This is a genomic window from Alicyclobacillus sp. SP_1 (genome assembly GCF_024706985.1).
Taxonomy (GTDB): Bacteria; Bacillota; Bacilli; order Alicyclobacillales; family Alicyclobacillaceae; genus Alicyclobacillus_I.
The window spans coordinates 1-57,671 of sequence record NZ_JAMCCX010000039.1 but is presented as its reverse complement, the minus strand read 5'-3'; the positions used below and the strand labels follow the sequence as shown (position 1 = coordinate 57,671).

Below are 57,671 nucleotides of genomic sequence, written 5' to 3'. Positions count from 1 at the left end.
ACCAACAGAGGCGGTTTTTCACCGGCTGGTGCCGTGAAGTCTGGGTTGTGTGGAGGGTAGTAGATAGCATGTGCTGTTTTTCCACCTGTGGTCGGAAATTCAATCGACTCTGGTTGCGACAGATAATCCTGAGACACGGTCAATTCGGCGGATGTGCGCAAGATGTTAGGATGCTTGCCGTCTGCATCACTTTCGATTAAAACCGAAAATGAACTCGGAGAGGCTGCCAGATAGACGAGTTTCTGGCCATTGCTGTGAATGGAGCCGAATACGGTGTATGGGCTGTCCAGGCGATGAATTTCGCCGCTTGCCGTGTCCAACTCCGCGAGATACCACGTGCCGTTTTGCGTATAGCTGCAAACGATGGTGTCCTTGTTGACAAAGTCGTAGTGCGACATCCCAAAGACCCAGCTCGGCGAGCTGAACTCCGCTTCCATCGGGCAGACAGCAGACGTGCTGTCGCCATCCCAGCGATAGAGATTCCACCAGTTGGAACGGTCCGATATGTAGTACAGATGACCGTCTGGAGACCAAACGGGCTCCACAACCGATTCACCTTTCCCACCGGCCACCTTCCGTTCATTGGTCAGAGCGCCATCCTCCGTCAGGTCGGCTATCCATAGTTCCGTTTCGTCCCAAGGCATGTTGGGGTGGTTCCAAGTGGTCCAGCAGAGGTGCTGACCGTCGTCGCTCAGCCGTGGATTCGAATAGAAGTCGTTGCCGGAGACGATGATTTTTTCGTCGGATCCGTCGAGGTTCATCCGCACCAGTGTTGTTTCTGCGAAGATAGCGGACTTGGTGTGGTCTTCGCGGACGCCTATCCAGTGTTTGCGCCGACCGTCGACAATGCCGTCGGCATATCGGTGATTTCCGTCGTCCGTCAACTTTCGGATATCGCCATCGGCAGTTCGCACATAGAGCAGGTTGTCTGCAAAGTTGGAGAAGTAGAGATTTCCTTCATGCGCGGTGAACGCACCACCGCCATACTCGTGAACGCGAGTCCGCACGTTGAATGGCGCGGGCGTGCATTCGTGGATGCGGCCGTCCCTCGATTGACAAAAGACGGTGTTGCGCCCAGCTTCGCTCGGATGTGCTTCGGCAAAGAAGAGGTTGTCTCCATCCAGTTGGACTGAGACGAGAGGCGTGGTGCCTTGCACCACCACATCGGAGGTAATCGGTGATTTCCAATTTCCGTAAGGTGCTGTCGTCGTTTCAGACATCGCATGGCCTCCTCGCATCGAGTTGCTTTACTATTATCTGCGTTTTCCCTCTTGACTCGCAAATGAAGAGACACGCCGGCGGGTTCACTCACATCCCGTCGGACACGTCTCTGTCCAATTCTCATCTCGAGGCCTACTCTCGGGCAACGTGTCAGTTGACCGTCCAGCACTGAAACTGAGGATAGCCGACGGAAGCATTAGCGTACTGCACGCTTCCATGCACGTTGGCGGCGTGAACAGCGAGAGTGGCAAGATTGTCTCCCCACAAAAAGGGCAAGTGTTTCGCCGTAAAGTTTTCGTACGCGTAAAAGTGCTTTAATGTCTCGTGTTCCGTTGGATAGGGAACGTGAGTGGCCGCGATGAGGGCATTTTCTGTTGCGTTGTTGTAACCGTCCCCTGCTGGAGCGGTCGTCGCAAACAGCTGACCACCCGTCGGATAAAAACCAGGACCGTTATAGTACCAGCCGGTACCAGTGGCAATCTGCCACGTGCCCGGATTTTTTAAGTCGTGCACTTCACTCACGAAAGTGCTGAATGGGAGCGGGCGCAGTGTGATGTCAATGCCTTCCTTACCCCAATTCTGTTTCATAAGAATCGCTTGGTCGGTGGACGCCGTGCTACCACTCACATAGGTCATGACAAATTGAAGTTTTTCGCTCCCTTTGGTCATGACGCCGTTCACCTCTTTCCAACCGTGCTGCTCCAGTAGTGCCTTGCCCTTTTCCGGGTTGTATGGATAAGGGTTGGTTTGTAAAGCGGGATCGAGAAATTGCGTGGCAGGCGTCGTTGGAATGGGTCCATCGGACGGAGCAGCGTAGCCGTGGTAAATGTCTTTTGCGACTCCAGCATTGTCGAGACCCATTTGCATCGCTTGGCGAATGTAGAGATGGCGGAAAATTTTCGCCGTGGTCGAGCCGGGCAGCATGTTCACTTTCGTGAAATACATGGCCAGTGCGTATTCTGGCGTGATGACGTCACCCATGGATTTTAAGGCTGGTTCTGACCCGTATTGAGAGAGGTCTAAATAGCCGACATTGACCGACCCCGTTTTTAACGCGGCAAATTCGGCAGAACTAGAGCCTTCGTACTCGAAGACGAATTTTTTCAAGGTACTTTTGTGCCCGTCATAGTGTGGATTGGGGACTAATGTCCAAGCCTGGTTAGGGATGGCACTGACCAACTCGAATGGACCGTCGACGATTTTATTAAAGGACGGCTTCGTCGCATTGTCGCCGAGATATTGAATTTCTTTATCGATGTTTTTGTGAATGTCCATTTCACTGGCAGGTAGTGGCACAATTTGCACCAGACCATTATAGATAAACCATTCTTGGTTGGCAGGCTTCTTGAGGGTCACCGTCAATTCGTACTTGCTGTTCTTGACAAAACTCTGGATGCCGTTCGGAATGTCGCCAGTGCCTACGCCGACATAGGGCCATGGCGCTGGTGCATTCGCGGCGGAAGCCGCCTTGATGACCTTCCAGGTAAATAAAACATCGTCGGCCGTTACTGGCTGGCCATTCGACCAATGCCACTTTGGATTGAGGTAGATGTGGTAGACAGTCCCTTGCTTGTTGTACGTGATTTTGCGAGCTAAAGACGACTTCCAGTCAATTTTGTATTCGCTGTTGATCCAAATCAGAGGCTTGTACATCTGCTCAGAAATTTCTGTATTGACGGTGGTGTCGTTGGTGCCGTTGATAATCGGCAGGTACCACGTGATATTCGTCTGTGGCGCCAGTGCGTAGGTGAGCGTTCCATGACTGGATGCTGTGCTGCTCGTCTTTGCTGTCGGACTGGTTGGCTTACTGCTCGAGTTTGCAGCGGAAGTTCCGCATCCACTGACGGTGAAGGCAACTCCAAGCGCGATTGCACCAGTCATTCCCATTTTAAATTTTCTGAGGTTTTTGACATTTTTCGTTGTTTTCACCAGAGAACGCTCCTTTCGCGCCGAGGTAGGGCCATTCATTGTATTTATGAATGCCTAATGACGGTCGATGACGGCCCGTCGATGACGGGCACTGCTCATACAGAGTACCGATTTCAATCGGTATGAAAGCTATTCTAACATGTCGGTCAATGCGGTACGGCAGCTTTGGCAGACTTCGACCTCTTTAAAAGTCTGCAGATTTTCAAGTTCGCCGCAGAAGACACATCCGGATGAATGCTTGCGAAGCATAATTTGAGCGCCGTTGGTGAAGACCTGCATGGGTGTGCCGACCGGAATATCGAGCACCGTTCGAAGTTCTTTGGGCAGTACGACTCTCCCGAGTGGATCGAGCGGGCGTGTCATCCCCGTGTTTTTCATGGTTTTCTCCTCCATGCTTTTCAATGTTAAATCTATTACATGGTATCACAAGTCCGCTCAAAACGAGGGACGATTGCTAGTTGGTTGCGGACATTTGGTTGACCCGTGGTGCTCTATGTGTCAAGACTTTCGTGTTGCGTGTAGTGCCAGTTGTTCTCAGGACGCAATCTGTGCGATATAATAGAGTCACGATGTTCTTAGTACCTGGTACTAATTCGCCTCCGGGGAATGGAGATGCACAGTGTCCAAAGAGCGCATACTGCAATTTGACGTCGTGGTTGTGGGCGGCGGCTCAGCGGGTGTTGCGGCGGCAGTGGGGGCTGCATCGATGGGAGCAAAGACACTCATTATCGAGCAGAATGCCTATTTTGGCGGTGCGGCGACGCACAGTTCCGTCATGACATACTGCGGATTTTACGCACAAAAAGAGCCGATGGAGCAGGTCGTTGGCGGCGTGGGTGACATGGTCTTGCGGGGACTGCAAGACCAAGGTAGCTTTCAGGGCCCTATTCGCAATCCAGCCTCGGGCAATATCATCGCCTTGATTGATGCAGAGGGCACCAAATACGTACTGGACCAGATTCTCGTCAACGCTGGCGTCACGCCCCGGTTGCACTGTCAGGTCGTCGGAGCCGTCACTAAAGACGGCCATCTTGAAGCCGTTGAGTGCTATCACCATGGAGGGCGGTGGATGGTCGAGGCAGCCGCTTTCGTCGACGCCAGCGGAGATGCGGACTTGACGGCCGCAGCGGGCGGTCAAGTGCGGTACGGAGATGGCGAGGGAAACGTCCAGGCAGGTACACTTGTCATGCGGATTGGCGGGGTACCGCGCGAGATGGTGGTGCGTCGGGATATTCTCACGAGGGTGGTTCGGAGCGCCAAGGAAGAAGGCCATTTGCGTCTCTCGAAGGAGAGAGGCATGACCATCCGCTTGCCGCTGTCGGGAGACATATTGGCTCTGCTCGTCGATGAAGCAGTCAACGGCTTAGACTCGGCGAGCTTGACGGATGCCGAGATGTCGGCGCGCCGACAAGCATGGACTTATTTAGAATTGATGAAGAAATATCTGCCTGGTTTTGAAGACGCATATCTCGTTCAAACGGGACCGTCCATAGGCATTCGCGAGACGCGCCACGTGCTCGGTGAAGTTGTTCTGAACGGAGAAGATGTTCTGTTTGGTGTGCGGCGTGCCGACGCGGTAGCTCGCGGTGGTTGGCCCGTAGAAGTGCAGCAACCAGGGGAGCGCGCTGTCTACTCACAAATTAAGGATAAGTCGTTTTATGATATTCCGCTAGGAGCGCTGAAAGTCAAAGAAGTACACAATCTTTGGTGTGCCGGTCGAATTTTGTCCTGCGATGCCACCGCATTCGCATCGGCACGCGTCATGGGCACAGCATTTGCCACAGGGCACGCGGCGGGCGTGGCGGCAGCGCACCATGCATCGTTTGGAAGCGTATCCGTCGCCTCCGTTCAGCGGGAGCTGTTGCGGCAAGGGGCCATCCTTTGAGGCGCATTTGGAGGGCATTCTCAGGTACGCAAAGTTCGCGGTTCGTCAGGTCAAGCAACCTCTTGTCAGTCGGAAAGAGATTTGCTAAACTCCATGCTAATGAGAATATTGAAAAGAGGCGCTAGGGGTGCTGAGAGGCTGAGAGGCGAGAGTCGCCAACCCTTGAGACTCGATCTGGGTAATGCCAGCGAGAGGAAGTGCCACGAACGGAGAGTCACACCTCTTTTCACGCAGCGGCGCGAAGAGGTGTTTTTTGTCGCCGCAGCGCCCATCTCAGAGAATCCAGAAGGAGGTTTTCAAGAATGAGTTGGAAGTTGCGGGACATTGTATTGTTAGTCATTCTTTCCATTGTGAGCGGCGTCATCTTTCGTATTTTTGACACGCTTTACAACGTCTTGCAAGTTGGAAACATCGTCTGGCCACCTGGTCAGAATCTGCTCAACGGCATTTGGTTCATTGCCGTCGTTCTAGCACCCTACATCATTCGTCGGCCGGGGGCTGCTTTTTTGGCAGAAGTGCTAGCCGCCGTGGTGGAGTGGGCACTGGGGGGACCATACGGCCTAAGTGGCATTCTGTCGGGGCTTCTCCAAGGACTCGGTGGGGAGTTGGCATTCGCGCTTTTCGCTTACAAACGCTACAACTTTGGGGTGCTGTCTTTGGCGGGAGCGCTAGCTGGCATCGGTTATTCGGTACAGTATTACTTCCAGTATGGCGGTGACAAACTGTCGGAGACCTATTTTCTGCTGGCGGTGCTCATCACGTGTGCCTCCGGGGTGATTCTCGGTGCGTGGCTGCCGAAGTGGATGGATGACGCATTGGCTCGCACGGGGCTCTTGCGCAATTATGAGATTGGACGCCAGGCGAAGCTGCGGGCGGCGCAAAGCAGATGAGTACGCGCCAGCCTGTCTCCGAATCGCCTCTGCAGCGAGATCGGCAAAACCGAGTCCGCCTAGGCCTGGAGAATGAGACGGTCCCGTTTGGGGAACAGGCTTGGAGCGAGGAAGTACTCCTTGACGCGCGCGGGTTGACGGTTCGCTATGAGGTCGGCGAGCTGCCCATTCTGTCAGACATTTCGTTTCGCATGCACCGCCACGAGTCGGTGTTGTTGCTTGGTCCGAGTGGATGCGGCAAGAGCACGCTTGCCATGGTTCTTGCGGGGCTCGTGCCGAACTCAGTCGAAGCGGTTCTCGAAGGGGAAGTTTGGCACCATGCCGAGCTTTCAAAACCGGGCGCTATCGGTTATGTCTTTCAAGACCCGGAGGCACAATTTTGTATGCTCCAAGTCGCCGATGAGATAGCCTTCGGACTGGAAAACCATCGCGTTTTGCCCGCACAGATGACGGAGCGTATGCACGCCAGTCTGGATGCTGTTCACTTGTCAGTGCCATTGGATGCGCGGCACGAGGCGTTTTCTGGGGGCATGAAACAGAAACTCGCCGTTGCCTGTGCGCTGGCAATGGAGCCGGAGCTGTTGGTGTTGGATGAACCGACAGCCAATCTCGATCCGCTCTCGACGGCACAAGTCTTTCACACGCTCGCCAGTTTGCGCGCGGACGGCCGGTCTCTGCTCATCATTGAACACAAATTTGAGGCCATTTTGCCCTATGTCGACACGGTCGTCCTATTTACGGCTGATGGGCGCATTCATCGGCAAGGTCCGGTCGCACAAGTCATCGCGAGTGAATGGGAATGGATGCAGGCGACGGGAATTTCCACAAGACGCCCACTGCCCACACCTGCTTGGTCGCAGACGGCAGGCGAGTCGTCGGAAGCGAAGCGCCTGTTGCGCGTGGCGTCGGACACTGTGGCAACGCGAAGTGCAGCACAGCAAGGCGCTTTGGGAGAAGTAGTGCAAGCGACAGGGGCGTGTGTGGCGCTCGGTGGAAAGCCCATCCTCCATTCCATCGACTTCACACTGCGGCAAGGCGAGTTTGTCGCGTTGGTCGGCCCAAACGGATCGGGCAAGTCGACGCTCTTGCAGACGCTGGCTGGCTTGGTCTTGCCAAGCGGTGGCAGCGTGCGGCTTTTTGGGAAGGCGAGTAAAGCCTGGAAGTCGCCCGAATTGTATCGCAAGATTGCGGTCAGTTTTCAAAACCCGGAGTCGCAGTTTGTCTACGAGCGTGTCGGGGAAGAGTTGAGCAATCGCCTCTTGCCGGACGGCGTGCCGGATGATATCGTCCGACTGCTCTCGAAATTCGGTCTCGACGGATTGGCGGAGCAGTCGCCGTTTGCTCTGTCGCAGGGGCAGAAACGCCGATTGTCCGTCGCTGCCATGCTTCGCGAAGAACATGACTTGTACTTGCTGGATGAACCTACGTATGGGCAGGATGCGCGAACTCTGGAGGCCCTTTTGAAGACGCTCGATGAGTTGCACCGCTCAGGACGAACGATTGTCGTCTCGACGCACGACATGGAGCTTGCCGCCCGCTTTGCCACCCGTGTGGTGGCCCTGCGTGACGGCGAGATTGTGTTCGACGGTCCTCCAACGGAACTGTTTCAAAATCCGGAATGGATGGGTGCTCTGCACTTGCTGTCGGATGTCGAACTTCCGAAGGTCGATCCGTCTCCAACCTGGACACCTCCGCCAACGGCAAAGGTGCGGCGACGGCCGCCAGTCGCTCATTTGCACCCCGTGTGGTTTTTTCTTGCCGTCCTCTCCAGTGCCGCCGTGATGATGTTTGCGCAAAATGTGTGGCAAGGTTTGGCGATGCTTGCCTGGCCGCTGATACTTCTGATGGCGGTGGGGTGGCAAACGCCTCGAAAAATTGCCGTGCGCTTGTCGCCGTTCGTCTTGTTGTACGTTTTGTCGATTATCTCATTTACGCTGAACGCCGCTGTTCCGCCGGGGCCAGACACGTTCCACTTTTTATGGTGGAATCCCAGTCTGGCAGGTTTTATCGATGGGATTGTGCTGGCCTGTCGGATGACGGGAGCGGTCGCGCTTGGATTTCTCTTCTTAGTCAGTTTGGACATCACCGACCTGACCGTCGGGTTGACCAAAGATTTTCGCCTGCCTCCGAAATTTGCCTATGGGCTCCTGGCGGGGTTTCGCGTCATGCCGCTGTTTCAAACGGAGTGGCAAAAAATTCGTCAAGCCCGCAAAGTCCGCGGCAAAGACCCGCGCACTCCGCTGGTACGGGCCGCGACGTTTGCTTTGCCTATTCTCGCACAGGCCGTGCGGATGAGTGAGCGGGTAGCCATTGCGATGGAAGCCCGGGGCTTGGTCCAGGAGGCCTCTCTGAGTGCGAAACATCGGACTTTTTTCCGGGCCGTGCGGGTGCGGACTCGCGACTGGGTCGTCGCGGTTCTGCTACCGCTGTCCGTCGCACTGCTATTGGTGCTCACGGCCCGTCTGTGAAAATCGCTTGTGGAGAAATGCTCTGCATCTCTCGGCCCATGTGGACCGATTAGACCACAGCCAGACGGCGAGTGGCCCGGCGAAGGGCAGAAAGATGGCATAGAGCGGCATCAGTGGATAGCGGAAACGGTCCCAGGCGGGAAAGAAAAAGAAGACCATCGTGTAATAGATGAGGAAGGCAATCACGGCCGAGAGTCGCCGGAGCATGTCGCGCCGGCGGACAATCAGCCATGTCAGGCCAGCTGCTGCGATGAGCATGATGACCCAGTAGACGACCGAATCGAACCAACGCATTGTATCGACCAACCAGAGCGGACTGTGACTGTTGATGTACGTATAGCGAACGGCGTTGACATCGTTTTTGTAGAGGTCGAACATCTTGATGAACCCGTCTACAATCGTTTTCCAGGGGTGTGTCAGATAGTAGTGAAAGGCGTACTCTTCACCCATTTTGTTCTCGAGAATTTCGTTCGATCCCGCTGCCAACAGCGGGTTAATTTTTGGGTTATAGGACCAAAAGTATCCTCCGTTAATCATGGTCCCTTGATAGAGGTTGACGCCGCCGTTCGTGGACACGAGTACGAAGTGGTGCAAGGCAATGGCATTGCGTACCGTGACGGGCATGACCCCGAGCAACATAGCGGCAGCAAAGAGTGCCGCTCTGCGCAGAGAAGGCAGCCATCCTGCGCGTAGAATCCAGGCCTCCAGGAGCCACAGATACACTGGGAACAAGAGCGGGATGGGCTGAATGTCTGCTGCGAGTCCCATTAAGAACCCAGATAGGGCAAGGGTGCTAACACGTCGCCTACCGGCCATTTGACGCGACCACGTGAGTAGTATGAGCGACAAAAGGAGGAGCAGCGTAAACGACTCTTCTGACCCGTTAATGGCATTCCACTGGACTTGGCTGGGGAGCAGTGTGTACCCGAGGGCCGCAAAAAACCCCCATATAGGTTTACCCGTCAAGCGTCGAACGAATCCATATAGGAACAGCACGATGAGGATGCTGAACACGGTGTTTAACAACAATCCGGCTACCACGGAAGGCCCGGTGATACGATACAGTATGGACAAAATGAACGGCCATCCTATTGGCCAATAGGCAGTGGCATGACCATGCCAATGGTAGCCTTGGCCGAGGGCCATTTCTCGTGCATGTTGATAATACCAAAGGAAATCGGCCCGCTGTGGTGGGTGCATGGTGAGAAGGAGCGTTCCGCGCAACACGACGTTGAGAATGAGCAACACGGCGACTAAGCGCTTCGGTGAGGTATTCCAAAAACGGTTCGATGCTGGTGTGTTTTCTGCAGACAAGACGAAAATACCCTTCTTTCCTGTATGTCAATGGACGGCTGTGCCGGTCCTCGCGACGTTGTCAGGTCCCTTTTGCACCTTTTTGTGCTCAAGGAGTGTGGACGTTGAATTTCACTTGAGAATGTTATCATAGAGAGAGCGGTAAAGTCCTCTTAAAGGAGTGGGAAGATGGCCTATACAGAGACAGATTTGCTAGCGGTGCAGACCATTCGGACACTATCCATCGATGCCATCGAGGCAGCCAATTCTGGACATCCAGGATTGCCGATGGGGGCTGCGCCCATGGCGTACGTGCTGTGGTCGCGGTTTTTGCAGCACAACCCTGACAATCCGGACTGGTTTAACCGGGACCGGTTTATTTTGTCTGCGGGACATGGCTCCATGCTCCTCTACAGTCTACTGCACTTATCTGGATACGATGTCTCCATCGACGACCTGAAAAAATTTCGACAGTACGGGTCGAAGACGCCGGGCCATCCAGAATATGGGCACACTCCAGGGGTCGATACGACGACAGGGCCGCTCGGACAAGGTATTGCCACTGCGGTTGGTATGGCTATGGCGGAGCGATTCTTGGCGGCGAAGTTCAATCGAGACGGCCATGAAGTCGTCGACCACTATACGTATGCACTCGTTGGCGATGGAGATCTTATGGAGGGAATTTCTGCAGAAGCCTCTTCTCTGGCGGGGCATCTGAAGCTTAACCGTTTAATTGTCTTGTACGATTCGAACGGTATCTCACTCGACGGTCCTACCTCCTGGTCATTCACCGAGGATGTTGCTGCTCGATATCGGGCGTATGGTTGGAATGTACTGCATGTTGCGGACGGGAACAATTTAGAGGAGATTGAAGCGGCCATTCGCGCGGCGCATCATGCAGAGGCGCCCACGCTGATTGAGGTCAAGACCATCATCGGGTACGGTGCGCCGACGAAACAGGGCACTGCAAAAGTCCACGGAAGTCCACTTGGCACCGAAGAAGCTCTGAAAGCAAAAGCCTTCTATGCATGGGAACATGAGGATCTCTTTTACGTGCCGGGTGAAGTTCGCCAACTGTTCGCACAGTTGAAGTCGGCAGGGCAGCAAAAAGAAATTTCCTGGAATGCTATGCTTGCGGACTATCGACAGAGTCACGGAGAACTATGGGACCAGTTGGAGACAGCTCGTATGGGCAAAGTCCACCTAGATTTTGAGCAGGTCGTTCCCGAATTCTCCGGTGGCGTGGCGACGCGGGACGCGTTTGGAACGATTATCAACGCCGTTGCTCCGCACATTCCAACGCTCGTTGGAGGTTCAGCGGACCTATCGGGATCGAACAAGACTTTGCTCGACGGAGTGCCTCATTTCGGACCGGACAATTATGGGGGAGCGAATGTTTTCTACGGGGTTCGTGAGCATGCCATGGGGGCCATCTTGAATGGACTGACTTTGCATCAGGGGATATTCGCTTATGCGGGGACGTTCCTCGTTTTTTGTGACTATCTACGGCCTTCCATTCGGCTCGCGGCATTGATGAAGCAACCGGTGCTGTACGTGTTTACTCATGATAGCATCGCGGTTGGAGAAGATGGACCCACGCACGAGCCGATTGAACAGCTTGCGTCGCTACGGGCCATCCCGCACTTGCGCGTGTTTCGTCCCGCCGATGCGACAGAGACCGCCTATGCGGTGGAATTCGCATTGACGCACCGCGAAGCGCCCGTCGCGCTGGCCCTCACACGACAAAAGTTACCTACGCTCGAAGAGGTGAAAGGGAGAAAGTCAGACTTCGGCAAAGGCGCCTATGTTCTTTTCCAGCAAGGGAAGGGTCTCGAGTTGATATTGCTTGCGAGTGGCTCAGAAGTTCATCTAGCCCTCGAAGCTGCGAAGCAGTTGGCTGTGGACGGTGTGGAAGTTCGCATGGTCAACGTACCGAGCATGGAAGTGTTTGATGCGATGGACCCATCTTACCGTGAAAGCGTGCTTCCGTCCCATGCTCAACACAGGCTCGCATTGGAAATGGCTCACCCCATGCCCTGGTACAAATACGTTGGTCTGCATGGGGACGTTATCGCCATTGACCGCTTTGGTGCATCTGGCCCCGGTGACGTGGTGATGCGTGAGTATGGCTTTACGCTGAATCACGTTGTGGAACGAGCACGAACGCTCATTTCAGCGAATCGCTAGTCGAGGACCTCGCGGAGATGGGAGCGTAGTCCGGCCAGAACAAAGTTTACGAGATGGTCCTCGAACGCCACCTTGTCGCGTTCGGGGATGTTCATTGCAGCATAATACGCCATATCGCCAATCAGAGAGATGAGCATGACAACCGTCCACTCCACCTCTCTTTTCGGTATGGCGTTGCCATGTCTTCGCTCCAGAGCTTCTACCAGTTGATGGCCCAATTTCCCATACATAGCCTGTTGTTTGCGCTGCATAAATGCTTTCCCGCCACCTGAATAGAAGACTGCGGCCATGGTCTTGTCATCGTCAAACATGCGCACGACCGCATGCACCACATCGACGGTCGCTTGTTCAAACGGGACAGAGACATCGCTTAAAATGGGATGAATGCGAAGCCAAGTTTGCTCGACTAAATCGTCGAACAAAGCAGTCAGAAGACTTTCTAGAGAATCAAAGTGTAAGTAAAAAGTACCGCGCGCAATGTTACTGGAGGTGATGACGTCGGCAATCGTGACGTCGTCGTAACCACGCTCTTGAAACAGTTGTCGGGCGGTCTCCAAAATGTGTATGTGACGCTGTTCTTTACTCATGGGTTGGCGCATGTGCCAAGTCCTTTCTCTGCATGGACAAAGGCGTTTCCGGAATGCCCTCTGCAGGGGAGATGGTGGCAAAGTGCTGCCGTACGACTTGAATAAACTGCTGTGTCCAAGGTTTGTCTTCGACGTCTTCCGGGTAGGCGAGAAAGGTTGGCCTGGTCCAGTCTGAGGAGTTCATGGAGATGGCAGCACAGCCCTTGAAGCGCGCATCCGCCAAAGTGCGGCGCGGCAAAAAAGAGACGCCGAGACCGTGACCAATCATCGCCTTGATTCCATCAATACTGTCGAGCTCCATTCGAATCGGCGGGAAGACCCCGGCTTTACCCAGCAGTTGAAAAATGCGTTCCCGGAATGGAGCTCCTTCCCGACTGAACGCGATAAAGGGTTCCTGATTGAGCGCACATAGGCCGGGAAAGTGGTGGATGAACGGATGATTGGCCGGCACCACCAAGTCGATGGCGTCTGCCGGGAATTCAATTGAACGCACGTGAGGGTGGTAGATGGGTTCTCCCAGAAAGCAAAAGTCTACCCTGCGCATGGTCAGTGCCTCGACCATCTCGTCGTACAGCCCCATCTGGACTTGCAGCCGGACATTGATCTTTTGCACCATTCGCGAGAGACAACTTGGCACATCGGTCGACACGAATGCCCGACCGGACATGACTCTCAGGGTGGGTGTCTGGAACCGTTCCTTGGAACTCATCTCACGGACGATTCGCTGCACCTGCTCTGCCAGTGGCAACAAGTGCAGTCCGGCCTCAGTCAATTCTACGCCGGCCGGTAGCCGGTCAAATACAGCGTATCCCAAGTCTCGTTCGAGCCGTTGGAGTCTAGTGGTGACAGTCGATTGCGACATGAACAACGTCTCCGCCGTTTTCGAAATGGATTTACAGCGAGCAATGGTGAGAAATAGTTCCATATCTCTTGTATCCACAGAGTCACCCGACTCTCCATTTTTTCGAATTTTAGCATGGGTAGAGACAGAGAACAACCGCTCGCCTGGTGGCACGCCATCAGCGTCCCATGACGCGTGTCGACCGCGATTGGGTCGGGGTTGTCGCTGAGGTCGTCGCCATGTAAAAATTACAATCCGTTCTTCACGATTTCTCCACCCTATTTGCCACACGTTGCTGTACACTGTTTTCGCAAGCTCGGCGTTTGCCTATCGAACACAGTGGTTGGAGGATGTTCATGAAGAGAAAGTCGAAAGTACCAGGACAAAGAAAGCACCTGCCTCAGAAGCGTTTGTGGGTGGTGTCGGCCATGAGTACCTTGGCCTTGACCGGGTTGTTGCTGCGTCTTGGATATGTAGAAGTTTCGAACGGTGCGATGTTTCGCTCGCAGGCGACGAACGTGCAAGTTGCTTCGTATCCGGTATTGCCGCCGCGAGGATTTATATATAGCAGCAACGATAGCGTTTTAGCAGAGGATCGACCCGTTTTTGATGCCTATTTGACACGTCTTCCGAATACTGAGGTCGAGCTTCCACACATGGCGGCGAGACTCGCCCCTTGGTTGCACATGAGCCGTGCTGCTGTACTTGCGGCGATGCAAACGAGTCCGGAGGCACCTGAGGTCGTCCTCGCAAAAAATCTTTCCGAAGCGGCCATTTCCTACATCTATGAGCATCAAAGCGAGTTGCCTGGAGTACGTGTGCAGGAAGACCCGGTGCGTTATTATCCGTACGGAGACTTGGCAGCGCATATTCTTGGCTATGTAGGACCCATCACGAGTGCCAATCAAAACTATTACGTCAATCATTTAGGCTACTTGGAGTCGCAGATTGTCGGAGAAACGGGTGTAGAGGCACAGTATGAACATTACTTGCGGGGAACGGTCGGTTATCAACAAGATTTGATTTCTGCGAACGGTGCGCCTGACCGCTCGATTGGGATGGACCCGCCCGCTCAGTCCGGAGACAATTTACAGTTGACCATCAATTCGGCCTATCAGGCGTACGCACAGCAGATTGTCGCCAACTTTGTCAACACATCTGAAATGAAGTCGGAAATTACGGAAGCGTCGGCAGTCGTCCTTGATGTGAAAACTGGTGCCGTATTGGCGCTGGTGAGTTATCCTTACTACAATCCCAATTGGTTTATTAATGGGAATTTTCTGCAGCATGCTTCCTACCTCGAAAAGTCAGACGCACTCATCGACAACGCCATTCAGAGTCCAGAATACCCGGGCTCTGCGGTGAAACCGGCGAATGCTATTGCCGCCATGGAGTCGGGGACCATTACGCCGCAGACGATTGTGGATGACCACGGTTACCTTCAAATTGGCAACCGCATCTTCCACAACTGGTATCTTCCTGGCTTTGGACCGATTAACGTGGAACAAGCCATCGAGCACTCAGACGACACGTTTTTTTACCAGGTTGGGCTGTGGCTGGGTGGGTGGACGAACAACCATTACCCGAATGGAGAGACGTATAGTCAGTGGGTGAAGACTCGCTTTGTGAAAGCCATGGATACTATCTTTGGCTGGGAGTACAAATTTGGCATGGGGGCTATGACGGGTATCGACTTGCCGGGAGAGGTTCCGGGCAGTTTTTATGAAGAGAATACGCAAAACAACTATCAAGAAGTGGTTTATCCTCTGCATCAAGCTGAACAGAGCATGGCGAAAAAAGGCTATTTCGACAACTGGGGTGCTCTTCCTGATTTGGCGTTTGCCGATATTGGCCAGTCGCAGCAGTTCACGCCGATCGAAATGGCGCAATATGTCATGACCATGGCTGACCGAGGCGTCAAGTTGGAACCACACGTTTTGCAGGCGGTCTATCCGGCGGATGCTGCGCCGAACACAAAAGGGGCCAAACCGATTTATGTGTTTCAGCCGAAAGTGGAGGCGCGGTTGAACATCAATCCAGTGTATCTGAACGCGTCTCTTCAAGGAATGTATCTCATGGCCAATGCTCCAGGGGGGCTTCTCTATCAAGGTGGTTTTGCAAATTCTCCTTATCATGCGGCAGGCAAGACGGGAACAGCGCAAATTGAAATGAACGGGCGGCGCATTGACAATTCGGTCACGATTGCTTTTGCCCCTTTTCATCATCCGCAAATTGCCATTGCGGTCATGGTCCCGGGCGGTGGTGCAAGTACCACGACGGCCTCTCACATTGCCCATCGGCTCTTCAATGCCTACTTTGAAATGCATCATGAATTCTTTCCCAAAAGTCAATGGCTTCCCGATACGGTGCCAGCCAACTGGGCCAATTCCTTTGCTGCAGAGCAGCCGAACAAAGGTACGATGCCTTAAGGTACATCCATCTCACGGGCACAACCCGTACGACTCGGGTTGTGCCCGTGCTTGAGAGATGTGTTGTAAAGGACAAGGAACTGCGGAATTCTAGTCGAAAATTCGCTTGAATTGAAAGAATATTTGTATTATGATGTCGAGGAAGCGAAAGGAGGGGAAACGATGAACGGACTTTCGACTTACTGCGCGATTTGTGGGAACGACTTCGATTCGGAGGTCCGCGATGAGACTGCGTGCCTGTGCCCAGAGTGTGTCGATCGTTGGGAGCGAGACACTGAAGTGACCTGGTAAGATTGGCCCCCATGTCCGAAAGGTTCTGTAAATCCGTCATATTGTAACAAATTCTGGTGGTCCACATGGTGTATGGTGTGACCCGGAAGAGAGGCATTTCGTCTATGCACCCGTTTGGTCGCTCGCCACTGGCGCGAAGTCCTTTGCCCGTGGAGGGAGAGGTCATTCGCGCCAACTGGCACCCACTCTTGTCGCCCCTACTTTATCTGCGTAGCGCAAGTTCTCCCGAGATTTCCTGAACGCGTTGAAAAGACTCGATAATCGCCCCACCAAGGCATTCCTCGCCGCTGTAAAACACGACCGATTGACCTGGCGTGATGGCGCGTTGTGGTTCGTCAAAGTACACGTCGACCGTATTTTCTGCATCGTTTCGGAGCACGACGCGCACGCCAAAGTCTGACTGGCGGTAGCGACTTTTGGCCGTGCATCGAAATTTTACTTCGTGAGGAGGACGCCCCATAATCCACGTGGCCCCGCGTGCGGTCAGTTGGGTCGAGTAGAGTGCTTTATGGTGAAATCCTTGGACGACGACGAGTTCGTTTGTTTCCAACACTTTATCTGCAACAAACCAAGGCTCAAGTAGCCCGCTTTTTTGTCCGCCAATGCCGAGCCCATGGCGCTGGCCGAGCGTATAGTACATGAGTCCGTCGTGTTGACCCAGGTAGGTACCGTCGATGCTGCGGATGGCACCTGGCTCTGCTCGCAAGTATTCCGACAAAAATTGTTTGAAGTTCTTTTCTCCAATAAAACAAATACCCGTGCTGTCCTTTTTTTGTGCCGTTTGCAGTTGATGCTCTGCAGCGATGGCCCGTACTTCTGACTTCGTCAAATGGCCAATCGGAAACAAGGCATGGCGGAGTGGACGTTGGTCAAGCATGTGTAAAAAATACGTTTGGTCTTTGTTGGTGTCTAGGGAACGGAGCAAGCGTATTCCCGCTTCGGTCGATTGAACCTGTGCGTAATGCCCAGTAGCTAGGTAGTCGGCACCCAGTTCCAAGGCTCGGTCTAAAAGTTCTTTGAATTTGATTTCTCGGTTGCAAAGAACGTCTGGATTGGGTGTACGACCTGCACGATATTCCTCCAGAAAGTGTTTGAACACCCTATCCATATAAGCTCGCTCAAAATTGACCGCATAATATGGAATGCCAATTTGTTCGCAGACCCGGGCTACGTCTTCGTAGTCTTCTGTTGCTGTGCAATGCCCAAACTCGTCAGTATCATCCCAGTTTTTCATAAAAATCCCCACAACGTCGTAGCCAGCCTGCTTCAGTAACAGTGCCGTCACAGACGAGTCGACGCCACCTGACATACCTACGACCACGCGCGTGGATTGGTTTGCAGCCATTTCTTCTGCTCCTTCGTGCCTCACCTTAAGTTTCTTCACGTCTTCTCCAGTGTGCCGCCTGACCATTTCGCAGTCAAGGTGAATGCGGTATGATTTGGACGAGTCTTGCCGCGAATGGAGGAAGTTCTTTTGTTTACTTTAGACAGGGACAGTATTTTAGGTCATCCACGTTTGCAATTTTTGCACGATGTTGTACCTATTTCCGAACATCTTGACAACATTGAAAAGTTTATCAATCTATGCTTTGTGGACGATGGCTGGACTGTCGTTCAGCATCGGCGCGTCATTGCCTTGCGCAGCACCGATGAGCAGAGACTCTCCTCCGCGTTTAAAGCCAGCCTCTATCTTGGCAAGTACAAGGACATGGCCAATACGGACCGATTTTTGCGCAGCATGGTGTCTGCCGGGCACTCCTATGAACCCATTCGAGGAGAGACGGTCTTGTTTCTGTTCATCGGGATCGGCAAACCGGTCTACGACCACATGGTCACCTATACCGTTGGGCGCCCGACGCGTATCGCTGGTGGCCAGCGAGCGAATGTTCCGTGGGGCTTTGAGCTCCCAGTCGAGGCGCGCAATCCGGCGGAATACGAAGAAGAGCTGGAACGCATCCGGCGCGTCATTCGGCTGGCTAAAGAAGACCGCGCGGAACAGATGCAAGCCGCTCGTGCCAAGCTACCCGTGGGCTACATCATGCCGCCTTTCCTGCTGGAGTTTTCGGAGGAGGCGCTGATTAAGACGGTCTTTCGGCAACGCTTGTTTGAGCGCGGTGCCCAAGGTGCGACGGTGGATGTGGTGACCGATATGCTTGAGTGTTGTCTAAGGGTCGATCCCGCTAAGTGGCAAGTCCTCATCGACTACCACGGTCCTCATGTGCAACAGTGGGAGAAGTCGATGCGGACGCTGCAAAAAGAGCGATATCGTCTCGAGGACCTCGCGTCCCTCATGGGCTTGTCCGTCGAGGAGGCCCTTGAAAAGGACCTTTATCAACTGATTTTGGACTCGGTCGGGAAATTGCCTCCTTCGATGTGGGAGCGGTGAGTTTTGGGCGCCGATGGGCTGAGCCAGTTTGCGCTGAAGACCAGCCGTTTCAAACTCGGACTGTTTTGAACGCGAACGGCCCATGATTATGAACATTGGGGCGTAAGATTCAGTTCCGGTAAGGGCGGCAACTTCTTTCCCGGATTTAGAATGCCAAGTGGGTCGAGCGCATTTTTGATGGCCCACATGGCCCCGAGAGCGGCTCCGTGCTCTGCTTCTTGATAGCGCATCTTCCCGAGCCCCACGCCGTGTTCTCCCGTGCAGGTTCCCTCAAGCGCCAACGCGTGAGTGACGATGCGATGATGAAATTCTTGCACCTCTTGCATTTCCCGTGGGTCCGCTGGTTGTACCATCATCGAGACGTGGAAATTCCCGTCTCCCACATGTCCCAGCAATCCGCCGCGGATGTGATACTCGTCTATCAATCGTTCGGCGTGAAGGACCGCTTCCGGCAGCCGCGAGATAGGCACACAGACGTCTGTCGACATGTGTTTCAGGCCGGGATGTGCGTGAATCATTGCGTAAGCCGCATTGTGTCGGGCATTCCACAGTGCGCGTCGCGCCCCGTCTTCACTGACATGATGAAAGTGGGTGCAACCCTCGGCCTCGGCGATAGCGGACGCTTGTTCGACGTCTGCTGCGAGTGACTCCGGCGTTCCCGAGAACTCCAAAAACAGCGTCGGCACTTCTTCGTAGTCCGTGTTGAGTTGTTGATTGACAACAGCGAGGTAGCGGGGGGTCATTAACTCGACGCGAACGACGGGCAGGCCAATGCCAATCAAGGCGGTTGACGTGCGAACACAAGCTTCGACGCTTGGGAATTCCGCAATCGCCGCGATTGTTTTGGTGGGAATACCATAACATGTTAACCACAAGCTTGTGAAAATACCCAGGGTACCTTCACTGCCGACAAAGAGTGGCGTCAATGCGTAGCCCGAAGAAGATTTAGACGCTAAGGAAGCGGTCTGAAGCAGCGAACCATCGGCGAGAACGACGGAGAGGCTGCGTACATTGTGGCGCATGGTCCCATAGCGCACGGTCGTAGTTCCGCTGGCGCCCGATGCCGCCATGCCGCCAAGAGTTGCGTTGGCACCGGGATCGACCGGAAAGAAAAGGCCATGTGGGCCCAAGGCATCATTCAATTGCTGCCGGGTCACGCCTGCCTGGACGTGAACGAGAAAATCGTCCGGACGAATTTCGAGGATGCGGTTCATGCGCGAAAAGTCGATGGTGATGCCGCCGCGCACGGGGATGGTGTGACCCTCGAGCGAAGTTCCTGCACCGTAGGGAATGAGTGGAATGCGGTGTTGTCTGGCGAAGTGGACGGTCGAAACGACATCGTGTTCGCTCTGTGCAAAGACGACGGCGTCTGGTCGATGCGGGGTGTGGTACGATTCGTCGCGGCTGTGCAGGTCGACGATGCTTTCTCCAAAAGAGACGCGCTCGCGGCCAAGCAGAGCGGTCAAGGATTGCTGGAGTTCCGCGTCCAAAGTTTGTGCCTCCTCCAGATTAGAATGGTAGGGACGTTGGCCTATTGTCAGTAAGTGGCGGAGCAGCTTTGCGAAAATTTGCGTATGGTAGCGTGGGGATACAGTCCGGGCAGAGCCTTGTGACTCTGCCCGTCCTCAATCTTTTTCATGTCCCGTCCCATCCAGGGACGGGCCGTGAGAAGTTTGACCAGAGCCTGTTTTCTCCATTGTAACCGCGAAGAAGCTGCGGTCAATGCGTGATAAAGTCGCTTGCTGTCCACTCTTGGTTTTTTGGAACTACGGGGAATGCTTTGTTGCCGCAACTGCACCAGACGCTCGCGTACGGGTGGATGGAAATGTGCATCTTTCCGCACGTGCAGAGATAACGGGTCGCCGGTAGATAGCGCTCGAGTGTGTTTTCATCGAGGGAGCGATGGAATGGCAACAGCGTTGGCGGGTGCCATTGCTTTGGCAGAAGTTCCAGTTTGGCAGGTGAGGTTGGGTAGTCGATGACTAGGAGCTTGCCTTCGATGGATACAACTCGGTGCAGCCCTCCATACTCGCGTAGGGCCTGTTTGGGGGTGGTCGCTTCGACGTAGGTGATGATTTCGCACGCAGGTCTTTGGTCCGTCGTGTCCTGGTGTTCTTGTCCCACCATTCGATACCAGTGCAGAACTGTGGTTGTCAATGAAATTTCCCCTCTCCATACACCGTGGCTGCCGCGCAGTTTCTTTGTCTGTGTGCGTCGGCCATCGTTGCTTTCTCTCTTTAGACGGACCAAAGGGGCTTTGTGTGACAAGAGTGCCCTCCCGTTCATTATATTCTATTCCGCCAGTTTTCGATTCTTCTCTTTCTTCGTTTACAATGGGGAGGTACCGCTCTTGAGGTGTTTTTTCTGCGGGCGTATTGAGAGACATGTTGAGCATTTTGTGTTCCATACATAGCGTGGCGAGGAGGAGTCCGGATGAGCCAGCAGGAAATTCATGGGGACGTGTCACGGGTTGCCGTCGTGACCGGAGCAAGTTCAGGGATTGGCGAAGCGATTGCCAGAGCGTTGGCAGGTGCCGGGTTTCGGCTCGCACTCGGCGCTCGGCGCATCGACCGTCTGGCACAAGTGGCAGAGTCCATCGCCGAGACGAGTGGTCAGAGGCCATTTTTGCACGCGCTTGACGTCACCTCACCAGACAGTGCGACAGCGTTTGTGGACGCAGTGCGGAGTGCATTTCCGCAAATTCACGTGCTGGTCAACAACGCCGGCCTCGCTCGCGGCATGACCCATGTGGCCGATGTCAGCGATGAGTCGGATTGGCAGGTCATGCTCGAGACGAACGTCATGGGGCTGTTGCGGATGACGAGACTCTTGCTGCCGAATATTCGCCGCAGTGGAGATGGTCACATCATCAACATCGGATCGACCGCAGGACATGAGGCTTATGCAGGGGGCAGCGTCTACTGTGGCAGTAAGTTTGCTGTTCGGGCCATCACGGACGCGTTGCGCCAAGAGTTGCTCGGAGAGCAAGTGCGTGTCACCACGGTCGATCCCGGTATGGTCGAGACGGAATTCTCCGTTGTTCGCTTTCACGGCGACGTTCGCCGGGCGAGCGAGGTATACGCAGGCGTTCAACCGCTAACGGCGGAAGATGTGGCGGACTGTGTGCGCTTTGCAGCCACCAGGCCAAAGCACGTCAACATCGACATGGTCGTGTTGCGGCCCGTTGCACAGGCTAGCGGCGGCCGTGTGGCGCGCCGCCCGGTAGCCGCCAAGGAGGTGTGAGATGCGAATTCGCGCCGAGGAGTTAAAGCAGGAGCTAGACAACCCAAACCTCGTTTTGCTGGATGTTCGCTATCGCCTGTCGCAACCGGACTGGGGACGCTTGGAGTACGCAGCAGGGCACATTCCGGGGGCGCAGTTTGTGGATTTGGAAAAGGACCTGTCGACCTCGGTTGGCACACACGGGGGGAGGCATCCGATGCCTTCAGTGCCTCATTTGGAGGAACTGTTCACGCGGCTTGGCGTGCATTCGAACAGCGTGGTCGTGGCGTACGACGGCGGCGAAGGTATGGCGGCGCGCGTCTGGTTTATCCTTCGTTATCTGGGGCACCGCGACGTGCGCCTGCTCGATGGGGGGCTACCTGCGTGGCGTCAGGCGGGGTATGCACTGACCAGCGAGGGGCAAGACACGGTGACAGGTAGGGTGCAAAGTAAGCACCTGCAGACGCCGCAAGGGTCGTCTGCAACCGGCACCTCGCCAGCACCGTTTGTAGCTCGCGTGCAACCGCAGATGGTGGTCCATTATGAAGACGTCGCCGCCATCGTTGCCAATGAGCAGCCGGGTCTTTTACTGGATGCTCGAGCCGCCGAGCGCTACCGGGGAGAAGTCGAGCCACTCGATAAAAAGGCAGGACATATCCCTGGTGCCCATAGTTTTCCTTACACAGAAGCGCTCGATACCGATGGAAAGTGGTTGCCGCAGGAACAGCTACAGGCCTTGTTTGCGGCGCCTCTGCTGGCGAAGGAGCCCGTGATTGCGTATTGTGGGTCGGGAGTTACGGCCTGTTCGTTGCTCTATGCGCTCGCACTGGCGGGCAAACCGGATGCGCGCTTGTATGCGGGTAGTTGGAGTGACTACATCACATGGGACGAAGCTCCCATCGCCACAGGGATTGCAGATGTATCGGAAAAGGGGAGAGGGCGTTGACACTCGCGAAGACGCTGCAGGCGTTTCGGGATTTGCTAAAAAAGACGGACCACTTTATGGAGGCGCGCCGTCTCATGGAATGGGATTTGCGCACAGGTGCGCCGCGGCAGGGACATGCTCTTCGGGCCGAGGCGATGGGCACCGTGGCAGATGAGATTTTCCGCTTGCAGACGTCACCAGAACTTGCTGCCATGTTGGCAGAACTCGGCTCGGCCCGGGCTTCTGGTGAACTTTCGGCCGCGGATGCTGCGCTCGTGCGGGTCGTCCAAGACGACTATGACCGCGATGTGAAAATTCCGTCTGCCAAATTTCACGAGTATGTCGTGCTCGCGGCCCAAGCTCAGTCTGTCTGGGTAGATGCCAAAAAGGCATCTAACTTTTCTTTGCTTCGACCGTATTTGGAGCGGTTGGTCGCCCTTAAAAAGGAATTTATTTACTACTGGGGCTGGCATGGCCATCGATACAATGCGCTGATGCACGCCTATGAGCCGGGTTTGACCGTGGCTGAACTAGACCCAGTCTTCGCGTCGCTTCGCGACGAGACGGTGCAGTTGCTGCAGCGGATCGTCGAAAAAGGATTTGGCACCTACCCGGAGACTTTGAAAAGACCAGTGCCAGTACCGCTACAGCACGAATTTGGGCTGGCCATGCTGCGGAAAATCGGCTATGACTTCCAATCGGGTCGCGTCGACGAAACGGCGCATCCGTTTGAAACCACCATCAATCGCTTTGATGTGCGGGTGACCACGAAGTACGTGGAGGACGATGTGTTGAACGCCCTCTACAGCACCCTGCATGAAGGGGGTCATGCTCTCTACGAGCAGAATATCTCGACCGATTTTGTCAACACACCGCTGTCGCAGGGCGCGTCGATGGGCATTCACGAGTCTCAGTCGCGGTTTGTGGAAAACATGCTCGGGCGCTCCCGCGAGTTTTGGGAAGCGGCATTTCCGGAGTTTCACAGCGCGTTTGCTGACCTTCTTGACCATCCGACGCTTGAGGACGTGTACCGAGCGGCCAATCATGTTAAACCGTCACTCATTCGCATTGATGCAGACGAGTTGACCTACAACCTCCACATCATGATTCGCTACGAGTTGGAGAAAGGGCTGTTTGACGGTCAGCATGAGGTCGGAGACCTGCCGCGGCTGTGGACGGAAAAGATGCAAGACTATCTTGGCATCACGCCGCCGGACGATGCGCATGGCGTTCTTCAGGATGTCCACTGGTCTGCCGGAGACTTCGGTTACTTTCCCACATACGCGCTTGGCAATTTGTATGCCGCGCAATTTCGACATGCCTTGTTGAGAGACCTGCCTGACTATCACGATTGCGTCCGTGCGGGCGAGATAGCCCCTATCCGCGAGTGGCTGACGGAACACATTCATCGTCACGGTCGTATGTTGATGCCGACCGAATTGGTGGAGCAGGCCTCCGGCGAGCCGCTTGACAGCAAATACTTGGTGGCCTACCTGACGGAAAAAATGACGGAGATCTATGAACTCTAAGATTGGCCGCGGAGTGCGCAACCTACGTCTGTCACGGCCGTTCTTCATCGCTTTTTTGCTAAGTCTGTCGTACCTCCTGGCGTACATGCAGCGGACTGGTCCAGGAGTGGTGTCGGGCACGCTCAAGGAGACGTTCCACGTCAATGCGGCGGTGCTCGGCACGATGACGAGTATTCAATACCTTCTCTACATGTTGTTGCAAATTCCGGTCGGCCTGTCCGGCGACAAGTATCGTCCCGAACGCTTGCTTGCAGCCGGAGTGTTTTTGGATGGTGTGGGCACCCTTCTCTTTGCAACCGCGCACAGCTTTGCTGTTCTGTTGGTCGGCCGGGCAGTGGTGGGTCTTGGCGATGCCTTGATTTGGGTGAACATCGTCTTGATTCTCGCGAGGGTCTTCCTGCCGAGTCAATTCGGGGCGTTACTCGGCGTTGTGTCCACTGCAGGCAACATTGGCGCCCTGCTGACGACCATTCCCTTTGCTGCTTGGACGGCGGCCGAGGGTTGGCGCATTCCTTTCGTGGTACTGGCGGGCCTTTTGATGTTGACCGCCGTCGCGAACTTTGTTGTCATTCGAACCGATGCGCCTTCCAAAGCGCCCGGCGTGCATTTGGAGTATGTTCCTGTTGGTAAGACGATGCGTCTTGTCGTGCGTGACCGCAATGCGTGGGCTACGTTTTTTTGTCACTTTGCGACCGTTGGGACGTATATCGGTTTCGTCGGGCTGTGGGCGGTCCCTTTTTTTCGCGCTACCTATGACGCTAGTCGCGCGACCGCGACTACTTTTACGCTCGCGTCCTTCATCGGAGCTCTAATCGGTGGACCGTTTGTGGGTATGCTCACCGACCGTCTCGGTTCACGGCGCGGCACCTACATCGTCGTCCAAGTCCTCGTCTGTCTGTCCTGGATGATGGTGCCGCTGTTTGACGGCCATCCGCCTCGATGGGTGTCGTATGCGTTGATGTTCTTGCTCGGTTTTGGCTCTGGCGGGTCGCTACTCACGTTTGCAGTGATTCGCGACCAGACGCCACCTGCCCGGTCCGGCGTGACGTCGGGTTTCGCGAATACGGGAGGCTTTTTGTCAGCCGTGCTCTTGCCCATTCTCTTTGGGGCATTGTTCGATCTCGGTAAATCTCACGGAACTGCTTCCCACGCCTATGTCTTGGCCTTTCTGGTGCCAGTGGCGTTCAGTTTGTGCGGAGTCATCGGCAGTTCGTTCATTAAGGAGCGCCAACGCGTTCCGGAAGGAGGTTGGTCTGTTTGAATCGGGAGGAGTGGTTTGTACCGAGTGCAGATGCAGCTGCCCGCCGGCTTCGCGTTCGTGAACTGGCGGAACAGTTTTCTCTGCGAGCGCGGCAGCACGACGAGGACGGCTCGTTTCCGCACGAAAACATCGCCGATTTGCGACATCTCGGCTACCCTGGTTGGACTGCGCCGATAGAGTTCGGTGGGCTCGGTCTCTCTTTACAGGAAATGGTGGTCCATCAGGAGACTTTGGCGCGTGGTGACGGATCGACCGCGCTTTCCATTGGCTGGCATGTTGGATTGCTGCTCAATTTGCGTTCAAGCCAGGCGTTTCCACCGGCGCTTTTTGAGGAGGTGGCGCGCTCTGCGGTTGAGCATGGGTATCTCATCAACTCCTTGGCGACAGAACCGGCGACGGGCAGTCCAAGTCGCGGCGGCCGCCCCCAGACGACTGCGCGCGCGGTCGATGGAGGCTTTGAAATCAGCGGGCGCAAAACGTTCAGCACGCTCTCGCCGGAACTCGACTGGATTTTGGTGACTGCGGGCATTCGCGATTCGGACGACATCGGTGAATTTTTGCTCACTCGGAAGGACATTCATGTTGTTGAGACCTGGAACATGATGGGGATGCGCTCCACTGGCAGTCACGATGTCGTTCTCGACGGCGCATTTGTCCCGGCGCATCGACTCGTGGCACGGCTGGCTCCGGGGCAACGCTCAAAGCGTGGAGCGGACGGCGGAGGTTGGATGCTGCACATTCCCGCTTGCTACTTGGGGGTCGCCATGCATGCGCGAGATATCGCTGTTCGCTATGCGGCAACGTATCAGCCCAACAGCCTGCCGCATCCGATTGCTAAAGTTCCACACGTGGAGGAAAAAATCGGGCAGATGGAGTTGAAACTGCTGACGGCGCGCACGCTGATGTACGATCTCGCTCGTCGCTTTGACGAAGCGTCCGCAGAAGACCGGCGTGCGCTCCGACCGGAGTTGGGTGCCGTTAAAGTGCTAGCGACCAACACGGCTATAGAAGTCGTCGATTTGGCCATGCGTGTGGTGGGCGCCAAGAGCTTGTCTCGCGATGGTACGCTCGAACGCCTCTATCGCGACGTCCGGGCCGGGTTGCACAATCCGCCGATGGATGATGTCGCCCTGAAGACGCTGGCGAATGTTGCCGTGGGCAGCGTCGAAGGTGAGCCGAGCGCTTTCGCGAAGCCAGACTAGGCATGTTTGGATGGGGGCCATCGATGGAGGTACGCCGCAGGTATCATTTCGGTGGCAGGCCGGACTTCAGTGGCGAGCTGCACTTCAGTGAATGTACACGTCCGTTCCCACCGGAATGTGTTGATACAGCCACAACGCATCCGGAATGGAGACGCGGACGCATCCGTGCGACGCTGGAGAGCCGAGTTCGGCGGCGCCCGCTGCAAGGACGTGCTGATGTCTGTCCATGGGAACGCTGTGAAATAAAAACTCACCGTGGTTTTTGAAGGAAATCCAATATTTTGCGCCTTCTTGGTAAGAGTTCGAGTAAAACCAGGTTCCCCGTTCGCGTTGAATGTGGAAGTGACCTTTTGGCGTCTCGTCGTCGCGTCCTGTGGAGGCTCGCATCGACGCAAGAATGGTCTGACCGCGATGGATGTACACCCTTTGCTTGGCGACGGAAACGTCAATCCACAGCGCTTCGTTGTGGCTGGCGGCCGCATCAGCGACCATCGGGCAAAAGAGAGTGGCAAAGCAAGTCGCGAGGTAGGCACCGAGGGTCGCCCCCGTTCGCGTGCGTAGCTTTCCACTCTCTTTTTGGTTTATGATGTTTTGAAGACTTTTGGTCACGGTCCAGCGCTTGTGTCTCGGCAACGTCTTGTTCTCCTGTTCTCCTGTTCTCCTGTTCTCCTGTTCTCCTGTTCTCCTGTTCTCCTGTTCTCCTGTTCTCCTGTTTCGTCTCTCCCCAGTTTGTATCTTTCGAGGAAATTCATACGGAAGTCTCAGAACGGGGTCAAGGAGCAACGACGAAGCCGCCTGGTGTTCTAGAAGATAGAGTCCAAAGGACTCAAAGGTTCATTTATCGAGACAGGCGACACGCCGGAAACGGCGGGTTGGTCAAGCGACCGGTTCGAACACAATGTATCCCGACTTTCCAGACGCGTTCAGGTGAATCGAAGTTGCTTGATAGAGCACATGGCCTAGGTGAATCGTGCCGTTCGTTACATAGTTGACGCCGCTCGGTTCTCGTTCGGCCAATCCGCTGCTCGTGAAGACGCGAACCACGCGGTCGTTTTTGTAGGCGCTGACAAACACCTTGCCAGTCGAATTTTTCGACAGAGCCCATGCCTCTCCCTTCAGCGGAATGTCGGCGAGTTGCACCGGAATCAGCACCTCTTTGCCCTGTTTTGTGAAGTGTTCGGGAAGCGCGATGGATGGTGTGACGCGCAAACGGAAGAAAATGACCGCGGCAATAATGAGGAGAATCCAGATGAGGTTCATTTTACGCACTTTCATCACCCTTTCTCACAGCGTTGTCAGGAGTCGCACGTATTTGGCAACCGCCTCTGTCACCTCGGCATCAGCCGTTGCGTGGGCAGTGACAATGTTACCGTCCACAGCCGCCTTGCCCATCACCAAGCGCATGTTTGTGAACAGTGTGGGAAACGCTATCTTGGTTGGTTCGTCCACGGCGACTCGTAGGCCGCCCAGCATGCCGGCGGCGGCAAGCAAGGCCACGCCTCTACCGGTGGCTGCAATCCAGGCGTTGTGCCCATCAGCCTGTCGTAAGAAGCGCATCGCGTGCGCATTGAATACGGATGCGGTCGCATAATCTCCACCAGGGAGCAGGACCATGTTGTACTCCATGGCGACGGCTTCTTCCAGCTTGCCATCGGAGACGATGCGCTGTCCCCCATCCGTGGCTATCGGAGAGCCCTGCAGCGTCAGCGTGCGTACTCGCCAATCGTTTTTCACCAAAACCCTCGCCAGTTGCCCTGTCTGCCACAGAGAGCAACCTTCCAAGGCCATCAACGCAGCCTTCATCCCCGCACCCCACCTTTGTCTAAGAGCATGGTACACGGTTCGGCACAAATTGTCATTCGGGACTTTGCTGTGTATCCTTGACATAGTGTCATTTTAACTGCTTTAATCAGAGATACAGAGCATTTTACGAGGAGGACTTCCCTCATGCAGCAGCCTGATGAATGTACATCTCTACCAGATTTGGTTCGGCGGACAGTGCTCGCTTCTCCAGATGCACCAGCGCTCACCGATATGCTTTCTGAAAACGAATTCAAAACCTACTCCTATCAGGAGTTTTGGGACGCTGTTCTGCGCGTGGCCGGACAATTGTTGAAGCGAGGCGTGGAGGCTGGAGACCGTGTCGGCATTCTCGCCGATGGCCGTTCTTGGTGGCCCATTGCCGATCTCGCCATTTTGTCCGTCGGTGCGGTGACAGTTCCTATTTATCCAAGCATTCCGAGCAATCAGGTGCAGCACATTGTGCGCCATTCTGGTATGCGTGGGATTTTTGTCGAAAACGCCAAACAATTGGCGAAGTTGGCGGAAGCCCTCAATGCGGAGCGTTATGCCGCGTCGGAATCGGCGACCGACGTTGTGTCTGAGGCTGCTCGGGCAGAGGTTGGGCTGTGTGAATTCATCGTTCAGCTGGATGGAGCCATCGTCACTCCGCCTTCACTGCCAGCAGACTATCAACTCTACTCCGATTGGCTGAACGAGACCGTATCGACGGCCACAGAAGCGTTGATAGAGCAGCGCATGCAGGCCCTACAACGCACGAATATGGCGACCATTGTCTACACATCGGGAACCACAGGCGTTCCTAAAGGGGTTCAGTTAAGCCACGCCAACTTGCTCGCCAACCTGAGCGGGATTCGCGCTGTGGTGCCGTTGCAAGCGACGGATCGGACCTTGTCTTATCTACCTCTCTCACACATTTTCGAGCGTACCTGCGGACAATTTGCGGTCCTGATGGCTGGTGCCCAGATAGTTTACTCGCGAGGATTTCGGTACATGTCGGAAGACTTTCTCCTGATGCCGCCGACCATTCTGACCACGGTTCCACGTCTCCTGGAAAAAGTCGAAGAGGCAGCGCGCAAAGAGGCGCTGCAGTCGAAGTGGAAACATGCTTTGTTTGAGCGGGCCGTTCGCAACGGCGCTGCAGTGCGCGTGGATGGAAAGCCTCAAGGGATGTGGTTTTCTCTGTACGATCGCGCTGTACTCTCGCGCATCCGCGCCGCTCTGGGCGGGCGAATTCGCTTCGTGGTGGTAGGCGGCGCGCCGATGGCGCGGCAGACTGGGCAATTTATGATGGCGGCGGGAGTGGTCACGGTCGAAGGTTACGGCATGACCGAGACTTCGCCGGTGGTCGCCGTCAACTCAGCCGAAGCGCCGCGGCTTGGCACGGTTGGCAAAGTCATTCCCAACGTAGACATTCGCTTTGCCAGCGACGGTGAATTGTTGGTGCGCGGGGAGAGCGTCACCTCCGGCTATTATTTGGATGAGGCGGCGACGGCTGAAGCGTTTGACGGGGAATGGTTGAAGACGGGAGATATTGGCGAATTAGACACGGATGGGTACCTGAAAATTGTCGACCGCAAGAAAAATCTTTTAGTTCTCTCCACCGGTAAGAAAGTCACTCCTGCTCCTTTGGAAAGCGACATCATGCAAAGTCCTTATATCGACTATGCTCTTTTGCTCGGCCAAAACCGCAAGTTTGTGACGGTTTTGATTGCGCCAGCCGAAGAGGCCATAGAAACTTATTTGAAGCAGCTCGGTGTGAATGTGGCGAGAGAGCTCTGGTCGACCAACAAGGCGGTGATGGATCTGCTGGAAGCAGAAGTCCGCACGCGCACGGCATCGTACGCGAACTTTGAACGACCGAAAAAAATTCTACTCGCCGATGCGCCATTCAGCATCGACAACGGGTTGCTCACGCCGACGCTCAAACCACGTGGAAAGCAGATTCTGGCTGCGTACTCAGACGCGATTCAGCACATGTATGAACAGGCAGAGAGCCAAAGCGCCGAAGGCTAAATGGGACTTCTAGCTTCTTCTCATCGTCGCGACCGCGTGCTATTCTAGAGGCTCGCAGAGCCTCTAGAGTCAGGGTGAGCAAGGAGTGGCGATGGAATGAAAGCAGATGCGCGGGAAGCGATGTCTCCGTCTGAGTTGATGCGCGGACTGAATCGAGAACAACGACTAGCCGTCGAGACCGTGGACGGTCCAGTTTTGGTCGTTGCCGGCGCTGGTAGTGGCAAGACGAGCGTGCTCACACGCCGGATTGCCCATCTCATCTTGCATCAAGGCGTGCCCTTGCACCATTTACTGGCCATCACGTTCACCAACAAAGCAGCGAAGGAAATGCAGCAGCGCGTGCAGCAATTGGTTGGAAAAGCAGCCAGTGACCTGTGGATGGGAACGTTCCATTCGGTATGCGTCAAGATTTTGCGCCGGGATGGTGACCGTTTAGGGTATGACCTCAATTTCACCATTCTCGATGCAGAGGACCAGCGGACAGCTATTTCTCAAGCGATGCTCGACCTTCATTACGACCCGAAAAAGTTCGATCCCGCTGCAGTCCACTTCGCCATTTCTCGCTGGAAAAATGAGCTTCGTTCAGAAAGCTCTCTGCCTGTTGCCAATGCTTCGAAAAACTTAGCGGAAGTGGTCGCCCGGGACGTTTTCCCTATTTATCAGCGCCGGCTTTTTGCCGCTTCGAGCATGGACTTCGACGACTTGATTGGGCTCACGGTTCGTTTGCTTCATGAGCATGAACAGGTGCGTGACAAATATCAAGACAAGTTTCGCTATGTCCACATTGATGAATATCAAGACACCAATCGAGCCCAGTATGAGTTGGTCAAGCTATTGTCGGGCAAATTTCAGAATCTCTGTGCAGTCGGCGATTCAGACCAGGCTATTTACGCCTGGCGCGGTGCAGATATTGAGAACATGATGCGGTTTGAGCAAGACTATCCGGAAGCAAAGGTCATTCTCCTGGAAAACAATTATCGCTCCACACAGGTGATTCTCGATGCAGCGAACGCACTCATACAGAATAATTTGAGGCGCAAAGACAAGCGCCTGCGCGCAGTCCGCGATGGTGGCGAACCCATCACTATTGCCTCATTCAGCGACGGAGAAGCGGAGGCGACCTATGTCGCGGACAGCATTCTCATGCACGTAAAAGACGGTGGACAACCTGGAGATTGTGCGGTTCTTTACCGCGCCAACGCGCAGTCTCGAGTTCTCGAGGAAGCGCTCATGAAAGCAGGAATTCCTTATACCATTGTCGGAGGGTTGACGTTTTACGATCGGCGCGAGATTAAAGACGTCTTTGCGTATTTGCGAGTTCTTGTCAATCCGAAAGACGAAATTTCGCTGTTGCGCATCGTCAATACTCCAAAGCGCGGACTTGGAGACGGGGCGATGGGTAAAGTCATCGATTTTGCGCACGAGCAAAACATCACGGTCCTGGACGCGCTGGGACGCGGACGCGAATTAGGATTGACGGAAAAAGCAGCAGAGGCAGCTTTAGAGTTTCAACAAAGAATGCTCGAATTGACATTGTGGATGGAGGGTATGACTGTCACGGAATTTCTCGCCGAGGTCCTGCACAGCACCGGATATCGGGAGATGTACGCACAAAGTCGAAAATCGGAAGATGTGCAGCGCCTCGAGAACATCGACGAGTTGTTGAACGTCACGCAATCTTTTGACAGACGCCGGGGTGGCACTGTGTCGGAGTTCTTGGCAGAGGTGTCTCTGCTCAGTGATGTCGACAAGGACAAAGGCAAAGAGCAGAATAGTGTACGTTTGATGACCGTTCATGCAAGCAAAGGGCTGGAATTCCACACCGTATTTTTAGTTGGCATGGAGGAGACGCTGTTTCCGCATGTCCGCTCGATGGACGATGACCGCGGCATTGAAGAAGAGCGCAATCTCTGTTACGTTGCCATCACGAGAGCGAAAGACAAACTGCATCTGACGCACTGTTCGGAGCGGTCGGTCTTTGGACAAATTTCGCTCCGCGAGCCATCACGTTTTCTTCAGGAGTTGCCGGAGTCGCTGGTGCAGCGCGTGGCGCTGACGAATGACGCACTCTATTCATTTGTTCCGGGAGACCGTGTAGCGCATCCTCAATACGGACAAGGAGTAGTTCTCGAGGTGCATGCCGGAGAGGAAGGCAAAGAAGTGGAGCTGACGGTCATGTGCCATCCGTCCGTTGGTCTGAAAACCTATCCAAAGCGATATGCAAGACCCGCGAATTGACTCTAGCCAAGGGCTCTGTTGTGGGACTGTGCGGCGTGATACAATGATTCCAAACGAGCGGCCGTAGGCGCCGTTTGAGTCGAACGTACGAGGGAATCAGAGGACAGTCATCAGGCAGTGAAGTGATTTCAGGTAACGACGTCAGGAGGCACTCGGTGTGTTGTATTGGATTGTTCTCGGGCTGGTGATGGCAGTCCTGATAGGTCTGTATCTGTGGCTATTCTTTTACAGTCGGCGCAAGCAGAAAGCATTTGATGAGCAGTACACGGCGATGAAAGAGCGGCACGAAGTATTTGTGCTGAATAAAAAGACTGTGCGAGAGCGGCCGAAGTCTGGATGGAGGAAATTCACTCGTTTCAAGACCTATCAAGTGGTGGGACGGGTCAATGTTTCGCAGGCGATGAAAGGCATGCAGATGAGTCGCATGCAGACTGTGACATTTCAGACAACGAAGCAAGAATACGAAAAAATAGAGATTAATCGAAAGTACAAAATGGATATCGCCGGCAACTACATCGGAAATGTCATTGCCATTGGCTCCAAAACGTCTGCCAAAAAATCGGGCAAAGACAAATCAAGTTCATCGAGTGTCTCGAAAAAAGGGACTCGCTCTTGGCGGAATTGGCTGCGGACGAAGTCTTAAGAGAATTGTGTCCGTTGGCCCCAAGAGATGGACCATCGCCTATATGCGTGCATAGTCTGTTGTGAATGGTTCCGCGAAGGAGGTCACAACAGATGCAGCAAGCGAAGAAGCGGGTTGCAGGTATGAAGCAAGCGAGTGCCAAGCAGAGACGTCGAGCACTAGGGACCGCCAAGCAGGCAAAGCGTCCTGTCAAAGCGGCCATCAAGACATCGCCGTTGCCTGAATTTCATCTGCGTCCGAGAAGGCCGGAAGATGATTCGTACATTGTGGCATTGACGCAACGTCAGCTCGGAGCAGTGCACGAAGGCGCGTTCGGCGAACCGTTTCCAGAAGTGCAATTTTTGCAGTACATTCGGTCTGGTGCTCCGACGTTCATCATTGAGCAGAATGGCCAGAAAATTGGATACTACTCGTATCTCATTGGCCCTGCAGACAAGATGCACATATCCGCCATGGTCATTCAGCCTGACCACCAGTCCTCGGGAATTGGTACGGCCGTCATGGAGCAAATTGAAAAAAATGCGAAAAACCAGGGGATTCGCGTACTAGAGGTATTCGTTCAAGCGAATAATGAACCGAGTCTGCAGTTTACGCGGCAACTAGGTTTTCGTGAAGTGTTTCAAATCGAGCCAAATACCATAGCCTTTCAGAAACAGCTGACTTGAGGATTCCCCTTTGCTCCGCATTTTTGTGTGCGAGTTGGCCATAGGTACATGACCCATCAGGAACAGCCAAGGTCCGCGCCGTAGGCGGTAACTTGGTTGTTCTTTTCTGCCTTGAGCACCTATTGTGCAGATTCTCGGAGAGCGGCGGTTCTCTAAATGATGAAAGGCTCTGCAAAACGAGAACGCCGTCTGATGGAATGACTCTTTTTCCCACAAAGGATTTTCGAGTCCCATGTAGAATCTTCTTCACCATTCTCGCCAGATACATGGCGTGTACTCGACTCAGGAGAAGAGCATTGATTCATCATGAAAAGGCCTGATGACTATGGAAGAAGAACGGATGCTGCCCGGACGGATTGCGGTGGTCAACAACTTGGTTCAGATTGCCGTGGAATTGAACGAGACTCCGGCGACGCTTGTCATTCCGAAACATCCCGCTTTGCAAATACGCGTCGATGGCGTGGAACTTACGGGCCGCGTACAGATTCATGCATTTTCTGAAGTGGACGTGCATCTCGTTCAGACAGAACCAACGCGAGACATGCGAATTTTCATTTCGCCAGATAACTTGTTGGCGACGCTCGAGATAGTCTATACGGACGGAAAGAAGACGGCTTTACAGGACGCGCAAGCTACACCTACGTGCGTCCTGCAGGTGGTAGAAGACGTCGTCAAACCGCATCCGTTCACGTTGGCAGAAGTACTGGCTGCGATGACGGAAAAGCGCATTTCGATGGACTTTTTGAATAGCGAAGAAATTCAGGACTTGCTGTCCCGAGAGAGCTCGGGAACATGTGCTTGTGCCCGCGGTGAGCCGCCTACAGAAGGACTACCGGAGCGCTTTGAAATTTTGGTCAAACCCCAGTCAGATCCAGTTTTCGGCATTGTCCCGGTTCGACCCATTCTCACCGTTCGCTCCGGTGTGCTGGTTGCAAGACGCCTCCTTGCAGAGCCGGGAACGCCGGGCACGAGTGTCTTCGGAACGACGATTGCTCCATATACCCCGGCGGTCAAGGTCCCCAAAGTGGGACAAGGACTGGCTGAAGATTCGGAACGGTTGCTGCACTCGACGAGAGGGGGCCGCGTTATTGTACGGTCTGATTTGGTGGATGTGGCACCCACAATGGAATTTGCAGAATCCTTAAGTGCGCGTCACGGACACGTGCATTTTGATGGCGACATCGTCGTGTATGGAGATGTGGAAGAAGGGGTCGAAGTGGTCGCGGGGGGCGTGGTATTTATACGCGGACACGTCTCTTCGGCGCGGGTTATCGGAGATGCTGGGGTGACCATCGGCGGTGGCGTATTCCAATCCAAAGTTCTTGCTGGTATGCGGCATAAAACGTTACATGAATTAGAGGAATTGTTAGAAGAACTCGCTGACGACTGGGAATCCTTAGAGCAGTCCGCAGAGCGCTTGGAAGCAGCGCTACGTACGCATGGTGCGGAAGTTCCACTGTCGCGGGTCGTCGCGTCACTGTTAGCGGACAAATTTCAGGCAATCTTGGAGTGGCCTCGCCGTTTGCAGGAGTTTGCAGAGTCTCGTCCGGCATTGGACTTGGGACCGTGGCAAGGACGACTGAAGTTGATTTCCAGCTGGCTCACTCAGGTTCATCTGGAATCGACAGCGGCAGCATGGGCCTCCTTTCAAGAACAAATTGACAAGTGGCGAACAGTCATCCGGGAATGGGAACAAGCGACTGAACTCGCATCCATTCAAGTGGCACATGGTCAGATGTCAGACCTTGAGGCCACGGGGGACATTGATGCTACAGTCCAAGGATTTTACCATTGCCAGGTCCATGCGGGCGGCACCGTCAGAGCTCTTGGCAGACCGGGTGTGCTGGTTGGCTCTGAAATTGTCGCTGGGTCGACTATTTTGGCGCGTATTGTCGGCTCTCCAGCAGAAGCACTCACGACATTAAAGATTCCTGAAGCAGAACACTGTTATATAAAGGCAGACTGCGTTTATCCGGGAAGTGTTTTTTTGGCGGACGAGTTTCGGCACGAGTTTCTTGAGGAGTCGAGAAACTGTCAATGGCCAATGTGAACCTGAGTCGGTCACACCGCGCCCTTGAATCGACGGCAATTACGATGTGCACGGCTGAGCGTTATTAAGGTGGTTTGCGCGGCTGAACGTTAAAGACAAATCGTGTTTTTCAGCCGCGCCTTGTTGACGGTGCCTAAGACATCGCGATGGCTTTCGGGCCTGTCGCGATTCGACGGGCAAAGAGGTTGTCTAAACGGTTTCTCGGTCGCTGAACAGCAAGGAGATACAATAAAGGCCAGCTAGCCCAATAATCACATAAACCACTCGACTGATGATCCCGGTTGTGCCACCAAACAGCGCGGCGACCAAATCAAACTTGAACAGTCCGACGAGTAGCCAGTTGATTGCGCCAACGATGACAAGCACGAGTGCCGTCTTGTTCATGAGACACCACCTCCTTCAGCGACAGTATGCACCGGACCGACTGACACCATGCTGTTGCCCATTGAGAAGAATAAACTGGTACGGCGAATAAGAATAGGTGCTATTTTCAAAACAAGGTGTTTGGCTGAATGGGCTTGCGCTTCTCGATTCGAGGGGCTATTCTGAAGAAGAATGGGAGGGTGCATCATCATGGACATGGAGTCGCGCATTCAAGAGGTGCTTGTTCCGATTCGAGAGGCCATTCAGCAAGACGGTGGAGACGTGGAGTTTGTGTCCTACGACGGACTGTCCAAGACCGTCTATGTTTCGTTGATGGGTGCTTGTGTCGGATGTCCGGCGAGCGTGATGACGCTTAAAATGGGCGTTGAGCGGTCCATTCGCCAACAGATACCAGAGATAGAGAATGTGGAAGCATGTTAGTCCCTCTTTGGGCATAAATTGAATCGGCGTGGACAGAGGCGAGCCGGCCTTTGACCGGCTCGCTTTTGCGTACGTCCAACGAGTGGGATACCATTTGCAAGTTGGAGGTGTTGATATGGCGGTTTCCCTTGCGGCGTCTGGACTGCTTCTCGAAGTAGAACCAGAACTGGCGGGTATGGAGGCCAAGGTGGCTCTCTCGTTAGGTTGTCAGCTTCCTGAAGGTTTTGTCGGACGGCTCTTGGCAGCAGGGCGAGTCGTGGACGGGGAACGCCGTCTTCATGCAAAGACCGTGGTGCATGCTGGCGACCGCCTTTTGCTACTCCCTCCGGACTGGAAGGCGTCCCAACAGTCGCGCCAACGGCACGCGAACGATTCCCTGCCGGAGGTTTCCTTGGCGTTTTTGGATGATCACCTCTTGGTGGCGAACAAACCAGCGGGAATTCTCGTGCACTCGGACGGATCGGGCGAAATAGACACGCTCGACGCCAGAGTTTCGCAACTTCGGTGGAAGGAATCATGGCTGACACCGTTTCACGTTCATCGCTTGGACAAGGGTACGAGTGGTGCAGTATTGTACGCGAAACACGCCTTCGCCGCACGGACGCTCGATACGATGGTTTCGGATGGGGCTGTGGATAGACTCTATGTGGCCATCGTCTGCGGGCACCTGCCCGATGCAAAAGGGCTTATCCAGCAGAGGATTGGACGAGACAGACATCACGCTGGACGATACGTTGTGTCCGCGTCCGGGCAAGAAGCACGCACTTGGTATCATCTACTGACCGATTGGGAACATCCTGCCCTAGGGCGGCTCAGCCTCGTGGCGTGTCAACTCGAGACGGGCAGAACCCACCAGATTCGCGTGCACCTGCAAGCCCTGGGGTGCCCGATTGTCGGGGACGCTCTCTATGGAGGGTTTCAGCCGAATTTTTCTTCTTTTGACGGCTTTTACTTACACGCGGCGGCACTTCGTTTTCCGCATCCGTATGCTGGGAGAGGGGATGCGTTGGTCCAAGTTTCGGTTCCTGTGCCGGCACCGTGGCGAGCGCTCTCTGCCGAGGCGTGGGGGACAAATTTGGATGTCTTATTGCGTGAGCCAGGGGTGTTGTCACAGGCTGTGGCGCAGTTTTTGGCGGAGGGCAGACTGTGACAAACGGGACTAAGTGGTGGCAATGGAGCCTGCGTTTTTCGTACGACTTAGCAATCGACGTAGTGCAAAAAGATGTGGCATCGCTCGCTGCCACAATGTGCTTTTATGCCTTCTTCTCCCTCTTTCCGCTCTTGTTGTTGCTCATGTACGCTCTCTCCTTTCTGGCCCCGAATGCGACCGTGGAGCGCGTCTTACTGTTGGCAGTGAAGCCGTATTTTCCCGCGCTTCCAGAGGCAAAGACGTTTATTACAGACAATATTACGCGACTCGCCGGAATGGGTGGAAAAGTGAGCTTGTTGTCGGCTCTGACGTTGCTGTGGAGTGCGACGAGTGCGTTTATTGCGGTTCAGCAGGCGTTAGACATGATCTTTGAGGTGAAAATTCCGCGCTCCTACATTGCGCGCCGCTTGATTAGTTTCGGCATGGTCGTACTACTGGTGGTCATGACCATGTTGTCTTCGTTCGTTGTGGCTCTGTACCCGCTCTGGAGTCACCACGGATTCGCTCTACCATCATGGGTTCCCATCTTTCCCGTTTTAAATCATTTGTCGCAAGTGTTTTTTCCTGTATCTCTCTTCTTTACTTGTTTGCTTCTCTATCACATTCTTCCGTCGAACGTCAGTCCAAGTAAAAATTTGCTTATCGGCGCATTCATTGCGGCGCTGCTGCTTGACATCGCGCGGCAGGTCTTCGTCTGGTATGCTATTCACTTAGTACGTTATGAACTTATTTATGGCACGCTAGCGGTCGTCATGCTGATTCTCCTCTGGATGTATGTAGCGAGTATCCTAGTTCTACTGGGCGCAGCAGTTGCCCACCGATTAACCGCACAGTCCATGGCATAAACTCCTTTAGGTAGAAAATCCCGCTGCCTTCATCGGCCAGGTCTTAAGGGAGTCTTCGTGGCAGCGCGACGGAGAGGGAGAGGTTTCGCTTCGGATGAGCAAGGCTCGAGGTACGGTGTCTGTGTTGATTGCAACGCATCGGCGAGTTCAGGAATTGACGCGCTGTGTCGCAGCCATTGCAGGTCAAATTGGGGGATTTCAGATTCAACTTTGCATTGTCAACGATGGCGGAGAAACAATTTTGCGGGATTTGATTTTACCGCGAGAGACGTCTGTTGAGCTTTCCCTGGAATTAATTCAACTGCCGTCTAATGTTGGACAAGTTGCGGCACTGAACGCTGCACGAAGCGCGGCGAGCGGGGAGTACATCGCGTTTTGTGACGACGATGATCGCTGGTTGCCCCATCATTTGCAAGACATTTTTCGGATGCTTCCGCAGTCGAACGCGGACTTTTTCTATTCTGATGCGGAAATCGTAGTTCGCTCATCGAACCGGCAGACGCTCGAGCGATTTCCTTTTGCGTTCCGTGATGCCAGCGCACTTTTACCGAAATACAACCCGATACCACCAGCCACGGTGCTCATGACCCGGCGTTTAGTGGATGTGGTCGGGCCCTTTGATGAGGAGATGAGTCACTATTGGGACTGGGATTATTGGCTGCGAGCGAGTCAGCATTCGCGGCTCCAGAGAGTCCCTTTCTGCAGCGTTCTCTACTCGGTCAGTGCCAGTGGGCAGAATCAGTCTGCGCATCCCGAGAAGATGGCACCAGCGCTGCGCCGACTCGTCGAGAAACATCGTCTCGGTTCACTGCCATCGAGTAACTTTCGACAGATGGCAGACAGTCCCTTACTCACCGATGTGCGAGCCCATACTGTGGTTTCGTGGGATGGCAGTTCCACCATTTGGTGAGTCGACCCTCGGAGGGAGGAAATCCTATTGAAGAGTGAGTCTGTGCGCGATGAAATACGCTTGCGTGGGTTACAGTTTTTCGGATATCACGGCGTATTGCCCGAGGAAACGGTGACGGGTCAGAGATTTGTCGTCAATCTCGCGCTTCGGGTCGATCTTCGGAGAGCCGGCAACCTGGACGCTGTGGAAGAGACGGTCGATTACGGGCAGGTCTATCGCACCGTCGAAGAAATCGTCACGTCTCATCCGCCGAAGCGTCTCATTGAAGCGGTCGCTGAGTCAATCGCCACGGCCATTCTCGAGCGCTTTGCGACGGTGGCACTCGTGAAGGTCGAAGTTGAAAAACCAGGTGCCCCCATCCAGGGCATTTTTGACTCAGTCAGCGTGTGCATTGAGCGCTCCGCCACTAAGGCTGTGCACTCATCAGATAGGCAATGACTATGAGTAAGGCGATGGCGAGCAGGCCAATACACCAGTTGCTCGTTCGCAACCGCTTCAACTCACTGCTCGCCAGAACCTTTTTACTGGTTGAAATCTTTTCCAATTCTCGAAACAGACCGTATCGAATTGCGACAAATACGAGCAAATAGAGAAGCAGAGAGACAATCATCCACGTCTGTTCCAGCATCTTGAGACTGGAGAAATAGACGAGTAGTCCGCCCGTAATCCATAAAATCCAATTGGCCGACCGCTCCAGTGGCCGATAGCGACGCACGAAGCCATCCACGGCGGCGACTGATTTGAGTCTGGGAATAGCGAAGAAGACAGCCAGTTTGGAAAAAACGGCCGTGCAGTGGACGATGAGAATCGGCAGAAAGATGGCAGGCAAGCCATCCACCTCCATCGGAAAAGTTAGCGGACCAGTCGATAGACGACACATGCCCAGTAAAACATCCAAGCAGTAGGACCTGCCGTCACCAACAGCCACTGCGCCTTCCTTGCACCACGTTGTGCGAGTGCTTTGCGGTCACTCAGGTACATTCCGAGAAGACCCTGCACGACAAAGCGGTGAATGGCTCCTTCGAGCGAGCGATTTCTGACTTTTTTCATACTCGTCTGCAAAAAGCGCCTCAGACGCTGGCGTGCCGTGGTTGGAGACGCATAGCAGAGCACAAAGTTGAAGTCGCCTTCGCGGATGTCTTCCTCTACGTCGATCCAATAGTCGAGCAAAATGTGTAACCCGCACAGCCACGGAAAATACCCATCGCGGATGTCGGCGCTGCGATTCGCAAACTTGTCCGGGTCGGTCGCGGCCAAGAACAGAGCGAACATTCCCAAGGTCGATCCGGTAGCTGCCGCAAACTCCCACCACTCAATATCGGGATAGTCTTTGAGATACGGCGCACTCCACGATTTGAGCGCTTGTTCGCGTTGGTCCGTTTCAATGTGCTTTGTCTCCTGCAATTCACAGTAGCGCTCTACCAGCCACTCCACATCCGACTGTACCAAATCATAAGCGGGCAAGTCGTAGAGTACTTGCTGGCACTCGCTGACTAAGTTGTCGAGATATCCGCCATCGTCTGGAGACTGACGGAACGCGTAGTAGTCTCTGTGGGCTTGACCAGGGCGCACGGCGTCTCGCATCGCGTCATGCAGTGCGTGAAAGTCGTTTGCGTCTGTGATTTGACAGCGGTCACAAAGGTTGTCCAAATAATCGCTGATCGTTTGCAGGGCGACAATTACGCGGACCAAGGCCACCCGATATGCAGGTTTTGCCGCGGCATAGACGCAGCCACCATCGGCGTGAAATTGTTTGTCCCGGATGCTCGCGAGTGCCTGTTCGCGCAAAGTGGCATCGGGAATGGCAGCTGCGCGCCGCCGCCATTTGGCTAATTCAGCGCGCGCTGTTGGCATCACGTGGCGAAACAAGCGGTAGAGAAAACGCGTCGAAGTGGCGACTTCCCATTGCGATTCCAAAGGTGCCTCCTCGTCTGCGGCAGAACCGCTCCATCATTTTAGCAGTAGGCTTCCCACACTGCTGGCAATGTCGATAGCCTTTTTGGCATTGTCTGCAGTAAAGTATTTACTGAACGTCGGACCAGATGAATTGGCCGGGGCGGTTGGAGCAAATGGCACGCGCGCAGGCGACTTCGCGGCAACGGGTGTTGGATACTGTGTATGACCGCCGTATAGACCACGGCGTTTCGCGCCCTTGTGAATCATCATTGCCATCTGCTGAACACGCTCGTCACGGGCCACATCAAATGCCATTCCGCCGAATTTCAGCATGGTTCCGATTTGCATGCCCATTCACCTCCTTGCAACTTGAGGCGTCGCGAGACAGCGGCCCTACACTAGACTATGCGAGGGCAGTCACGACGAAGCGGGCGTATGCTGAGACGGGACTGCCATCCGTCCGTCATCTATGACAGACCGATGAACATCCACATCGAGTGAATCTGGATTGATTGTAGCACATGCATTTCCCATGGATGCAGCCCTCAGCATATGGTAGTGTAGAGACCGGATATTGTTCATTCTTCTATCGAAGGAGTTTCATATAGATGAGTACATCGCCGTCTGTAAAGGAAACGTTTTGGTCTCCTGAATTAGAACATCGCTGGAATGCTTTACTGAACAAAATAGACCCGTCTGCAAAAAGTGACGTCACGGACCGCCTCAGGTCGGTCATCGAGCCGTGGCAGAGTGCGGACCCTCCGCTGGTGATTGCTTTTTGCGGTCTGTTCTCGGCGGGCAAGTCGAGTTTGCTGAACGCGCTGACCGACGGAGCCCTCGCCACGGGGGCAGTACCTACCACGGCGACGGTGGAAACGGTGTCTCTGCCAGATTCGGAGCACCCAGTTCTGCTGATGGATACACCGGGCATTGATTCGACCGACAGCGCACACGAAGAAGCGACGCTGGCAAGTCTGTACCGAGCAGATGTCGTCGCGCTGGTGATGGACTACCAACACGTGGAGGCCGATGAACATTTAGAGTGGGCACGCCGCTGCACAGAAGAAGGCCAGCGGCTTCTTTTGATTGTCCATCAAGTCGACAAACATTTCGATTGGGAACTTCCGTTTGCCGAATATCGGGATCGGGTAGAAAATTCCTTTCGAGAATTTGGTGTTTCCTATGAACGCATCTTTTATACTTCAGTCGATCCGTCTGTGCATTCGGAACTTTCTGCCCTCTCTGACTATCTTCACGAGTTGGCTTTAGAGCCGCTCGAGTCGCGTTTTCAGTCGGTGCGGAACAGGGTTCGTCTGTTGATTCGAGAGCTGGTTCGGCAGCGGCATGAAGAGGAAGTCACAGAAGCTACAGAGCAGTTGCAAACGGCGTTCGGGGTTGTCCCGAACGATGTCAACGAAGCACTTGCATGGCTACAGGAGCGGCAAGATCAACAGAGCGAATGGGCCGCAAAACGAGCAGAACGCTTGCGAAATATCGAGGAACTTTTTGCACAGCAGTTTTCGGACGTCAAGAGAGTGGTCGAGTTAGCTCAGATTACGCCTTACGAGACGGCGGAGTTGGGGCGCCGCTATATTGAGAGCTTGTTGCCTGGATTTCATGTGGGGTGGTTTGGCAAAGCCGAAAAAACAGCGCAAGAGAGGCAAACTCGCCTGCATGAATTCGTTTCGCAGTTGATAGAACATGCCGAAAAGAATTTGTTTTGGCCCGTGCGCTCCGCGGTGCGCGTTTTTTTGCAGGAACATGCGGAATGGCTGGAATTTGCAGACGTCGAGTTGGATGGTTTGGAGATGACTATCTCTGAAGAGATGGTCGCGGCGGAGGTGAAGTCTGGCGCCCTGGTGTCGGCAGAGTACGGATATCAATTCGTGCGTGACGTAGTTTCGGCCATTCGCCGTCAGATGACTGCGCGCGTTCAAGCCGTCTTCGATGACTTTCGGCGTCGGGCTATGGATGTGGAGTCGGCGAAGGCGGTACCGGATGAAGACGAGTCGGTGACGATTCAAGCTGAGTTCAAAGCACTTGAAGAATGGATGGACGTGCATAGGCGGATTGAGACGGAAGTGGAGGACTGGATGAATCTCTGGACTCCAGAAGAGGAGGTGGTCTCTCCGTGACGGGTCAACAGACGAAAGGTGGGTCATCGTATCGAGATCGACTAGAGGCCGCGCTGGCTCTCGTCGAGCCTCTCAGCGGCGCGACCTCACAAGTGACCATGTTGCGCCAACTACAGGCGAGAATTGAGCAACAGCAAGCGCTGGTCGCAGTCTTTGGTGCGTTTTCGGCAGGAAAGTCGTCTCTCCTCAATGCGCTCATGGGAGAACCCTTGTTGGCGGTCTCGCCGAATCCCACAACGGCTGCGGTCACGCGGATTGAAGTGACGAGCGGGGACAAATTGCGCATTCGAGCTAAAGATGAATCGGAGCTTTGGTCAGATGTGGACGGTGCGCTGCGGCGCTTGGGTCACTCTGCAGGGTCGCTGTCGGCGGCGGTGGCCTACGCCAATCAGCTGTCTGGGGCAAAACTGAGTAGTTCCGCGCGCCCGGCGTATGCTTTTTTGCGCTCCGTTGCTGCTGGCTATGAAGACATGGCCCCGCGTCTAGGAAGTGACTGGCGCACATCGCAGGAAGAGATGAAAAAGTATACGGCCGATGAGCGCTATGCCTGCTATTTGGCGGATGTGACTGTATCCGTGCCCGGCGGGCAGATACCGGAAGGATTTGTGTTTGTCGACACGCCAGGCGTCGACTCCATTCATCGTCGGCACACAGAGGTCGCGTTCTCTTACATGCGCGAGGCTGACGCCATTCTGTTTGTCCTCTACTACACGCACGCCTTCTCGCGGGCGGATAAAAATTTCTTGCAACAGTTGGCGGGCGTTCAAGATGTCATGGGCACGGACAAGCTCTTTGTTGTCATCAATGCGGTCGATCTCGCTCGTTCCGAAACGGAACGCCAAGCGGTCCGGGAGCGGGTGGAAGAGGAACTGTTGCAGCTTGGCATTCGCCGTCCGCGTATCTATGAAGTGTCCAGTCAAATTGCCCTGGCTGCTCGGCAACTGGCATCCCATGACGCAGGGTTGTCAGGCGCCAATGCACAGGGCGACGCGTCTGCGTCCAGTGCGGCGTTTGAGCAGTTGGTACGCCAGCGCCTTCATCTGTCCGCAGAACAACCGCTTCCGCCTGTAGACCAACTTCTCGAACAGTCGGGGATTCCGGCATTGGCAGCTGACTTGCAGGAGTTCGCCATTCATTCGCGAGAACAGATGCAAGAGGATGCAGTGGAACGCACTCTGTCCTTCGTCGGTCAGTCGCTCCAAGCGGAGTTGTTGCGGAAGAAGACACTCGCCTCTGCGGCTCTTGCCGATGCTGCGGCGTTGGCCGCCGCGATTGAAGACGGCATCGCTTTCTTAAAGTCTGATGCGTCGTCCGACTCATCGGACTTGGAGCAAGAATTTCGCGTGCTGTCGGAAGAGTGGACCGAGTTACAATTTCATATCGGAGAACGCATTCGGCTGCGGTTTGCTGGATTGTTTCGAGAAGCCTTTTATCCAGGGCGGTTTCGTGGCAATGTAGCGCCGAAATTGGCATTGAAGGAAGCGGCTCTGGAACTTGTGCAAATGTTGGAAGGCCAAGTGGATATGGAAATGCGGACGTTCGCTCTGCGGGTGGCCGGAGCGTTGCCGTTGGCGCTACAGCAGAAAATGAATCGTACGCGCGCGGCTTTGGAGAAAGAATTGCAGCCCCTTCTTGGAGACAAAGAGTTGGTGTTCCCGTCTGAGTTGGTAGACTGGTCCCATCTTCGCGCTGCACTCGATACGGCAGATGTTGAGAAGGAATTTCGCCATTTTAGTAATGCCAAGTCTTTCTTTGAAGGCAGTGGTCAGTCGGATATGTTGGCGGCGTCGGAACCAGGGATGATGCAGTCGGTTCGCAGCGAGATCGAACGGATGTCGCAAAGCGTCTTTGCTGCCGCCAAAGCCGCAGCTGTCTCCTGTTGGTCGGACGTGCAGGAGAGTTGGCTTCGGGAACTGCAGGATTTGACGGAGACTGATGCGTCCGGCGGCACGGAACTGAGCAGATGGGAAGAAGCAATTCACAGCTATTTTGATGACATCCGCCCGCGTGAAACGGGTTTGATGTCCGCACAGAGGGGGCATTCCGATGGGGCGGAAGTTCAGAGATGAGGAATTTTGGCGAGATAGTCCGCGGCGAGGCGGGCGAAGCGGTTCCATGGCGGCACTGTTGACACTCTCGCTGATTGTGGTGTTTGGAGTGGGAGTGGTGACGGGGGTCTCGGTCTCCCGTCCCACGCAGTTGGTGGGACCGGAATATGTCACCCCGGTGCCAGGCAGCCCAAGTACGGCAGGTGCTTCGAATGCCGGGAATGGCCTAACGAACAGTTCTGGCCTGCCCATGGTGGGGTCTTCGGCGAATCAAATCACGGCCGTCTATAATTCGGTGAAACGCAGCATCTGCACCATCACGGCCATATCGGACGGATCGAGTAAGACTGGAGCAGAGGAGGACATTGGCACCGGTTTTCTCATCAATGACAACGGTGATATTGCGACGAATGACCATGTGGTCAATGGTCAACCTACCGTCACCGTGACCTTTGGCCACCACAATTATCAAGGAACGGTCATCGGCAAAGACAAAATTGACGATTTGGCGATTGTTCACATCACTCCACCTGCGGGACGTGCACCACTGGTTCTCGGGACGTCTGCGAAACTTGTGCCCGGCCAATTTGTCATTGCCATCGGCAATCCGTTTCAGTTGACAGAAAGTGTAACATTCGGGATTGTGAGTGGGTTGAATCGTTCGATGCCTATGCCCACTGGTCACGTGATGGATGGCTTGATTCAGACAGATGCGCCTTTGAATCCGGGCAACTCTGGTGGCCCGCTGCTCAATGCGGCAGGTCAGGTAGTCGGGATTGACACGGCCATTGAGAGTCCGATTGAAGGTTCGGTGGGTATTGGTTTTGCCATTCCGATTGACCGCCTCGAGCGGCTCTTACCGACGCTTCTTCGCGGCGGTCAAGTGCAACATGCGTGGCTAGGCATTGCTGGAATTGATATTAATTCCTATCTGCAGAGCCAACTGCAGCTACCCGTCGGATACGGCGTCTATGTGGAAGCAGTATCTCCCCACAGTCCCGCTGAGAGGGCTGGACTCCGGGGAGACAGTGGCGCCAACAGTGCGGCGGAAAATGGCCAAATCTCGAGTCTCAAGGGGAATGGAGACATCATTGTCGGAGTCAATGGTCAAAAGGTCACGACCATTGAGCAGCTGACCAACATCATTAATCACGATGCTCCAGGACAAAAATTGACGCTAAACATTCTCCGGCATGGACAAAAAGTCAATGTGGTCGTCACGCTCGGAAATTGGCCAACCCATACAGGTAATCTCTCTTAGTCAAACGATGCGTGGCGCAGCATGTTCTCATGGTCCTTCTTATGCGTTGGCCTTTGCAATCAATTGGTCTATGGTAGGAATCAAAGAAGGCGAAGCCAGAAATGTCTTTCCGTCAAACACGAGATATGGACGTTTTGGTTCGGCGGTGTTCACAGCCAAGCCGATGGACATCATCCCAGATGAGTCTGCAGAGACGTACACTGTGTCGAAGATAGGCGCCTCCAGACTGGCAGGGCTATGGACCAACTTCGATTCGTCCAGGATGTTGAGAAGTTGCAAAATCGCTTCGCGACCGTTCAAAGTGGTGTACTGCCCTTGAGCTTGGTCCGCTTGGCTGACTGGCTGAAGCATAATGTCTCGTATGTCCGCCAAGTCTATCGAGCGGCTCAAGACATGAACGGTGACGTTTTGACGCTGATAATCAAAAATCCCGGCAGAAACAAATAATGCTATGAGTAGCAGCGGTATCAACCAACTGCGGACGGGCAATCTCCGTTTTCGAAATGAGTACATGGACAGTGAACTCCTCACGCGGCTTGGACGGCACGAGGCCAATTCCAACTCATTCAGTGACTTCCCTATGGTATCGCGTGAGGGCCTGTTCAGCAATGGTCAACCAATGCCAAGTCGTGGGCTACTATCCATGATGAATGCGGCGGTACTTCAAGCTTTGTCGGCGTTGTTTGCCTTCCTGCGACTGGTGAAACATTTTTAACAATGCACGTTTCTCGAGCCGGGAAACGTAAGAGCGCGAAATGTTCAATCGCTCTGCCACTTCATTTTGTGTCCACTCGCGTCCATCAATCAGTGCAAAACGCAGTTCTATCACCTGGCGCTCGCGCTCGTCGAGAATGTCCAAAAGTTTCATGGCAGACAGAATTTCCAATCTGCGACTGACCTCTTCTTCGGTCACGTCGGCGTCCGACCCTAAGACGTCGGCAATGACAATATCGTTTCCCTCTTTGTCGGTTCCGATGGGGCTGTACAGCGAGACATCTTTTCGTGTTTTCTTTTGTGTGCGCAATTGCATGAGAATCTCGTTTTGAATACAGCGCGCAGCATAGGTAGCAAATTTTGTCCCTTTGCTAGGCTGATAAGTGTCCACTGCCTTAATCAGTCCGACCGTACCGATGGAGATTAAATCATCTTGGTCGATGGTGGATGAATCGAATTTTTTGGCAACATGAGCGACCAGTCGCAGATTGTGCTTGACGAGGACATCGTGTGCCTCGCGGTCGCCAGCTTTCCAGCGTTCGAAATACAGGGTTTCTTCTTCTTTGCTCAGTGGTTGTGGAAACGACTGATTGATATATCCACTGGCAAGGGTGAAGTCTTGAAGAAGACTGAGCGCGGCTACGGCGATAGAAAACAAAGAACAAGCACCTCCCACGGCATCTGTCTCTCGCTGTAGGCTATGCGATGTCCATCACAGTGGTGCCACGAATGGATAGAGCCCCTCGGCGATGACTTGATGCCCGCGGTCATTTGGATGCACAGGAGGTACGTGTAGAGAGAGAACATCTTCGACTCGGCCATTCCGATATCCGGCAATGAGTTCTCGCTCGCGACCGGCAAACCACTGTTCCGTCGCGGCAAATGCGCATCCGGTGGATGTCGCAATGGTCGCCGTGGCTTGATTTAAAGTGCCAATTGCGGCGGTCGCCAGGGGACTGTTTGGAAATGGGTTGTATTGGCCGCAAAGAACCACGCGGCACTTAGATACGCTTCGAATGTGTCGGACTAACGTTTCCAAACTCGTGGAATACCCTGAAATCGAGTGTCGTACGGCTGTCGCAAGAGTTTGTTTCAAGGAACCGCCCTTGCTGCGCACTGCGGCCGCTGGTAATCCGTTTTGCACAGCGGAAAGAGACTGCAGAGCGGCGTCAATCAGGTTGTCTCCTCCGACCCAAATGGTGACAGTGCCTGCGGCAGACAAGACGGTCGACGAGTTCTCCAGGACAGCCGACTGAAGGGCTTGGCAAGTGAAACCGGGTTCTGCTAAGACCTCGCCACAAACGCTCTTTTGGCATGTGGCCGATAAGCGTTTTACCAATCGATGAGTGTAGGTGAATTGAGGTGCGCTGGCAGCTTCTCCAGCCGTAATAGAATCTCCAAGGGCAACGTAGAGCATGGTATCATGGTCCCCTCCTTGAATGTCTCACGCTTGTTTGCTCCAGTCAGTCTTGTACGACTTCGCGGTCTATGCAAAATGGGAAAGTTTATAGACCTCGCGCCAAGAGGTCATGGGGTGCTCCTTCATTCCATGCTTCTACGGGTCGCCGTGACCCGGTGACTGTACGGTGTCTGGCCCATTCTTGAGTCGTGCGTTGACATGAACCGCGAATTCACACGTAGGAGTCTGCTTACTTCACAAGCGGGACTCTTTGCAGTAAACTGGGGTGAAAATGATTTTTTTGTGGAATGGATTGAACTGACGGCTCCAGGGAGGTATCTTCGGTGACGGTCTCTTTACGCCGGCGCCCCGGTCGGCCTAAGCAGCAAGCGGGAGAAACACCAACAGCGAACAGCATCTTAACGCATGCAGCGAACCTCTTTATGGACCTTGGTTATGAAGGCGTCAGTGTGGAGATGGTGGCACGCGAGTGCAATTTGACGAAGGCCAGCATTTACTATCACTTTGCAAACAAATCGAGTCTGTTCACCGCCTCCATCGTGCAGTTGATGGCGTTGATTGAAGAGCGCACGGAGGATTTATTGCGGCGCGAGCAGTCTCTGTACGAACGCCTGTACAACATCACCTTGGCGCGACTGCGGGTAGAACAGACTCGGTTGGAATTTACCACCTTAATGCATGAGGCGAAGCCCATGTTGAGCAAGGCACAGATTCGCCGCATGCAAGAAGCGGAAGAGCGGCTGGCCAAGCGTCTTGCCGATGCGATTGAGCGGGCCAATGCAGATGGAGAAGTATGTGCAGACAACGCATATTTAGCGGCCCACACGTTTTTGCATCTTCTCTCTCTGGGAAATTTGAAAGACGGGGAAGGCCATAATTACTTTTCTGCCGTGGAAGATGCGGCGAGGTACGTAGTGGACTGCACATGGGCAGTTCTGACCGCAAAAAAACCTGCACCGCGGTCGACGGAAGGTCGAGGCGAGCAGGGGACGCTACTGTCGTAACTGTATAGAGACGTTACAGACCGTTGTGACCGGTGGAGGATGACCAATCTATCTGTCGCTACTGCGGTAACTGTATGGAAACGTTGCAGACCGTTGTGGCTGCTGTCAAGGTTTGTCCACAGAGCGGGGGTCGTGCGCTCTCGTCCACTGAAGCGAGGTTTGCGGCGCCCAATCCGGGCGCCCATAGTAATACCCCTGTTGCCATGCATATCCCATGGTGCGGAGCGTCTCGGCTTCACTCTCGGTCTCTACGCCTTCCGCCAGCGGAATGGCCCCTACCGCCTGAGCTGCTTTGAGAATGCTCATGGCGGTTTCCTGTTTTTCAGAGGAGTGGCCAATCTGACTGACCCATTTTCGGTCAAGTTTGATGACGTCCGGCTCGAGTTGGGATATGAGTTCCAAAGTATTAAAACCTTCTCCTACATCGTCGAGGGCATAGCGAAATCCTTGTGACCGATAGTACTGGAGAATGGACTTAAGGTGAGGCAAATCTTCTACAAAGTCTGTCTCCACGACTTCGAATATGACTTGCGTGTGTAGAACTTTGGCCTTGTCGGCCGCCTGAATGGTCGTCTGCAAACAGTGTTCCGGTACATAAATGGACGTCGGTATAAAGTTCACAAAGATAAACTGCTCGACTGGGAGCGATGCGCCCGCGCGGATGGCAGCAATGCGGCAAGCGCGGTCGAGCCGGAACATTTCCTCCTGCGCGCGAGCGGCTTCATAGAGGGTCAGAGGCGAGATGGTTCCTCCGTTCAAATCAACGCCTCGCGCCAGCATCTCGTAGCCGAGAATGGAGTTGTCCGAGCGGTCGACAATGGGCTGCATCATCATCCGAATTCGCTCTTCGTCAATCACATCGCGCACCCACCAAGCTGGTCTTTGTTGCTGAAGAACGGCCCAATGGGCAGTGCCTTCTGAAACTGGCCCAGCGGTGTCCCAACGCGCAGCTTCCACTATCCATGAGTCGGCCGCATTGACCTCGCGCCAAAAGTCGAAGTTCTTGTAAAAGAGTTTTTCTTCATACCACACGGATTTTTCATTCATTGGGTGGTAAGCGTAAGGGTCTGCCTGCTGGCGCAAAGAATACTTTCCGCACGTTTCTTCCGATGGAAAATGGACAATGAAGCCTCGTTGGCCCGTTGTGCACAGGCGACATTCGGACATCGTTTCGTTCTCCTTCCGCCGACCTTCGGGAAATCGAAGGCTCTTTTGTTCCGTTACTATACATACCCTGTACAATCGTTGTACAATAGAAGGGTGGTAACCTCTTGGAGAGTGAGGAACGCGTATGATTGATACCGTCGTTTGGCTGCGGCGGGATTTGCGCTTACTCGACAACCCAGCTCTGGAGTGTGCATGCTCTCTTGCTAGAGAGAACATTGTTCCGATTGTCGTGTTGCATCCAAAGCAAATCGGCGACACCACGCGGTCGTTGGCGCAACGTCGAGCCTTTGTGGCCAGCGTTTTGGCTTTCTCGCAGTCTCTGGAGCGGCTTGGTATCTCGCTGCATGTGCTTTATGGCGATCCCGCTAATGTCGTTCCAGCGGTCTGCGCGGCTATCCGCGCGCGACATCTGGTCTTTGCTCGCGACGTCACTCCGTATGCGAAAACGAGGGATGCCGCGGTCACGGCGTTGGTTGCTCGTTTTGGTGTGGAGGTTCATCAGCCCGAAGAAAGAACCATTACGCGCCTCTCTGACTTGATGCCACAACGGGACGGGTCTGGACAACCTAGCAGTTATGTGCGCTTTTCTCCATTCTATCATCGGTTTGCAAGTGCACCGAAGCGACCTATAGCAGAGGCTGTATGCCGTCTCGGGTCAGAGCGTTTCGAGGCACTGCCGGACGAAATGCTGAAGCATGTAGACCGCGCATTTCGGACAATCCCGAAAGAACTGCTGGACTTTGCGCCAGGAGAGGTAGAGACATACAGCGAAAAAGCGGCATTGACCGCATTTGCGTCGTTTGTGAAAAATGGGCTGTCTGCATATGCGCAAGACCGTCATCTCCTTAGTGGAGGGTCTTCGCGTCTATCCTACGCGTTTCGGTCGGGGACCTTGTCTGCTCGTTGGGTGTATGCTGTGCTCGAAACACTGTCCCGCACGCAAAGTATTTCTGCAGAGGCGTACTCCAGGCAGTTAGCTTGGCGCGACTTTTATTATCATCTCATGGATGCTCATCCGGAAAGCGCGGCGCAACCCTTGCACAGACCGCGGCGCCCGCTCGTATATCCTGCGGACGAACACCAAAGGCGCGCGTTTTTCCATGGTGAAACCGGATTTCCCATCATTGATGCAGCCATGCGTCAGTTGAATAGCACGGGCTTCATGTCGAATCGTCTGCGCATGTTGGTCGCGTCCTTCTCCACAAAGCAACTGGGCATAGACTGGCGGGATGGGGAACGCTATTTTGCGAGACACCTCCTCGACTACGACCATCCCTTGAATGTTGGAGGGTGGCAATGGGCTGCGTCCGTCGGAACGGATGCACAACCGTATTTTCGAATGTTCGATCCGGTTCGCCAAAGCCGACTGTACGACCCGCATGGCGATTTTATTCGCAGCTACGTGCCAGAACTGTCGCGTGTACCAGACAAATTTATTCATGCGCCATGGTTGCTGTCCAAACCGTGTCGGGAAGAGGTTGCTCCGGATTATCCAGCGCCTATAGTTGATGTCAAGGTTGCACGAGATAGCGCGCTCGAGAGACTTCGTCAGAGCTATGGATTGAGACCGGGTGGTGCCTTGTCCGAATGGACCAAGTAGAGCCCGCAGATGGGTGATAATTTATGTCGCGAGTGTCGGGGAGGAGAGATGCCGTGCGAAGCGAGACAGGCTACTACAGCATTCGTCAAGTGGCCGACCAAACAGGATTGACCACACAACTCATTCGCAAGTGGGAGCAGCGATATCAGATTATTGAGCCGCGGCGTTTGCAAAATGGCTACCGAGTCTATACGGCAGAGGACGTTCAATTGTTGAGTAAAGTACAGGAACTTGTTCAGAATGGTTATTCTGTAAAAAATGCAGCATTGGCAGTGAGGTCAGCCAATCTCCCGACGGACGATCTCGGAGCTTTGCAAGATTTTGATGCCAATGTTCAGCAGCCCTCTCTCCAAAGAATTGTCCATCGCTTGATTGAACTTGGCGAAGGCTCTAGGGAAGGGGAGATGGCTGCGCTTTTTCAGAGATGTTCGCAGCAGTATGGAATCACGGAGACAATGCACCGGATTCTCACACCATTTTTACGGGAAATAGGACGCTTGTGGGAAAGCGGTCAATGGAGTGAATACCAGGAGCATATTGCCTCCATCACGGTTCGCGATTTCCTTGTGCAAGTGCGTGGTGAGCTTCGCGAACAGCCAGCTTGGCCACTTTTACTCGCTTCGTGTCTTCCTTATGAACGTCACGAGATACCCTTGCACATGCTCTTGATTGAATCGTCGCTTGCTGGTTGGCGGACGCTCTTCCTCGGTGCCTCGCCAGCACCCGGGGCGATTGAGGAAGCGGTACTGAGATTGCGGCCAGTTCGCGTGGCGCTGTCTGCCTCGACATGGACGCCGTTTGAACAGGACGACCAAGTATTGTCGGTACTCGACGAGTTTGCAAGCATGCATCCGAGCGTCGATTTTTATGTGGGTGGGGATGGGGCGTTAAGTTTTGCGCAGCACCACCGACTCTATCACATTCATGTCGCCACGTCTGCAGAAGAGGTGTATCGTGTCTCGCGAACGCATTCCGAGAGGTGAACGCAGTGGCGTCTTCTTTCGTAGAACAGGGTGGGGTATGTCTCGCCTTTGTGGATAGGTAGCTGGCCCGAGAGCAGATAAGGGTATAATGCGAAGAGAGACTCGATACAGACACAAGTACCATCGTTGCTAGCGAACAAGTTCCGAATACCGCTGGAACAAGGCGGGCATAGGGAGAGATGATATCATGTTAAAAAACACCAATCGCGATGCGCATTTTGAGACGCTGGCGACGTTGACGGAAGAAACAGTTGAAACACAATCGGTTCAATACGTGGACAAGCCAAAAATTGAAGCAGCAGTGCGTATGATTTTAGAGGCCGTCGGAGAAAATCCAGACCGGGAAGGTCTTCTCGACACGCCTGCACGCGTCTCGAGGATGTATGAGGAGATATTTGCTGGACTTCATAAAAATCCTGCGAATGAACTTTCTGCTCGGTTTCATGTACAGCATGACGAAATTGTATTTGTTCGAGATATTCCATTTTATTCAATGTGCGAACATCATTTGTTGCCGTTTTTTGGGCGTGCGCATGTTGCCTATTTGCCGAGTCACGGTACGGTCACAGGACTCTCGAAACTTGCTCGTTTAGTCGACACAGTTGCAAAGAGACCCCAAGTTCAGGAGCGGATGACGAACGAAATCGCGGATACACTGCATCGTGGGTTGGACCCACGGGGAGTGATGGTCGTCGTCGACGCGGAGCATCTCTGTATGAATATGAGAGGAATTCAAAAACCGGGAAGCAAAACATTGACGATTGCTACACGCGGCGAGTTTGCAGAAGACATCAAGCGTCGTGAAGAGGTGTTACAGATGGTGCGATACGGCGGCTGAGTGTCAGCCGCCACACCGCTTATGCCTTAAGAGGAGTACTCCAGAAACCGGGGATTGTCAACAACAGTAGTTGCGACGTCGGCTCTTGGCTTGGCGCTCGTCCGGGTCTGGAAAATCGTCTTCGTCGTCCTCGTCGGGAGACAACATCGTACGGCCTCGCTCGGGCGATATGTCGCCAGTTTTTGTCTTGCTGTCGGGTGAACCGGGAACATCTTCAATGTTTTCAAAGGTGCCAAAAACGATTGCTTTTCCATCTTCGACGACATGTCGACCTTTTGCGAAGACGTGCTGTATTCGGTATTGCCCATCGGTCAGCAAGAGGTCGGCGTCATAGCCTGCTCTGATTTTTCCTTTCGTGCTGAGTTTCAATACCCGGGCTACGTGCTCGGTAACAAAGCGGACAGCGGTCTCGGGTGGAATTTCTTCTTGAACTATCGTGTCGACGACTTCCTCCCACAGAGTGCGAATCGAGCCAATGCCCATCGCGGTCATCTTACCGCGATCGTCAAAAATTGGAGAACTTCCATTGCTGTCTGAACTCATGGTAATGCGGGAAGCAGGAACACCTTGGTCCAAGAGCTGGCGAATGGCTTTGGAGGGCTTCACGGACACGTGGTCGTGTTCATCGGGGCGGATGCCTGACGTCACATCTACAAGTCCACCTCGTTTGCCATAGCGCACAGCGTCTTTCAGCAAGTCTGGGTTGCGGTTCAGATGAGTAGGCACAAACGTGGACAGAGGCAGTTCCGTCTTCTCAATCAATTCAAACAAAATCTGCAGCCTCTCGTCGTCATCTCCCACGTGCAGATGCAGTACGCCAGCTTTACCTGCGAGCAGGCCTCCGACTCGTGCTTCGCTTGCCAGTTCGGCCAAGTCGCGCTCACTCGGATGGCTGGAGCGCGAGTCGGCAATGGCAATTTCGCCAATCCCAATGACTTTGTCAATGAGCACGATGTCACTGCGCGGCATGCCAGTGATGGTACGTGTAGGTACCTGGTAAGCGCCCGAGTATATGTAGGTGCTAATCCCTTCGTAGTCCAATGCCTGTGCTTTAGCCAAAAGCTCACGGGTGGAGCGGGTCACCCCGTCTGTCCCGAGTACCCCGACTGCCGTCGTCACACCCGCAGTCGTGACGTGACTGAGAGAAATTTCTGGTGTGCGATAGTGGAAGCCGCCTTCGCCGCCGCCTCCGGCCATGTGTACGTGCTGATCGATAAGGCCTGGAAACAGGAGGAGACCAGAAGCGTCGACCGTTCGCAAATTCGGAAGACTTCCGTGAATGCTCAAGTCGTCTCCAATCGCTAAAATTTCGCTCCCGCCGATGAGAATGTCTTTTTGTCCAAGCGGTTTTGGACTATAAATTGTGGCGTGTTGAATCAATGTGAGTAGCGACAATCGGGCATCTCTCCTCGTCCAGTCTAGTGACTAGTCTGGACGTCATTCTTCGAGAGTAAACGGTTGGCTACTGAACTTGGCGTAAAGAGTTCCCAATTGCTTGAGTCGTCGACTTCAAAAGCCAGGGACTTCCCTGCGCCCACACCGCCGTCCGACCAATGTCCTAGTTGGATAGGGTGAATATGGCCGGTTTTCAAGTTGATATATTCCTGGTGTCCTCGGAACGCGGTGGGCTCACTTTTGCGAACGTGTCGTACCTCATCGTACAAGGCACTCTGGCTCACGGCCAGCCAACTGAACGCATCCCCGCCATTCGGCAACCAGGCAAGTGGCGTGAGTGTGTTGCGACGAGTATTCCACTGAACGACTTCGTTCAGGGTTTGGTTGTCTTTGTGGAATGCGATGACGAACAAGGCCCCATGGTAAATTCGGTAAAAGCTTTTCAACTGTACGTCTCGCGCGCCGCGCTCCCCCGCTTGGCTATTCGTGTTGACACGACCTGGTTGAACAAATGGTTGCAATGCTCTTTGCATACTTTCCTGCCTGGGATGGAACCAACTGAGAGACTGCTTTCTCCATGATTCAGTCGGAGGCGTAGTCCTGGGCAGTTCTCCGAGCAACTCGGTTTCTCCGAACGGACTGTCCGGCGCGTATTTCTTGGACGAAGTGGTCTGCAGCGATTGGGTGGCCGTGTTGGCCGAAGCAGTTTGGTTCGCTTGTGCGGCTGACCTGACGTCGGATGGCTGGGCGGTTTGACTCATTGGGTCCATTGAAGGATGACCCGCCATGGATGCGGCGTTCGTGGTCCCGTTTTGAGGATTGTCTATCGCCAGCGTTTCTGCCGTGTTGATGTTGCGGTAAGCTGTATAGAAAATGGGGGTACGCTCGTACGCTTCTCCGACCAATCCGCTGATTGATTCCGTAGTCGGCGGGATGACCGCCCACAGTACACCGTGCTTCAGTGGAAGGTATAGGTAAGTTCCGCTGGTCAAGGTCGGCAGTGTAAAGGGGCCTGCGCCGGGAATTTTGACGACTGTGCCGCTACTCGTCGTTTCGGGTAAACTCCCGTATTGTATGACGGAGGCCGACAACGTACCCGCGTTTTTCGGGGCCTGCGCCAGAAGTTTTATGCTGCCACCTTGAACCGGTGCGAATCCGATGTTTTCCGAATTCTGAGTTGTGCCCGTAAGCGCAGGTTCTGAGTTTGTACTCCCTGACTGCGACGCATCTGAGCGAGATGTCTGGGCCACCTTGCTGGTTTGATTTTGAGCCGTTTCCGATTCGGTCGTGGAGGAATCTCTATGTGCTTTAGAGCGGTTGTCTGTCTCTGCTCCTCTGGTTTTGGTCTCGTTGGACGTTTTCTGCTTGGCTGACTTCACGACTGTTTTGGCTGGAGGCGTAATAGAGCCTCCACTGCTACTCCGGGTATGTGTCCGAATCGGGTCGATAGGATGGGGGCTTACAGCCAATGCTGTCAACTTAAGCGATCCGAATTCAATTTGGGACAAAAAGGAAGATTGATGAGCATTGTCCGTCTGCCTTT

Annotated in this window: 50 protein-coding genes and 1 riboswitch (1 of these 51 running past the window's edge); of the genes, 28 read left to right on the top strand and 22 right to left on the bottom strand. The window is 54.2% G+C overall.

The genetic code is table 11. From position 1 onward, the window contains the following. The 3 genes from M4I36_RS10820 to M4I36_RS10810 form a co-directional block, all read right to left on the bottom strand. Positions 1 to 1,220 carry the 5' portion of a S9 family peptidase gene (locus tag M4I36_RS10820; protein ID WP_258111755.1) on the bottom strand. The gene continues 712 nt to the left of window position 1, outside the view, so only the first 1,220 of its 1,932 coding nucleotides appear in the window; its start codon is at positions 1,218 to 1,220; the stop codon falls past the left edge of the window. A gap of 151 nt (positions 1,221 to 1,371) precedes the next feature. Then, positions 1,372 to 3,150 (bottom strand): peptide ABC transporter substrate-binding protein, encoded by a 1,779-nt coding sequence (locus M4I36_RS10815; RefSeq protein ID WP_258111754.1) that lies wholly within the window; start codon positions 3,148 to 3,150, stop codon positions 1,372 to 1,374. A gap of 129 nt (positions 3,151 to 3,279) precedes the next feature. Next, entirely contained in the window at positions 3,280 to 3,528 is a 249-nt protein-coding gene (locus M4I36_RS10810) for an AbrB/MazE/SpoVT family DNA-binding domain-containing protein (RefSeq protein WP_258111753.1), read from the bottom strand. Positions 3,529 to 3,769: 241 nt separating this feature from the next. Between M4I36_RS10810 and M4I36_RS10805 the strand changes: the two genes are divergently transcribed. The 3 genes from M4I36_RS10805 (at position 3,770) to M4I36_RS10795 (ending at position 8,393) form a co-directional block, all read left to right on the top strand. Next, positions 3,770 to 5,035, top strand: coding sequence for an FAD-dependent oxidoreductase (locus tag M4I36_RS10805; protein WP_258111752.1), 1,266 nt, complete (start codon positions 3,770 to 3,772; stop codon positions 5,033 to 5,035). Between the two features lie 113 nt (positions 5,036 to 5,148). Next, a riboswitch (TPP riboswitch) is annotated at positions 5,149 to 5,248 on the top strand. A gap of 89 nt (positions 5,249 to 5,337) precedes the next feature. Continuing rightward, entirely contained in the window at positions 5,338 to 5,925 is a 588-nt protein-coding gene (locus tag M4I36_RS10800) for an ECF transporter S component (protein WP_258111751.1), read from the top strand. Next, entirely contained in the window at positions 5,922 to 8,393 is a 2,472-nt protein-coding gene (locus tag M4I36_RS10795) for an ATP-binding cassette domain-containing protein (RefSeq protein WP_258111750.1), read from the top strand. The genes M4I36_RS10800 and M4I36_RS10795 overlap by 4 nt, the downstream gene beginning before the upstream one ends. Here the strand turns inward: M4I36_RS10795 and M4I36_RS10790 are convergent. Beyond that, entirely contained in the window at positions 8,367 to 9,707 is a 1,341-nt protein-coding gene (locus M4I36_RS10790) for a glycosyltransferase family 39 protein (RefSeq protein ID WP_258111749.1), read from the bottom strand. The genes M4I36_RS10795 and M4I36_RS10790 overlap by 27 nt on opposite strands. A 168-nt stretch (positions 9,708 to 9,875) precedes the next feature. Here M4I36_RS10790 and tkt point away from each other — a divergent pair, with 168 nt between their 5' ends. After that, positions 9,876 to 11,873, top strand: coding sequence for a transketolase (gene tkt / locus M4I36_RS10785; RefSeq protein ID WP_258111748.1), 1,998 nt, complete (start codon positions 9,876 to 9,878; stop codon positions 11,871 to 11,873). Here the strand turns inward: tkt and M4I36_RS10780 are convergent. Next, on the bottom strand, positions 11,870 to 12,472 hold the full coding sequence (locus M4I36_RS10780; RefSeq protein WP_258111747.1) for a TetR/AcrR family transcriptional regulator: 603 nt from the start codon (positions 12,470 to 12,472) through the stop codon (positions 11,870 to 11,872). The two genes, tkt and M4I36_RS10780, sit on opposite strands and share 4 nt — an antisense overlap. Beyond that, complete coding sequence (locus tag M4I36_RS10775; RefSeq protein ID WP_258111746.1) at positions 12,453 to 13,475, bottom strand: LysR family transcriptional regulator; 1,023 nt, start codon at positions 13,473 to 13,475, stop codon at positions 12,453 to 12,455. Before M4I36_RS10775 ends, M4I36_RS10780 begins: the two co-directional genes overlap by 20 nt. 182 nt (positions 13,476 to 13,657) lie before the next feature. On the opposite strand from M4I36_RS10775, the gene M4I36_RS10770 reads away from it, so the two are divergent. After that, complete coding sequence (locus M4I36_RS10770; protein WP_258111745.1) at positions 13,658 to 15,730, top strand: peptidoglycan D,D-transpeptidase FtsI family protein; 2,073 nt, start codon at positions 13,658 to 13,660, stop codon at positions 15,728 to 15,730. A gap of 493 nt (positions 15,731 to 16,223) precedes the next feature. Here M4I36_RS10770 and mnmA read toward each other — a convergent pair whose 3' ends face one another. Further along, on the bottom strand, positions 16,224 to 17,366 hold the full coding sequence (gene mnmA, locus M4I36_RS10765) for a tRNA 2-thiouridine(34) synthase MnmA (RefSeq protein ID WP_258111744.1): 1,143 nt from the start codon (positions 17,364 to 17,366) through the stop codon (positions 16,224 to 16,226). A 129-nt stretch (positions 17,367 to 17,495) separates the two neighbouring features. Between mnmA and M4I36_RS10760 the strand changes: the two genes are divergently transcribed. Continuing rightward, positions 17,496 to 18,407 carry a hypothetical protein gene (locus tag M4I36_RS10760; RefSeq protein ID WP_258111743.1) on the top strand — a complete coding sequence of 304 codons (912 nt, stop codon included), beginning with the start codon at positions 17,496 to 17,498 and terminating at the stop codon, positions 18,405 to 18,407. Positions 18,408 to 18,493: 86 nt separating this feature from the next. Here the strand turns inward: M4I36_RS10760 and M4I36_RS10755 are convergent, their stop codons facing one another. Beyond that, positions 18,494 to 19,897 (bottom strand): FAD-binding oxidoreductase, encoded by a 1,404-nt coding sequence (locus tag M4I36_RS10755; RefSeq protein ID WP_258111742.1) that lies wholly within the window; start codon positions 19,895 to 19,897, stop codon positions 18,494 to 18,496. Positions 19,898 to 20,126: 229 nt separating this feature from the next. Next, positions 20,127 to 20,564, bottom strand: coding sequence for a hypothetical protein (locus M4I36_RS10750; protein ID WP_258111741.1), 438 nt, complete (start codon positions 20,562 to 20,564; stop codon positions 20,127 to 20,129). A 276-nt stretch (positions 20,565 to 20,840) separates the two neighbouring features. Between M4I36_RS10750 and M4I36_RS10745 the strand changes: the two genes are divergently transcribed. From M4I36_RS10745 to M4I36_RS10725, 5 genes are read left to right on the top strand one after another with little or no spacing between them, the layout of a single operon-like run. Next, positions 20,841 to 21,650, top strand: a complete 810-nt coding sequence (locus M4I36_RS10745) for an SDR family NAD(P)-dependent oxidoreductase (RefSeq protein WP_258111740.1) — start codon at positions 20,841 to 20,843, stop codon at positions 21,648 to 21,650. Position 21,651: 1 nt separating this feature from the next. Beyond that, on the top strand, positions 21,652 to 22,575 hold the full coding sequence (locus M4I36_RS10740; RefSeq protein ID WP_258111739.1) for a sulfurtransferase: 924 nt from the start codon (positions 21,652 to 21,654) through the stop codon (positions 22,573 to 22,575). Then, positions 22,572 to 24,083 carry a carboxypeptidase M32 gene (locus M4I36_RS10735; protein ID WP_258111738.1) on the top strand — a complete coding sequence of 504 codons (1,512 nt, stop codon included), beginning with the start codon at positions 22,572 to 22,574 and terminating at the stop codon, positions 24,081 to 24,083. Before M4I36_RS10740 ends, M4I36_RS10735 begins: the two co-directional genes overlap by 4 nt. Next, a complete protein-coding gene (locus M4I36_RS10730) occupies positions 24,073 to 25,344 on the top strand; it encodes an MFS transporter (protein ID WP_258111737.1) in 1,272 nt (423 codons plus the stop codon). Before M4I36_RS10735 ends, M4I36_RS10730 begins: the two co-directional genes overlap by 11 nt. After that, positions 25,341 to 26,546, top strand: coding sequence for an acyl-CoA dehydrogenase family protein (locus tag M4I36_RS10725; RefSeq protein ID WP_258111736.1), 1,206 nt, complete (start codon positions 25,341 to 25,343; stop codon positions 26,544 to 26,546). Before M4I36_RS10730 ends, M4I36_RS10725 begins: the two co-directional genes overlap by 4 nt. A gap of 84 nt (positions 26,547 to 26,630) precedes the next feature. Here M4I36_RS10725 and M4I36_RS10720 read toward each other — a convergent pair whose 3' ends face one another. The 3 genes from M4I36_RS10720 to M4I36_RS10710 all read right to left on the bottom strand — a co-directional run bounded on the left by M4I36_RS10720 (position 26,631) and on the right by M4I36_RS10710 (position 28,349). After that, entirely contained in the window at positions 26,631 to 27,179 is a 549-nt protein-coding gene (locus M4I36_RS10720; protein ID WP_258111735.1) for a L,D-transpeptidase, read from the bottom strand. A gap of 243 nt (positions 27,180 to 27,422) precedes the next feature. Further along, positions 27,423 to 27,821 carry a hypothetical protein gene (locus M4I36_RS10715; RefSeq protein ID WP_258111734.1) on the bottom strand — a complete coding sequence of 133 codons (399 nt, stop codon included), beginning with the start codon at positions 27,819 to 27,821 and terminating at the stop codon, positions 27,423 to 27,425. Positions 27,822 to 27,830: 9 nt separating this feature from the next. Continuing rightward, complete coding sequence (locus M4I36_RS10710) at positions 27,831 to 28,349, bottom strand: DJ-1/PfpI family protein (protein WP_258111733.1); 519 nt, start codon at positions 28,347 to 28,349, stop codon at positions 27,831 to 27,833. A gap of 144 nt (positions 28,350 to 28,493) precedes the next feature. On the opposite strand from M4I36_RS10710, the gene M4I36_RS10705 reads away from it, so the two are divergent. The 5 genes from M4I36_RS10705 (at position 28,494) to M4I36_RS10685 (ending at position 35,958) form a co-directional block, all read left to right on the top strand. Next, positions 28,494 to 30,362, top strand: a complete 1,869-nt coding sequence (locus M4I36_RS10705; RefSeq protein ID WP_258111732.1) for an AMP-dependent synthetase/ligase — start codon at positions 28,494 to 28,496, stop codon at positions 30,360 to 30,362. Positions 30,363 to 30,458: 96 nt separating this feature from the next. Next, entirely contained in the window at positions 30,459 to 32,600 is a 2,142-nt protein-coding gene (locus M4I36_RS10700; protein WP_258111731.1) for an ATP-dependent helicase, read from the top strand. Between the two features lie 157 nt (positions 32,601 to 32,757). Then, positions 32,758 to 33,243, top strand: coding sequence for a hypothetical protein (locus tag M4I36_RS10695; protein ID WP_258111730.1), 486 nt, complete (start codon positions 32,758 to 32,760; stop codon positions 33,241 to 33,243). A 92-nt stretch (positions 33,244 to 33,335) separates the two neighbouring features. Beyond that, a complete protein-coding gene (locus tag M4I36_RS10690; RefSeq protein ID WP_258111729.1) occupies positions 33,336 to 33,908 on the top strand; it encodes a GNAT family N-acetyltransferase in 573 nt (190 codons plus the stop codon). 319 nt (positions 33,909 to 34,227) lie between these two features. Beyond that, complete coding sequence (locus M4I36_RS10685; protein WP_258111728.1) at positions 34,228 to 35,958, top strand: FapA family protein; 1,731 nt, start codon at positions 34,228 to 34,230, stop codon at positions 35,956 to 35,958. Positions 35,959 to 36,147: 189 nt separating this feature from the next. On the opposite strand, the gene M4I36_RS10680 is transcribed toward M4I36_RS10685, so the two are convergent. Continuing rightward, positions 36,148 to 36,342: a DUF378 domain-containing protein gene (locus tag M4I36_RS10680; RefSeq protein ID WP_258111727.1), complete on the bottom strand. Its 195-nt coding sequence runs from the start codon at positions 36,340 to 36,342 to the stop codon at positions 36,148 to 36,150. Positions 36,343 to 36,531: 189 nt separating this feature from the next. Here M4I36_RS10680 and M4I36_RS10675 point away from each other — a divergent pair, with 189 nt between their 5' ends. From M4I36_RS10675 to folB, 5 genes are all read left to right on the top strand, one after another. Then, complete coding sequence (locus tag M4I36_RS10675) at positions 36,532 to 36,762, top strand: NifU family protein (protein ID WP_374986028.1); 231 nt, start codon at positions 36,532 to 36,534, stop codon at positions 36,760 to 36,762. 115 nt (positions 36,763 to 36,877) lie between these two features. Beyond that, a complete protein-coding gene (locus tag M4I36_RS10670) occupies positions 36,878 to 37,912 on the top strand; it encodes an RluA family pseudouridine synthase (RefSeq protein ID WP_258111726.1) in 1,035 nt (344 codons plus the stop codon). Next, the gene (locus M4I36_RS10665; RefSeq protein WP_258111725.1) at positions 37,909 to 38,757 is read left to right on the top strand and encodes a YihY/virulence factor BrkB family protein; all 849 of its coding nucleotides are present in this window, start codon (positions 37,909 to 37,911) and stop codon (positions 38,755 to 38,757) included. The genes M4I36_RS10670 and M4I36_RS10665 overlap by 4 nt, the downstream gene beginning before the upstream one ends. Positions 38,758 to 38,851: 94 nt before the next feature. After that, positions 38,852 to 39,667 carry a glycosyltransferase family 2 protein gene (locus M4I36_RS10660; protein WP_258111724.1) on the top strand — a complete coding sequence of 272 codons (816 nt, stop codon included), beginning with the start codon at positions 38,852 to 38,854 and terminating at the stop codon, positions 39,665 to 39,667. Between the two features lie 27 nt (positions 39,668 to 39,694). After that, positions 39,695 to 40,105 carry a dihydroneopterin aldolase gene (gene folB, locus M4I36_RS10655; RefSeq protein ID WP_258111723.1) on the top strand — a complete coding sequence of 137 codons (411 nt, stop codon included), beginning with the start codon at positions 39,695 to 39,697 and terminating at the stop codon, positions 40,103 to 40,105. Here folB and M4I36_RS10650 read toward each other — a convergent pair. The 3 genes from M4I36_RS10650 to M4I36_RS10640 are packed head-to-tail and all read right to left on the bottom strand — an operon-like array spanning position 40,074 to position 41,911. Continuing rightward, the gene (locus M4I36_RS10650; RefSeq protein WP_258111722.1) at positions 40,074 to 40,496 is read right to left on the bottom strand and encodes a DUF2269 family protein; all 423 of its coding nucleotides are present in this window, start codon (positions 40,494 to 40,496) and stop codon (positions 40,074 to 40,076) included. The two genes, folB and M4I36_RS10650, sit on opposite strands and share 32 nt — an antisense overlap. 23 nt (positions 40,497 to 40,519) lie before the next feature. Continuing rightward, positions 40,520 to 41,584 carry a tetraprenyl-beta-curcumene synthase family protein gene (locus M4I36_RS10645; RefSeq protein WP_258111721.1) on the bottom strand — a complete coding sequence of 355 codons (1,065 nt, stop codon included), beginning with the start codon at positions 41,582 to 41,584 and terminating at the stop codon, positions 40,520 to 40,522. Positions 41,585 to 41,617: 33 nt separating this feature from the next. Then, the gene (locus M4I36_RS10640; RefSeq protein ID WP_258111720.1) at positions 41,618 to 41,911 is read right to left on the bottom strand and encodes a hypothetical protein; all 294 of its coding nucleotides are present in this window, start codon (positions 41,909 to 41,911) and stop codon (positions 41,618 to 41,620) included. Positions 41,912 to 42,171: 260 nt separating this feature from the next. Here M4I36_RS10640 and M4I36_RS10635 point away from each other — a divergent pair, with 260 nt between their 5' ends. The 3 genes from M4I36_RS10635 to M4I36_RS10625 are packed head-to-tail and all read left to right on the top strand — an operon-like array spanning position 42,172 to position 47,007. Then, a complete protein-coding gene (locus M4I36_RS10635; RefSeq protein ID WP_258111719.1) occupies positions 42,172 to 43,698 on the top strand; it encodes a dynamin family protein in 1,527 nt (508 codons plus the stop codon). Continuing rightward, positions 43,695 to 45,767 (top strand): dynamin family protein, encoded by a 2,073-nt coding sequence (locus M4I36_RS10630; protein WP_258111718.1) that lies wholly within the window; start codon positions 43,695 to 43,697, stop codon positions 45,765 to 45,767. Before M4I36_RS10635 ends, M4I36_RS10630 begins: the two co-directional genes overlap by 4 nt. Beyond that, positions 45,745 to 47,007 (top strand): S1C family serine protease, encoded by a 1,263-nt coding sequence (locus tag M4I36_RS10625; RefSeq protein ID WP_258111717.1) that lies wholly within the window; start codon positions 45,745 to 45,747, stop codon positions 47,005 to 47,007. Before M4I36_RS10630 ends, M4I36_RS10625 begins: the two co-directional genes overlap by 23 nt. A 39-nt stretch (positions 47,008 to 47,046) precedes the next feature. Here M4I36_RS10625 and M4I36_RS10620 read toward each other — a convergent pair whose 3' ends face one another. The 3 genes from M4I36_RS10620 to M4I36_RS10610 form a co-directional block, all read right to left on the bottom strand. Next, positions 47,047 to 47,520 (bottom strand): hypothetical protein, encoded by a 474-nt coding sequence (locus tag M4I36_RS10620; RefSeq protein WP_258111716.1) that lies wholly within the window; start codon positions 47,518 to 47,520, stop codon positions 47,047 to 47,049. Positions 47,521 to 47,644: 124 nt separating this feature from the next. Continuing rightward, positions 47,645 to 48,379 (bottom strand): RNA polymerase sporulation sigma factor SigK, encoded by a 735-nt coding sequence (sigK, locus tag M4I36_RS10615; RefSeq protein ID WP_258111715.1) that lies wholly within the window; start codon positions 48,377 to 48,379, stop codon positions 47,645 to 47,647. Positions 48,380 to 48,433: 54 nt separating this feature from the next. After that, complete coding sequence (locus tag M4I36_RS10610) at positions 48,434 to 49,138, bottom strand: SGNH/GDSL hydrolase family protein (RefSeq protein ID WP_258111714.1); 705 nt, start codon at positions 49,136 to 49,138, stop codon at positions 48,434 to 48,436. A 326-nt stretch (positions 49,139 to 49,464) separates the two neighbouring features. Here M4I36_RS10610 and M4I36_RS10605 point away from each other — a divergent pair, with 326 nt between their 5' ends. Further along, positions 49,465 to 50,145, top strand: a complete 681-nt coding sequence (locus M4I36_RS10605; protein ID WP_258111713.1) for a TetR/AcrR family transcriptional regulator — start codon at positions 49,465 to 49,467, stop codon at positions 50,143 to 50,145. Positions 50,146 to 50,250: 105 nt separating this feature from the next. Here M4I36_RS10605 and M4I36_RS10600 read toward each other — a convergent pair whose 3' ends face one another. Next, positions 50,251 to 51,312: an EAL domain-containing protein gene (locus tag M4I36_RS10600; protein ID WP_258111712.1), complete on the bottom strand. Its 1,062-nt coding sequence runs from the start codon at positions 51,310 to 51,312 to the stop codon at positions 50,251 to 50,253. A gap of 124 nt (positions 51,313 to 51,436) precedes the next feature. On the opposite strand from M4I36_RS10600, the gene M4I36_RS10595 reads away from it, so the two are divergent. From M4I36_RS10595 to folE, 3 genes are all read left to right on the top strand, one after another. After that, the gene (locus M4I36_RS10595; protein WP_258111711.1) at positions 51,437 to 52,912 is read left to right on the top strand and encodes a cryptochrome/photolyase family protein; all 1,476 of its coding nucleotides are present in this window, start codon (positions 51,437 to 51,439) and stop codon (positions 52,910 to 52,912) included. A 53-nt stretch (positions 52,913 to 52,965) separates the two neighbouring features. Beyond that, the gene (locus M4I36_RS10590; protein WP_258111710.1) at positions 52,966 to 53,895 is read left to right on the top strand and encodes a MerR family transcriptional regulator; all 930 of its coding nucleotides are present in this window, start codon (positions 52,966 to 52,968) and stop codon (positions 53,893 to 53,895) included. Positions 53,896 to 54,082: 187 nt separating this feature from the next. Further along, positions 54,083 to 54,733, top strand: a complete 651-nt coding sequence (folE, locus tag M4I36_RS10585; RefSeq protein WP_258111709.1) for a GTP cyclohydrolase I FolE — start codon at positions 54,083 to 54,085, stop codon at positions 54,731 to 54,733. 57 nt (positions 54,734 to 54,790) lie between these two features. On the opposite strand, the gene iadA is transcribed toward folE, so the two are convergent. After that, on the bottom strand, positions 54,791 to 56,128 hold the full coding sequence (gene iadA / locus M4I36_RS10580) for a beta-aspartyl-peptidase (RefSeq protein WP_258111708.1): 1,338 nt from the start codon (positions 56,126 to 56,128) through the stop codon (positions 54,791 to 54,793). A 23-nt stretch (positions 56,129 to 56,151) separates the two neighbouring features. Continuing rightward, the coding region (locus M4I36_RS10575; RefSeq protein WP_258111707.1) for a hypothetical protein at positions 56,152 to 57,671 on the bottom strand (1,520 nt) is incomplete at its 5' end.

Coding starts and splice junctions, on each gene's coding strand:
- M4I36_RS10730 (WP_258111737.1), top strand. CDS start 24,073: ATGAACTCTAAGATTGGCCGCGGAGTGCGCAACCTACGTCTGTCACGG.
- M4I36_RS10800 (WP_258111751.1), top strand. CDS start 5,338: ATGAGTTGGAAGTTGCGGGACATTGTATTGTTAGTCATTCTTTCCATT.
- M4I36_RS10625 (WP_258111717.1), top strand. CDS start 45,745: ATGGGGCGGAAGTTCAGAGATGAGGAATTTTGGCGAGATAGTCCGCGG.
- M4I36_RS10770 (WP_258111745.1), top strand. CDS start 13,658: ATGAAGAGAAAGTCGAAAGTACCAGGACAAAGAAAGCACCTGCCTCAG.
- M4I36_RS10600 (WP_258111712.1), bottom strand. CDS start 51,312: ATGTCCGAATGTCGCCTGTGCACAACGGGCCAACGAGGCTTCATTGTC.
- mnmA (WP_258111744.1), bottom strand. CDS start 17,366: ATGGCTGCAAACCAATCCACGCGCGTGGTCGTAGGTATGTCAGGTGGC.
- M4I36_RS10680 (WP_258111727.1), bottom strand. CDS start 36,342: ATGAACAAGACGGCACTCGTGCTTGTCATCGTTGGCGCAATCAACTGG.
- M4I36_RS10595 (WP_258111711.1), top strand. CDS start 51,437: ATGATTGATACCGTCGTTTGGCTGCGGCGGGATTTGCGCTTACTCGAC.
- M4I36_RS10640 (WP_258111720.1), bottom strand. CDS start 41,911: ATGCAAATCGGAACCATGCTGAAATTCGGCGGAATGGCATTTGATGTG.
- M4I36_RS10710 (WP_258111733.1), bottom strand. CDS start 28,349: ATGAAGGCTGCGTTGATGGCCTTGGAAGGTTGCTCTCTGTGGCAGACA.
- M4I36_RS10780 (WP_258111747.1), bottom strand. CDS start 12,472: ATGCGCCAACCCATGAGTAAAGAACAGCGTCACATACACATTTTGGAG.
- M4I36_RS10685 (WP_258111728.1), top strand. CDS start 34,228: ATGACTATGGAAGAAGAACGGATGCTGCCCGGACGGATTGCGGTGGTC.
- M4I36_RS10670 (WP_258111726.1), top strand. CDS start 36,878: ATGGCGGTTTCCCTTGCGGCGTCTGGACTGCTTCTCGAAGTAGAACCA.
- M4I36_RS10620 (WP_258111716.1), bottom strand. CDS start 47,520: ATGTACTCATTTCGAAAACGGAGATTGCCCGTCCGCAGTTGGTTGATA.
- M4I36_RS10660 (WP_258111724.1), top strand. CDS start 38,852: ATGAGCAAGGCTCGAGGTACGGTGTCTGTGTTGATTGCAACGCATCGG.
- M4I36_RS10700 (WP_258111731.1), top strand. CDS start 30,459: ATGAAAGCAGATGCGCGGGAAGCGATGTCTCCGTCTGAGTTGATGCGC.
- folE (WP_258111709.1), top strand. CDS start 54,083: ATGTTAAAAAACACCAATCGCGATGCGCATTTTGAGACGCTGGCGACG.
- M4I36_RS10635 (WP_258111719.1), top strand. CDS start 42,172: ATGAGTACATCGCCGTCTGTAAAGGAAACGTTTTGGTCTCCTGAATTA.
- M4I36_RS10690 (WP_258111729.1), top strand. CDS start 33,336: ATGCAGCAAGCGAAGAAGCGGGTTGCAGGTATGAAGCAAGCGAGTGCC.
- M4I36_RS10675 (WP_374986028.1), top strand. CDS start 36,532: ATGGACATGGAGTCGCGCATTCAAGAGGTGCTTGTTCCGATTCGAGAG.
- M4I36_RS10795 (WP_258111750.1), top strand. CDS start 5,922: ATGAGTACGCGCCAGCCTGTCTCCGAATCGCCTCTGCAGCGAGATCGG.
- M4I36_RS10745 (WP_258111740.1), top strand. CDS start 20,841: ATGAGCCAGCAGGAAATTCATGGGGACGTGTCACGGGTTGCCGTCGTG.
- tkt (WP_258111748.1), top strand. CDS start 9,876: ATGGCCTATACAGAGACAGATTTGCTAGCGGTGCAGACCATTCGGACA.
- M4I36_RS10740 (WP_258111739.1), top strand. CDS start 21,652: ATGCGAATTCGCGCCGAGGAGTTAAAGCAGGAGCTAGACAACCCAAAC.
- M4I36_RS10715 (WP_258111734.1), bottom strand. CDS start 27,821: ATGAAAGTGCGTAAAATGAACCTCATCTGGATTCTCCTCATTATTGCC.
- M4I36_RS10705 (WP_258111732.1), top strand. CDS start 28,494: ATGCAGCAGCCTGATGAATGTACATCTCTACCAGATTTGGTTCGGCGG.
- M4I36_RS10610 (WP_258111714.1), bottom strand. CDS start 49,138: ATGCTCTACGTTGCCCTTGGAGATTCTATTACGGCTGGAGAAGCTGCC.
- M4I36_RS10810 (WP_258111753.1), bottom strand. CDS start 3,528: ATGAAAAACACGGGGATGACACGCCCGCTCGATCCACTCGGGAGAGTC.